This window comes from Streptomyces sp. NPDC056231 (assembly GCF_048270745.1).
In the GTDB taxonomy this organism is placed as follows: domain Bacteria; phylum Actinomycetota; class Actinomycetes; order Streptomycetales; family Streptomycetaceae; genus Streptomyces.
The window spans coordinates 1-44,700 of sequence record NZ_JBLVKW010000066.1 but is presented as its reverse complement, the minus strand read 5'-3'; the positions used below and the strand labels follow the sequence as shown (position 1 = coordinate 44,700).

The window sequence follows — 44,700 nt, the reverse complement described above, 5'->3', positions numbered from 1 at the left end:
ATCGGCCAGATCAGTCCGATCGCCTACGAACAGAGATCCATTACGCTGACCACGGCCGCATAGGAATCGATGTCCACGATCCAGGGGGAAGCCCCCAGCTCCGTGGCGCCTGCCCATTCAGTTATGGCAGCACCATCAACTTCGGCGAGCGAATCGTGCCCGAGTCGGAGATGACGGCGTTCTGTGTGTTCGCGCCGATGGCCCTCGGCAGAGAGGACTACCTGGGCATCGACGTCGGCGTCCCGGGACACGAGGGTCACGACGTGATCAACATCCAAGGGATGTACCCCATCCACGAGGTGGAGCGGCAGTTCATCAACGAGCACGGGCTTGAAGCCTTCTGGAAGAGCGATTGGGAGCCCTCTGACGTGCTGCGTCGCCCCGCAATCTGATCTGGGGAGAACAGCCTTGATCTCCATGACTCATAGCTGAACAACATCAGGTGAGCAGGACTCGCTTGCGAAGGAGTGCGAAGCCGGCTCGGCCGAACATCTGGCGCTTGAGCATCTTGATCCGGTTGACGTGCCCTTCGACGACGCCCGAACTCCAGGGCAGGTCAGGCCGGCGATAACGGCGTCGCGGTCGCGTTCAATTCCTGCGGTGAGGGCGTGGAGGTTGGGCAGGTCGTCGCTGCGAACGGCTTCGATCCACTGCGGAAGCCGTTCGCCCTGGCGTTGGGTCATCATCTCGGCGAAGGACCGGACATGCCGGGTCAGAGGCCACTCTCCGAGGTGCACTGAGCCTCTACGCGCACCACCTCACTGGTGACCTCAACCGACAGCACAGAGACGTCCAGCGACGGGAACAGCAGGCTCTCCAGCCGTAACAAGACCTTGTCCACGGCTCAAACTGTCAGCCAGACCCACCGGGGCACTGATCAGTTTCGGGCAACCTGACGAAGACCCTCATGAGGTCATCCATCACTCAAAGTGCATGCTCCACAGAAGTTGTGCCAGAACCTGAGTTCGGGCAGCGCCTGGTGATCAAGCCGCCGACCGAAGTTGACGAGTTTTGACAGCACCAGGCTCCGTCGGGGTCTGCCAGGCCCGCAGAGTGCTGTCAGCGGCTGGGGCTAGGGTCCCTGATGTGAGTGACTACTACGACCTGTTCCTGGCGGTGGACCTGCCGCCGGACCTACCTGAGCCGGTGCTTCTGGAACTGAGGTGGCTCCTGGGGCAGGCGGACATGCCGACAGAGTTGAAGTCGACCGACTGGGAGTCGTGGGGCGGTCCCTGGCAGGCCTTCGACGGCGGCTCGGCGAGCCACTCGTTCGACGGGGCCGATGTCTCCCTGCTGGTCCGTGCCACGGACAGGCCGAACCTGGACGGCAGCGAACCGTGGGCCCTGACCGTCCGGACGTGCGTCCACGAGGACGACTTCGGGGTGATGATGGACGTTGTTGGGTGGCTTCTTCGACACGCGACCACGCCAGGGTGGGTCGGGTTCGTCCGTGACTCCGGCCTGGGCCAGGTCCAGCATCTCGTGCGCCACGAGGATGGCTTCGATCTTGTCGATGTCCGCCCGGCCGGCCAGCAGAAGCGTGTTCCCTGGTCATTGCGGTAGCCAGGGGGTGTGGCCGGGCAGGTCACGCGGTTCCGCTCCCGGCAGGGTCCGGTCCCGCCCGCTCGGCGGTCCGCGAGGTGAGGATGTGCAACGCGTCGTCTCCGAATGCGGAAGTCGGTTTCCTGGAAGGTCAGTTCGCCCACGCGGACGACGAGTTCGTGGGGTCCGTTCTCGCGCGGATCCCGCGCACGTGAGAGATGCCGGTGAAGTCCGGGATCTGGCCCGAGGGCGGCGGGGCCCAAGGGCTCCGCCGCCCCTGCGAGGTGTGTCAGCGGACGGTGGCGCGTGCGGCCCGCTCAATGACAGCGGCGACGAGGTGGGGGTGGGAGACGGCGACCGAGTGGGAGGCGGCGACCTCCGTGGTGTGCGCGTGGGCGCGCTTGGCCATGAAGCGCTGGACGGCCGGGGGGATGTTGAGGTCGCGGGTGGTGACGATGTCCCAGCTGGGCTTGGTCTCCCAGGCGGCCGTGGTGGCCTTCTCCTCCAGGGCGGACTGGGCGATGGGGCGCTGCTCGGCGGCCATGAGGGCGGCCTCCTGGGCGGGGACGTCCGCGGCGAACTGGTGACGGAACTTGTCCTGCTGGATGTACAGGTCGGCGGCGGTCGAGCCGTCGGCCTGCTGGTAGGTGACGGGGTCGAGAGCGTCGGGAAGGGTGGAGCCGGGGTACTTGTTCGTGAGCTCCAGGGCGCTCTCGCCGGTGGCCGGGAGGAAGGCGGCGACGTAGACGAGGGCCTTGACCTGCGGATCGTCGGCGGCGGCCTGGCTGATGACGTTGCCGCCGTAGGAGTGGCCGACCAGGATCTTGGGGCCCTTCACATGGTCGAGGACCGTGCGCAGGGCGGCGGCGTCCGAGGCGGGACCGCGCAGGGGGTTGGCGGCGGCGATGACGGGGTAGCCGTCGGCGCGCAGATCGTCGATGACGCCGTTCCAGCTGGAGCCGTCGGCGAAGGCGCCGTGTTCCAGGACGATCGTCGGCTTGGCGCTCCTGTGGGTCTCGACGGTCCCGGTCGCGCCGCTGGCGCTCCCGCTGAGGGTGAACGCGCCGAGCGCGAGCCCCGCCGTGAGCGCCGAGAACACACCCGTCACCAGTCGCTTGCGCCCACCCTTGTTACTCACCACGACATATCCCCTTCAGGCACTTCGACAAGGGGTGGACCGGCCTCACCGATCGAAGTCACCGCCTTGACTGGTGACGAACTTGTCATATGGAGTCGTCACCTGTCAAGGCGGTGACGGAAGTTGATTGCATTTCCGGCCGCTGCACGGGGCTGGGTATCGCGCGGACGACCACGGATGGGCAGGTGAGAGGACGTGGCTGACGTCGAGGGGAAGGGCGCGCCGCCGGCTGGCGAGCGGTGGCTGCTTCCGGGGCATGCAGGAGGTGAATCGGTCGCTTCCCGGGGTGAGGCGAACCCGTGCGGGCCGTACCGGCGACGACGGCAGGTCCCTTCCGACGCCGGGGCCTCCGGACAGCGGTCGGAGGCGGTGGGGCCCGAGGCGGCGCTCGCCGACCGGGGTGTCGGGGGCGTTACGGGATGCGCAGCCTGGGCCTGGTCGGAGCGTCAGGGCTACCTCCAGCGCTGCCCGGACGGCTGCACCTGCCACGTCCCACGCCCGAACCGGCACCGCACCTGCCCAGACACGACGGCGGGGCCTGAAATCCGGCTCGGCCGGGAAGAGCATCGCTCTTCCCGGCCGTGTGTATGAGCCCTGCGCACACGTGTCACGGCGCAGGCGTGAGGGCGTTGAGGGCGGTCATGTTCCCGCCGTGCCCGTTGACGATCAGGATGCGGGAGAAGCCCGCCCGGATCACGGAGCGGCAGATGTCCCGCAGCAGCGTGGGCAGCTGAGCGTGAGGGTGCCACCGAAGGGCATGTGGTGCTCCGACAGTCAGGTCGGGACCGAAGGCGTCACCACCACGCCGGTGTGCTCCCGGGCCAGCGCCGCCAGAGCACCCAGTTCGGCGGCGGTCAGACGGTTCCACTGGACTTCGCTCATCGGGGGACTCCTCCTCGGAGTGGCCGATGCGGGATGCGGGCCACCACGTCGGTGTCGGGCGGGGCTCAGAAGTGATCGACGTCGACCACTGCCTGCGCGAAGGCGGTCGGCGCCTCCTGCGCCAGGTTGTGACCGATGTTCGTGATCGTGCGGTGCTCGTAGGCACCGGTGAAGTGACCGCGGTAGGCGGAGCCGTCGCCGGGCGGAGTGAAGGGGTCGAGCGCGGCGTCGAGGGTGATGGTGGGGACGTTGATGTTGGGCTGGGCCGCGAGCTGCTTCTCATAGCGGTCGTAGCGGCGTTCACCCTCGATGAGACCGATGCGCCAGCGGTAGTTGTACAGCACGATGGCGGCGTAGTCGGGGTTCTTGAACGCCTCGGCGGTGCGCAGGAACGTGGCGTCGTCGAAGTTCCAGTTGGGGGAGACGAGGGTCCACGTGTAACGGCACAGCGCGATCCGCTTGTCGACATCCTCCATGGCCTTCTTGCCGCGGTCGCTGGCGAAGTACCACTGGTACCACCAGTTGTGCTCGACGGCCGGGGCGGCGGGCTCCAACTGCGCCTTGCGGTCGGTGATGAGGTAGCCGCTGGTGGAGATGAGGGCCTTGACGCGTTCGGGCCACAGGGCGGCGATGATGTCGGCGGTTCGCGAGCCCCAGTCGAAGCCGGCGAGAACGGCCTTCTCGATCTTGAGTGCGTCCATCAGGGCGATGATGTCCAGGGCGATGGCGGACTGCTCGGCGGTACGGGGGGTGCGGTGGGACAGGAAGCTGGTGCTGCCGTGGCCGCGCAGGTAGGGAACGATGACGCGGTAGCCCTGGTCGGCGAGGAGCGGGACGACGTCGACGAAGCTGTGGATGTCGTAGGGCCAGCCGTGCAGGCAGATGACGACCGGGCCGTGCGCGGGGCCCGCCTCGGCGTAACCGACGTTGAGAACACCTGCCTTGACCTGCCTGAGCGTGCTGAAACCGGTGTGGGTGCCGGGGGTGACGGCCGGCACTGTGGGGACGGGTGCGCCCCCTGGCTCGTGCGAGGTGGTCGCGGCGAACGCGTTGTTCTGCAGGCCGGACAGCGTGACCGCGGCTGCACCGGTGCCCAGGCCCACGGCCTTGCTGAATATACGCCTGTTGATCATGGGAATCCCTCCGTCGTGCGTTTCCGGTGACCGGTTCGCGCCCAGGGGACCTCCCGCTCGCACCGGCGGTACGAGATCACCGCGGCGCCTCGGCGCGATGACTTGCACACTCGGTTAGTCACCTATCAAGCAGGTGACTAAAACGTGCTCCGGTGAGCCGAGGGGTAGGTTCACAACTGCTTTTCTCAGGGGCGTCGACTCCGATGCCACATACTCTCGTCCAGGCGAAAGCAGAGAAACATCAGTCATTTGACGGTGCGGCGCGGACAGCGCGACGCATGTGTGTGAGGTGTCTGTCCGCCGCCCGGCGCCGTCACATGGGTACGCCGGGCAATTCCCCTCGTCCGTACATGGGTATGCCGGGCGGTTCTCATTGGCGCGGGGCCGGCGTTCTTCCCCGCGTAGCGATGGGAACCGCCCGGCATACGGCCGAGGCAGCCTTCCCGTCGGCTCGCGTCAGCTGCCCTGTCCCTCCTCGAGCCTGGCCAGCGCGTCGCGCAGTGCGGCGTGGGAGGTGATGCCGAGTTTGGGGAAGACTCGGTTGGCTTCGTTCACGTTCAGCAGCAGTTGGCGATCAGCACGCGCGCAAATGTTCATGGGAAATGACGGCACTGTCCTCAGTGAGGGCGTTCGCGCCGACCACGGGGATGACCGGCACCTCCGGGGAATCAGGCACGGTAACCTCGGCCCATGTCCGAGATATCGGTGGCGCACTTCTACGACGAACTGGCCGACGACTACCACCTGATCTACTCAGACTGGGACGCAAGCATCCGTCGGCAGGGGGACGCCCTGGACGCCCTGATCGACCAGGATCGTGCGGCGGTGCTCGACTGTTCCTGCGGCATCGGCACGCAGGCCATCGGCCTGGCGCTGCGCGGGCACCGCGTCACCGGGACCGACCTCAGCCCCCGCGCTGCCGCCCGCGCTGCCCGTGAGGCCGCCCGCCGGAGCCTGAGTCTGCGAACGGCCGCCGCCGACATGCGACGCCTCCCGTTTCCTGACGGCCGGTTCGACACCGTCGTCTGCGCCGATAACTCGCTGCCTCACCTGCTGGCTGAGCAGGATGTGCACACCGCCCTGGCCGAGATGCGCCGCGTGCTGCGTCCCGCCGGCCTGCTATTGGTCAGCACACGTCCCTACGACGACCTGCTGAGCGACCGCCCGGCTTCGACGCCTCCACAAGTCCACCGGACCACCGACGGCGCCGACGGCGGGGAACGAACCGTCACCTTCCAGCTCTGGCACTGGCACGATGACGGCGAGCACTACGACTTGGAGCACTTCCAACTCCTTCCGGCAGGCGGAGAATGGCGCGTCCAGGTCCGCCGGACCACCTACTGGGCACTCGGCCAGGACCGGCTGGCCGGCCTCGCGGCCGAGGCCGGGTTTGTCGCCCCCGTGTGGCGGATGCCGCAGGAGACTGGCTTCTTCCAGCCGGTGCTCGTGGCCCGCGCTGGTGAGTAGGTGATGGTTCCACCGCCCGGCGTGGGACGGCAGGTGTCAGCCGGCCCTGGCGGGCTCTTGGGCTCGGGTGCCGGCAAGGCGGTAGGAGGCGGTGCCTGTTTCGATGATGGTGCCGTTGAGGGTGAGCCGGTCCACGATGGCCGCGCAGAGGCGAGGGGCGGTGAAGGTCTTGGTCCAGCCATCTGGGGCCGGTCGAGGCCGCATTCGGCGTCCGACTGGTCTGCCCGGTCGACGAGTTCGACGCCTCCCGCCATGTCGGAGACGGCTTTTCCGCGAAAGATCTTGCTGGCTCTCGCCAGCAGGAGGCGCGCGCCATGTGAGTTGCGCGGGACACGCGTCACCGACTCAAGATCGCTCACGGAATGTGTGCCAGAACCGAGAACCGAGAGCACCGGTAAGAGAGTGTGGGCGTGTCGGAGGTCAGCGGCACAAGTGGACCGGGCGAAAGTAGGCAGCTGCTGCGGCTCGGTTAGCGTGGGCGCATGGTCCGTCTCAAGGAGCCACAGTTGTCCGGGCTGGGACAGAACCCAGCCGCGCCGATTGACGCTTTGGTGCGTTTGGCCGCGCACGAGGCGGGCCGGCACGGGCTGGAGCTGCGCAAAGGACAGCTGCCGAACCAGGTGGTCGAGGCCTTGCTGACATACGGCGGTAGCGATTCGGCAGTGCTCCTGAACGGAACCCGGGTCTCCCCGACGATGCGCTGCCGGATCGCCGAGCATCCCGACCCGGCGATCCGTGATGCCCGTGCGGACTTCATCCGGACCATGGTCGAGCGCGAGGTCCGGCTGGGCGGCATCGAGGACCTGGTCGAGGCCTACGGCCGGCCGCCGACTGAACTCGCGGCCACCTCCGACCCCAAGCTGCGCGCGATGGTCGCGCGGACCTGGCGGGAGCGGCCGATCGCCGTACAGTTGGCGCTCCTCACCGATCCCGACCCCGAGGTGCGGGCCGCGGCCACCCAGGACAAGCACCCAGGTGTCCCTCCGGAGTACTACGAACGCTGCCTCGCCGATCCGGTCGTCCGGGCCAACATCGCGCGTCATATCCCGCTGACACCCGAGCAGTTCGACCGGTTGCTGGCGACCGGGGAGGAGACGGTGCTGCACGCGGTGGCAGGCAACCCGCACTTGACCGTCGACATGGTGGCCCGCCTTCAGGACAGTGCGGACCCGTCCGTGCGCGTTGCGGTGGCCTACAGCCGCCATGTCACCCCCGAGACCCGGGACCGGCTGCTCGCACTGGTGGAAGCCGAGGACGCTGCCGGCAGTGACGACGCCGCTGTCGCTCTCCGCTGGTCGCCCTACACGCCGAGCTGGCTGCGAGACGCACCCCTCGCCGAGCGGCTGGCCTACCTCGACTGTCCCCACACGATGTTCCGGAAGGTCCTGGCCACAGGGCGGGACCTGCCGGCGGAGGCCTGGCAGAGGCTGGACGACGACCCGGACGTGTCCGTCCGCCGCGCAGCCGCCCACCGACCCGACACACCGCCCCATATCCTGCTGCGGCTGATCCGCGCCCACGGCGAGCGCTCCCATGTCCGGCCCCTGCTGGTGGACCACCCCAACTTCCCGCGCCAAGAGCTGCGCGGCCTCGTGGACGAGCCGAACCCGAGGACGCGCCTCCTCGCCCTGAAGGATCCCGAGCTGCCCGTCGCGGAGCTGCGGCGGTTCGGGGACTCCGCGGAGGCCTTCCTGCGCGCGGGCGCGGCCCGGCATCCCAACGTCGGCGCCGACCTGCTGGAACGACTGCTGATGGACCCGGATCCCCACGTCGTCGAGGACGCTGCGGCCAACCCCGTGCTGCCGCGAGCACGGATGGATCGCATCATCGCCGACGCCGGCCTGTGACGGAACACAACGACGGAACACAACGACAGTCCCGAAGCAAGCACCCAGGCGCTCTCAGAACTCAGGTTCTGGCTCAACTTCTGTGGAGCTCGCTGGATCGGTCGCTGCCGCGACGGCGGCTTCAGCCCCTGACATGCAGATTTCCTGAGCCAGCCACCCTGGCCGGCTCATCTCCGGCGCCGACACCACAGAAGTTGAGCCAGAGCCCGAGAAATGACGTGAGAACCCATCCTTGGACCTCGATTGATCTCCTCGCGCTCGCCCGGTTTCATCGCGGTGAGTGCGGACATTGCCGAGCACGACCTCAGTCGGACAGCGCGACCGGGGACCACATGCCGAACCACTGCTCGGCGCCCCAATCCTCGTACCGTTGCACCTCGGTGAACCCCAGCTTCGCCGCGAGGCGTATCGAGCGCTCGTTGGCGGTCTGGGTGGTGAGCACCACCGGCTCGCCGGGCAGCGCTCCGGCGCACCAGTCGAGTGCCGCCGCGCACGCCTCCGCGGCGTACCCGTGTCCCCACGCCTGGGGCAGGAACATGTAGCCGAGCTCGGCCTCCGAGGCCCCGGGGCGGACGTGGACCGGATGCTTCGGGTCGCGCCGGTCGAGCGTGACGATCCCGATCATCGCCCCGTCGAGATCGACCACGAAGAGGCCAGGGCGCCGTTTGGGCGCCTCGGGCACCGCACGCTCGAACTCGTCACGCTGTCGAGGGCCACCGATGTAGGTGCCCACCTCGGGCGAGGTGAACAACTCGATGACCGCCGCACGGTCCCGGGCCTCGGGCTCACGGAGCACGAGCCTCTCGGTCCTGATCGGGGCAGGCGGCCAGGCGACGGGTCCAAGATCAGTCATGCCGACCAGCCAATCAGCAGGCTCGGTAGCGATCAAGACTCGCGGACCGATCAACCCACCTGCCCGGGCCCGTCCTTCTTCTCTCACATCCGCTCCAACGAGCCACAGCCGCACTGCTTCGCCCTGCGGGTTTAAGGATGGGTTCTGACGTCATTTCTCGGGTTCTGGCTCAACTTCTGTGGAGCTCGCTGGATCGGTCGCTGCCGCGACGGCGGCTTCAGCCCCTGACATGCAGATTTCCTGAGCCAGCCACCCTGGCCGGCTCAGCTCCGGCGCCGACACCACAGAAGTTGAGCCAGAGCCAGAGCCAGAGCTCAGCGACATCGCCTACCTGGAGCCCTGGGTGCTCTCGCCATCCAGCGACAGGTGCTCTCCCGACTCGGTTCTGGCACACATTCCGGGAGCGATCTTGAGTTCGGCCTCACCGGACCCCGATGACGCGTGGCCCGGGCAGCTCACATGACGCGCGCGGCTCCTGCTGGCGAGAGCCGGCAAGATCTTTCAGGGAATGTGTGCCAGAACCACTACTGCTCGATAAAGCCAACCCGGTAGGGGCGGGAGCTGACGGTGTGCGGCGACAGGTGCATCCGTTGGCCGATCTCCTTGTTGGTCGGGCCGATGGCTGCGAGACCGGCGATCTGGCTCTCCTGCCACAGGACGGTTCGCTCAGCTGCGCCGACGCGGTAGTGCAGGTCCAGCCGCCGCCGCGCTTCCTCGTCCGGGAGAGCCCTGACCGGCGATGTTTTCGACGTAGCGGTGCAGGGCGACGGTGACGGGTGCTTCGCGCAGGCGTGCGTCCTCGATGGCTTCTTCGATGGCGGTCACGCGGGATTCGTAGATCGCGGCGAGGAGTTCCTCGCGGGAGGCGAAGCGGCGGTAGACGGTGTGCCGGTCCATGCCCGCTTCGGTGGCGATGCTCGTGCCCGGGTCGGCGGCGAGCATGCGGGCTCCGGTGGTCAGGACGGCTTCCAGATTGCGCGCTGCGTCGGCTCTCATGAGTCAACGCTGAAGCGGAGGATAGAGGCCTTCTCGCCACGGTTATGTGTAGCTAACAAAGAAAAGTGCTACATTGACGTGACAGTTAAATGAGTCGTCCAAACGGACCGAGAGCACCGGAAGAGAGCACGCACATGATCACCTACGACCGGCTTTTCATCGGGGGTTCCTGGGTCGAGCCGAGCGACCCTGAGCTGCTCGACATCGCCTCGCCGCACGACCAGTCGCCGATCGGCCGTGCGGCACAGGCCCGGCCGGCGGACATCGACCGGGCGGTGGCGGCGGCGCGCGCCTCGTTCGAGACAGGTGTGTGGCGGCTGACCCCGCCGGCTGCGCGGATCGCGGTCCTGCGGCGGTTCAACGCTCTGCGCGAGGAGAGCGCGGAGAAGGTCGCCCACCTGATCTCGCTGGAGAACGGCTCGGCCGGATGGTTCACCCGGGCCGGACAGCCCAGTCTGACCCGGCAGGCGAACGCCTACCTCAAGGCGGCGGAGGAGTTCCCCTGGGAGGAGACTTTGGTCGCCTCCGACCCGGCTTCCCCGGTGCGCAGTGTGGTCCGCCGCGAGGCGGTGGGCGTCGTGGCCGCGGTGATCCCGTGGAACTCGCCGTTCTCCTCGGCCACTTCGAAGATCATCCCGTCGCTGCTCGCCGGTAACTCCGTGGTTCTCAAGGTGTCCCCGGAGAACTCGCTGAGCATGGGCTTCCTGGCCGAGCTGCTGGAGCAGGCGGGTCTGCCGGAGGGCGTGATCAGCGTGCTTCCCGCCGACCGGGAGACCAGCGAGTACCTGGTCTCGCACCCGGACGTCGACAAGATCGCCTTCACCGGTTCGACGCGCGCCGGCCGCCGTATCGCCTCGATCGCGGGCGAGCAGCTCAAGCGGGTCAGCTTGGAGCTGGGCGGCAAGTCCGCCGCCATCATCCTCCCTGACGCCGACGTGGAGAAGGCAGTCGCAGGCCTGAAGTTCGGCTCCCTGCTCAACAACGGCGAGTCGTGCATCGCGCAGACCAGGATCCTCGCCCCGCGCAGCCGGTACGAGGAGGTCGTGGCCGGGCTGAAGGAGCTGGTGGAGTCGTTGAAGGTCGGGGACCCCAATGACCCGGACACTTTCATCGGCCCGATGATCCGTCCCGACCAGCAGGAGCGGGTGCGTCACTACATCCAGCGCGGCATCGAGGAGGGCGCCCGTCTGGTCACCGGCGGTTCGCAGATCCCCGAGGGCCTGGAGAAGGGCAACTACGTCACGCCCACCGTCTTCGCCGACGTCGACAACTCCATGCGGATCGCGCAGGAGGAGATCTTCGGCCCGGTCCTGGTGGTCATCGCCTACGACGACGAGGACGACGCCGTCCGCATCGCCAACGACTCCGAGTACGGCCTCTCCGGTGGCGTCTGGTCCTCCGACGAGGCTCACGCCCTGGCGGTCGCCCGCCGCGTCCGCACCGGCACCATCACGGTCAACGGTGCCTCCGTCGCCTTCGACGGTCCGTTCGGCGGCTTCAAGGCCAGCGGTATCGGCCGCGAGTACGGTGCGGTCGGTCTCGGCACCTACACCGAGTACAAGACCATCACCATCTGACCCGGCAGACGCTCCGGCGCGGCGTTTCCGGCTGTCCACTCTCCACCGGCTGTGTCCGCCAGCGGCGATGCCGCTCACCGCGGCCCGGTTCGCGCGGCGCGTCCCGTGCCGGAATCGGTCATATGACTGTGATGGTGGCGCTCGGCTGCCCCGGGGCCATGACCATGGCCGCTGCGGCGTCCACGCTGACCGAGGTGCCGGAACGTGCCACGGATCCCGCCGCGAACGCGGTCCCTCCGGTCCCTGAACCGCCCTCGCACACCGGGTGCCGCGCGTTCCGGTCCTGCCGGGTGACAGTCAAACAACGGATCCATGGCACACCCGGTGGTCTCGACAATGTGGACGCTGGCGACAACCGGGAAAGGAACCACACCCCGTGACGATCATCAACAGCCCGCTGCCGGACAGAGAACGCGAGATCGCGGGAAGAGCGCTGCAGGCGACCCTCGTCGACCTGCTCCACCTCTCCCTCGTGGCCAAGCAGGCGCACGGGAACCTGTACGGCCCGCGCTTCCGCTCCATTCATCTCCAGCTCGACGAGGTCGTCACCTCCGCACGCCTCTACGCCGACACCGTGGCCGAACGTGCTGCCGCCACGGGGGTCAGCCCGGACGGACGGGCCGCCACCATCGCGGGGACCAGCGGCGTGCCTGCCTTTCCGTCCGGCTGGACGAAGGACGTCGACACCGTCGAAGCGCTGGTCCGGACGTTCTCCGCGGTCGTCGAACGGGTGCGGGGAGGCATCGAGGAGACGGGCCCGGCGGACGCCGTGACCCAGGATCTGCTGATCGGGCTGACCGCCGACCTGGAGAAGCAGAGTTGGATGTTCCAGGCCGAGAACCGGGCCTGAGGAACGCGTGCCCCGCAGTGGGTGAACCGCCCTGCGGGGCACGTGTGCGTGGCAGTCCGGAGTGCGGCGCTCTCAACGCCGACGACGCGCCCGCAGAGCCGCTGCCTTGGCGCGGTTCCCGCAGGTTCTCATCGCGCACCATTCCCTCCTGCGCCCCCGGGATCGATCGAGGTAGACCTGTGTGCAGTCGGGATGTCCGCACTCACGCAACAGGGCCGACTCCTCGCCCGCGAAGACCTCGACAGCCTCGCGGGCGAGATCGGTCAGGGCCTGGGAGGCCGTACCGAGACGTCTCGCGCCCCCCGGACACAGGCACGTGACCACCGGCGATCCGGCGGCCTGCCGGTTCACCACCGTGACCGCCCAGCTGGGCAGGGGGCCGCCGTCGATACGGGACCGGGCCAGCGAGTAGATGGCCTCCCGCAGGTCCAGAGCCGCGCGCAGGTCAGCCGCGTCGGAACCGGGCTCCTCATCGAGCAGCCTGGACTGCGCGAACCAGGTGTCGAGTCGCCCGGGGGTGCCGATCCGTTCGTCGGGAGTCTGCCCGCGACGCGCCTGCAAGGTGCCTACGAAGTCGAGGGCGGTCGTCCCGCACGGAAACACATGTCTCACATGACCTCCTGACAGGTGGCTGAACACACCTCAAGAGTAACCGTCTTGACAGGTGATGCACATACGTGGGAATCTCTCGTCACCGGCCAGAACAGTTACTTCTTGGTGAGGAAAGCCCCCATGGCAGTTGTACGGTTCCACCTCGTCTCCACGCTCAGCCCGAAGGATGTGCTGGGAGTGCTGACCGACTTCGGCCCTTCCCGGGCGGAAGCCTGGCCCACGATCGACGCCGGACACTTCGAAGTCCACGACCTCGGCGACACCTGGGCAGAGGTCACCGAGGGCACCGCCGCCGCCTGGGAGCGCGCGCGCTACGAGTGGACGCCGGGGGGTGACACGGTCACCATCACCACCCTTGACTCCAAGCTCTTCGGGGCCGGTGGTGGCTGGGTCTTCCGGATGACCCCCGAAGCCGGCGGAACCCGGGTCGACGTCGAGCTGACGCGGCAGCCGAGCACGTTCAAGGGCAAGATCCTCGCCTCGCTGCTCCCCGTCGTCGCTCCTTCGTCCCTGCGCAAGTCCTTCGCGGGCCCCCTGCGAGCCAGCTGACCCGCTCCCGCCGCCCGCAGGTCCCCAGGGTCACCGCAGCGGCGGTGCTCACCTCGCGAGGGCCGGCCATGTGTGCGGCCGGCGCTTCCGCCGAACGGGGAGTGGGGGACGCGTGCCCTGTGCATACGTGTTCGTCGAAGTCTCGGTTCGCCCGAACATGTGTGCCAGGTCTGCGGCGTATTCCGCTGAAGATACATGTACGTCATTGGCTGTTCCTCGGATCATGTTTCGGACCCGGATCACGCGGGTGGGTGGGGTGGTGGTGCCGGGGTGTCGCGGTCGATCCTGCTCACGTCCGTCACGTGATAAGGCCGGGAATCCGTGGACACGGACCGTCAACTGACTGATGTCGAAGGCCTGATGAGAGCCCAGGGTGGGAACCGGGGGTCGGTGGCGTCCTGCCGTCGGCTCGCCCGAATTCAAACCCACACCCCATTTCGTCACCTGCCTAACCGGTGATAAGGCCTGGATCAGTCTTCGGTGAACCCGAGGCTGCCTCGGGTTGCACACCCAGGGCACGGAGGCATGCACACGGACATCGTCCGCGTGAGCCCGTCGCCCAAACCCCCTGTCCTGCTCCGCTGCCGTACACATGTGTCGCCGCGCGGCCAGGCACCCCCTACTTCTTGGATGGATACCCATGAGACGACTTCTGACTGTCCTCGCGGCCGGTGTGCCGCTGGCTGCGGCGGTGTACCTGCCGACCGCATCGGCGGAACCCCAGAACCCCGCCGCGTCCACGCCGGTCAGCTGCAGCACCGTGCCGGTGGAGGCCCCGGCGGGCACCGAGGTGGAGTCCGTGACAGCGGTCCGCCAGGTAGGCGGCACCATCGACGGCACCGGGATCCTGGGTGGTACGGTCTCCGGTGTCCCCGCCTTCTGCGAGGTGACTGTCACCCTCACCCACCCGGGCGACGACGACCACGCCAAGGTGCGGACCTGGCTGCCCGAACAGGGCTGGAACGGCCGCTTCCAGGCGCTCGGAGGCAGCGCCTATCTCGCCGGGGACAACGGTGTCGGTCTGGGCACCGCGGTCAAGAACGGCTACGCCGCGACCAGCACCGACGCCGGCGTCGGTGACGCCGTGGACGTCAGCTGGGCGCTGGACGCCAAGGGGCAGGTCAACACCGCGCTGCTGACGAACTTCGCCTCCCGCTCCCAGCACGAGGCGGCCGTCGTCGGCAAGCAGGTCATCGCCTCGGCCTACGCCAAGCCTGCTTCCTACTCCTACTTCACCGGCTGCTCCACCGGCGGACGCCAGGGCTACATGGAGGCCCAGCGCTACCCCGACGACTTCGACGGCATCCTCGCCGACGCGCCCGCCGTCAACTGGGACGAGTTCGAGGTCGCCACCCTGTGGCCGCAGGTCGTCATGAACAACGAGAAGACCTACCCGGCCCCCTGCGAGCTCGCTGCCTTCACCGACGCCGCCGTCAAGGCATGTGACTCGCTCGACGGTGTCAAGGACGGCCTGGTCAACGACTCCGCGCGGTGCGATTTCGACCCCCGCCGCCTGATCGGCACCAAGGTCGTGTGCAAGGGCAAGGAGCTGACCATCACCGCGGCCGACGCGGCTGTGGTCCGCAAGATCTGGGACGGCCCGCGCACCACCTCGGGCACGAAGCTGTGGGCCGGCGTCCCGATCGGGGCCGACCTGTCGGCGCTGGCGGGTACCTCCGACCCCGACGCCGACGGCAACGTCAAGGGCGTGCCCTTCCCGGTGCCCCAGTTCTGGGTCTCGTCGTGGCTGAAGAAGCAGCCGTCCTTCGACGTCTCGACGATCACCTACAGCCAGTTCACGGAGCTGTTCAAGCAGTCCGAGGCCGAGTACGACAAGATCATCGGCACGGACGACCCGGACCTGTCCGACTTCCGCACGTCCGGTGGCAAGCTCCTGACCTGGCATGGCGAGGACGACCAGTACATCCCCACCCAGGGCACGGTGCAGTACCGCAAGCAGGTCGAACGGGAGCTGGGCGGCTCGAAGAACGTCGACGACTTCTACCGCCTCTTCCTCGCCCCGGGTACCAACCACTGCGGTCTCAACGGCGGTGACGGTTCGGCCGACGGCCTCGCAGCCCTGACCGCCTGGGTCGAGCACGGCAAGGCGCCCCAGACGCTGCCTGCCACGCTGACCAACTCCGCCAATGAGCAGGTCGACCGCGACCTGTGCAGCTACCCCCAGATCTCCCGCTACAAGGGCTACGGCGACCCGGCCGCCGCCTCCAGTTTCCGGTGCGTCGCCCCGTTCCAGCACTGACCGCGCCGCCGACGACCCGCTGACCTGAGAAAGGCCGAACCTTCATGAGTACGCAGACCTCGACGCCGTCGGACCCGGCGGTGACGGACGGACGCTCCTCCCTGCTGAGGCTGTACCTGGGCCGCGGCGTCCTCGCCGTGGCGTGGGCCCTGGCGTTCGCCCGAGCCCACGAGGACATCGACGCCGTGGCGGTCACGCTGCTGGTCGTCTACCCGCTGATCGACGCGGTGTCCTCGGTGATCGACTACCGGGCCCTGCCCGACGGGTCGGAGCGCCGGGTCACGGCGTTCAACGGGGTGCTGAGCACGCTCGCCGCCGCCGCGGTCGGCATCGCCGGCACAGGCGGTGTGGCGTCAGTGCTCCACGTGTTCGGTGCCTGGGCCGTCCTCTCCGGCGCGGCCCAGGTGGTCGTCGGGCTCCGGCGCCGCGGCCCCGAGCTGGGCAAGCAGTGGCCGATGCTGATCGCGGGCGGACTGTCCTTCCTCGTCGGCGTCTTCTACAACATCCAGGCCGCGGGCGACGATCCGTCGCTCGACGTGCTCTCGGTCTATGCCACGGGCGGCGGGGTGTTCTTCATCGCCCAGGCCGCGCTGCTGGGCTGGAAGACTCGGCAGCTGCGCAGCCGGACCGTCTGACCCGCCGTACCTTCCCGGTGCCGTCCCGGCCCGCGCCCTGTGGCGCGGGCCGGGACTTCGTGTCGTTCCGGACAGGCCCGGCCATCAGCGACGCGGCAGCGCACCGGCAGGGACAGCACACCGCGGAACATGCCGGAGCCGATCCACTCCAACGAGTCCACCGGTGCGGCGAGTTCCGGTTTTGGGAAGCCGGGTCAGCAGGGTATGCAGGGCGATGGCCGTTTCCATCCGGGCGGGCGGGGCGCCTGGACAGTGGCGGGTGCTGTGTCACGTCGAGTACGCCGGGATCGGCGTCCTCGGCCTACGGGTCGTCGCGCCCGGCCGATCCGAGGGCGACGATGACCCACCCCACGGGGGATGCGGACTCCGTCCGGTTCGAGGTCCTCCGCCGCGTAGCTGCTCGTGGCGCGTGCGACGGCGGAGGTCTCGGGGTGCAGGAATTCCTCCACCGCACCAGACACCAGCTCCGGCTGCTTGCGCAACCACCCGAGCTGCTCGGGGTGGTGCAGCAGCGTCAGCGCGGAGTTGCTGCGGCAGATCGACGGAACTCTGGTGGCCCGCGACGATCAGAAGCCGGCGGGCTCCTCCTCGGACAACCGGCCGTCCGGCCCGTCGTGGACGGCGACAAGGTCGGAGGGCGCGTCGTCCGGCGGGGCGCACTCGTCCTCGGTCGCGGCCGGCCAGCAGCCCGTGCAGACCGGCCGGCGCGTGTCCGTTCCGAAGGCCGGACCCAGGTGGTGGCCGATGACCAGTCAGCCCTTGAGACCGAGGTGGAGACGGGCAGGGTGGATGGGGCTGGGCTCTCACAGCCGGGCGTGCTGCCGGGGCGCGTCCGTCCCGAAGGCCGGACCCGGGCTGATTCTGCCGTCCTGACACGGGCACTGCTCGTGGCCGCCCAGGGGACACCTCTCACGTTCCGGCGGTCTTGTGCGGTTTTCCGAGGGCGGCCGGGTGGCGCCCTCGGGCCGTCGCCCTGCGAACTAGCTCGCTCCGGAGCAGGGACCCTGCCCGCCTCACACGGGAACGCGGACACGCCACAGGGGCATGCGCGCCGCGCATGCCCCTGTGGCGTTCGGGGGAACTCAGTTGTCGCTGTTGAAGATCGTCAGCACGCGCAGCACCTCCAGGTAGAGCCACACCAGCGTCAAGGTGAGACCGAAGGCGGCCAGCCACGCCTCCTCGCGCGGGGCGCCGTAGGCGACGGCGTCCTCGACCTGCTTGAGGTCCAGGGCGAGGAAGGCCGCGCCGAGCAGGATGCCGACGACGCCGAAGACGATGCCCCGGCCACCGCTGTTGAAGCCGAGGCCGTTACCCGCGCCGAAGGCGGAGAAGAGAAGGTCGGCGAGGAGCAGCAGGAGGAAGCCGGTCGCGGCGGCGGCGACGAACCCGGCGAGCCGCTGGTTCACGCGGATCCAGCGCATCCGGTACGCGATGAGCACACCCGCGGAGACCGCGAAGGTGCCGAGCACCGCCTGGACGATGACCCCCGGTGAGATGTACGTGGAGACCGTGCTGGAGAACACGCCGAGGAACACCCCCTCGAACGCCGCATAACCAAGGATCAGCGCCGGTGTCGGTGTCCGCTTGAACGACTGGATCAGCGACAGGACGAACGCGACGAGGGCGGCGCCCACGGCGATGCCATAGGACCGGGCAAGGTTCGCCTCGTCGACGGGCAGCAGGAGCCACGAAAGCACGGCTGCCAGGGCCACGGTGCCGAGGGTCGTCGCGGTGCGGACGATGACGTCGTCCATGGTCACCGCACTCCGGCCGGCCCACGCTCCGGTGTCCGTGTCCGTCTCGGCAGCGGGGGCGTAGGGGTTGGTCCCGTAGCTGCCCGTCAGCCCGCCGCCGACCGCGGTACCCAGCGGCTCGCGCGGGTACGCGCCCGCCGGGCCGGCGTCACGGTTCGCGCCACCCAAGCGGGAGAAGATCGGGTTGCTGGTCCTCACGTCATTCCTCCTCGTCCGCCGCACTCGCGGCCTGCCGCACAGCGTTGTCGTCAGGGCGTCCGCGGTGGCACACGTGTGACCGTGGAACATCCACCGGGGCGACGACTGCAACCCCGTTCGTCACCACTCTGACAGGTGACGGAATGGGAAGCAAGTTCCGCAGCGGCCCGCCCTCCCTGCCGGGGCAGGGCATGCAGTCATTCGGACGGCATGCCCGGTTCGTCGAGCAGTTCCATGAGGAAGCCGTCCCAGTTCAGACCGTCCATCTCCGCCTCGGCCGAGACGATCCGGTAGGTGGCGTCGAGCCACTCCGCCAGTGCCGCGGTGGGCAACTCGAACAAGGCTTCCACCTCCTGAGACTCCAGGAGCAGCCACGACGAGGGCTGCTCCCTGGACAGCGTCGGCCACATCCGCACATCGCCGGCCCCGCTCATCGACGTCACTCCGCGGTACAGGAGTTCACGGCCCAGGTGCCAGATGAGACTGGGCCCCCGTTCCGCCAGGAACTCCACCGTGATCACCGCGGCCACGTCCGGGTCGAAGCAGAACTTCGCCCGCATCGGCAGCCGGGTGAATTCATCGAGCATCTGGTCGAGATCCAGAAACAGGGAAGGCACGAGTGCGGGCGTCGAACGCGCACGCAATGGCGGCTGATCACGATGCATGACGGGAGTTCCCCTCCGTTGGACGAAGTCTGCGAGCTCCACTCTTCGCCCGGGGACGGACCCCGCACATCGGTCAGTTGACGGTCGAAGGCCGGGGCGACGCCCGGCGGTTGACGGTACCGGCACGTGCGGTACGGATTGCCGAGGGTGTCCCGTAAGTCAATTGGCTGCCGCGTCCGGGAGGGCCGGGCGGGAAACCGGTCACGCCGGAGGCCCTGCTTCCGGACGTGCGGGACGAATGCCTTGGTGAGGGCGATCAGGCCGAAGACGCTGGTCTGGCGCTGGCGGTGGGCCTGCTCCACGGTGGTGGCCTACAGCGGGGCGGCCTGGTAGTGGCCGGCGTTGTTGACCAGGGCGTCGACCCGGCCGAACTGCTGGACAGCGAGATCGGCGAAGCCCAGATCTGCGTCCTCACCCGTTGACGTCCAGGAGCAGGGGGGCGCATGTTGGGCAGGTGGTCGTGGACGGCCAGATTGCCGTCCTTGCGGACGGTGGCGACAACGTTCCGGCCTTCGGCGGCGAACCGCTCAACGCCGCTGGCGGTCACCGGCTCGGTGATTTCCGCGCTCGACGTGATCATGAGCGTCGCCACCGTGCCTGACAAGGCGGAGATCGGTCTGCTGTGTGAGAAGGCCGAGCCTCACCTCCAGCTTGCCCTGGGGCATCCGGCTACGGGGTGAGGCGGACGAGGAGTTCGCGGCGATTGCCGTCGCCCGCGGGCTCACCACCTCCTCACCCGTCCCGGTCCGGACGCGCTTCAGGCGGTCCGGCCGGTGAGCGGGAGGTGAGCTAATGTGCGACATCCCGTGAGTTCCTCTGACCTCCGTTGCGTCCCCGCCCCCGTGGCCAGGGGGTTCTTCCACGTTCAGGTGTCTTGTCATCGAGTGACGTAACTTCGGGATTATTGAAGCGTTCTCACCGTGTCCGACTGGCGTGCAGTCGGGCTGAAGGTGAGGAGGCTCGGGTTGGCGTTGGCGGTCGTACGGGACCTGCGCGAGATCCGGGCGCCGGTCTCGACGGAGGAACTGGAGCAGTTCGAGACCGATGTGCTGGCCGGGTTCGTCCTCGCACGAGCCTCGGCCGGGCTGGCGGACGGCACGATCCGCGGCGATGTCGGGCACCTGGAGCAGATCCGGTTCTGGTTCGGCCGGCCACTGTGGGAGATGGAGCCAGCCGACGCCGACACGTACTTTGGGAAGGTGCTGCGAGGCTCGCCCAGCGGCACCCGACTGGCTCGCTCGCAGGCCCTGAGCACGTACTTCCTGTTCCTGGAGCTGCGGCACAAGATCGAGATCCACCGGATGACCGGGCGCGTGGTCGAGTGCCCGATCGACGAGATGAACCGGCCTCGCGGCTCCAAGGACGCCCAGCTGCGGATCCCGCCGGCCGAGCGGGAGGCCCGGCAGCTGTTCACCGGCTGGGCTGGCGGGCTGGCCACGTGCCGGAAGTTCGCCCCGACCGCCCGGAACTATGCCGCCTCAAAGCTGATGTCCGAGGTGGGGCTGCGGGTGAGCGAGGCCCGCAAGCTCGACCTGTCGGACATCAAGTGGAACCTGGGCCGGTTCGGCAAGCTCCACGTCCGCCACGGCAAGGGTGCCCGCGGCTCCGGGCCACGCGAGCGGATGGTGCCGCTGATCAACGGGGCGGACCGCACCCTGCGGTGGTTCATTGAGGACGTCTGGGGCCAGTTCGACGACGACCACACCCGCCCCGGCGCCCCGTTGTTCCCCTCCGAGCGCAAGAACGCCGACGGAACCGCCCGCCAGGTCGGCGACGACGCCTTGCGCAACGGCCTCGCCGACGCGGTCAAGGCCCATCTGCCGGGCTGGACGGACCTGCTCACCCCGCATGTCCTGCGGCACTTCTGCGCGTCCCAGCTTTATGAGAACGGCCTCGATCTCATCTCAATCCAGGAGGTTTTAGGGCATTCGTGGATTGCTACGACGATGCGATACGTCCATGTCCACCGCACCCGGGTCGAGGACGCCTGGGTTGCCGGGACCGAGCGGGCCGCGAAGCGGCTGGAAGGGCTGATCCAATGAGGTGGAACCTGCGGCTGACCGCCGCGAACAAGGGCATCTGGAAGGCGTCCGAACTCCAACGGAGCCTGGCCGAGCACGGGTTGGTCATTTCGGCGGGGAAGATGTCCGGGCTGTGGTCCGGGCAGCCGGTCTCCCTCAAGTTGGAGGACCTGGACGTGATCTGCGTCGTCCTGGGCTGTGAGATCGGCGACCTGCTGATCCCCGAACCGCAGAAAGTCACCCGCCCCGGCCAGGACACCGATGCCCGGCAAGCGGCCACCGGCTCCTCGGGACCGGCCCCGACGGTGGTTCCTCGCCGCCGTGATGGTCGGTCCCTTCCTCCGATGTGACCCATGGACCCGAGTTCCTGCCCGCATTGCCTGTCCTGGGGGCGCTTCTTCGAGCCGCGGTGCTCAACGTGTTCCTCGTTCGCCAGCCGCTGGAGGGTAGGCATGTGCGCCGGCTGCACGCGCCAAGTGCCCCTGCGGGCGGAGTACTGCCGTCTGTGCTGGGTCCAGGCGAGAACGGAGGCCGTCGGGACTGGCGACAGCCCGGAGTCCTTCCTGCCTCACCTCCGCCACCAGCAGTTGTTCTTCTACGGACTGACAGCCCTCTGGGACCGGCGTCCCAAGCCATCGGCAGTCAAGTACGGTCGCCGGGGCCGGCCCCGGCGACCCGATCCGGCCCCTGCACCCCCTCCGTCCGCGGTCTGGTGCCAGCTCGCGTTGTTCGAGGCCCGCCGAGACCTCACGGGGCGGGCCAGCGATGAGGACGCTCGCCGCGGCAATCCCTGGCTGGCCTGGGCCCGTCATAGCGCCCACCGCCTTGGCGAGGCCCGCGGCTGGCCCCGCAAGACGCGTCTGAACGTCGACCAGGCCCTGATCACCGTCCTGACCGGCCATGTCGAGGGCGACGTGGTCCGGTACTCGGAAGTCTTCCCGGTGCTTCGGCTGCGCGGTCTGAGCGTCGGGCGGACCACGGAAGTGCTCGACCACATCGGTGTGTTCCTCGACGACCGGCCGTCGTCGTTCGAGCTGTGGCTGGAGTCCAAGCTCGACGGTCTCGCCACCGGGATCGCCTACGATGTCGGAGACTGGGCCCGGCTGCTGCACGACGGCGGCCCCCGTTCCCGGGTCCGCCATGCGGCGACGGTCTGGAACTACCTCAACCGGATCCGGCCCGTGCTGCTGGAATGGTCGGACCGCTACGACCACCTGCGCGAAGTCACCCGCGACGACGTACTCGCTCACCTCGAAACCGTGCAGGGCTCGCAACGGCAGGCCACGATCATCGCCCTGCGGTCGCTGTTCGGCCGGGCCAAGAAGAACGGCACCATCTTCAGGAACCCGACCAGCCGCATCCGGGTCGGCCAGCGCGAGGAAGGCGTCATCCAGCCCCTGGAGCCTGAGCACATCAACGGTTCCATCGCCGCCGTCACCCGTCCCGCCGACCGGCTGATCCTCGCCCTCGCCGCCGTCCACGCGGCACGGCCTGCGGCGATCCGCCGCCTCCGACTCGACGACCTCGACATCGGCAACCGGCGCCTGTCCATCGACGGCCGCACCCGCCCGCTGGACGAACTCACCCTTCAAGTCGCCCGGGAATGGCTGGATTTCCGCCGCTTCCGCTGGCCCGACACCGCCAACCCGCACCTGCTGATCAACAAGCACACTGCGCTGGGAGCCGGCCCCATCGGCAAGAGTTCGGTCGCCGGGCCAGCACTGCACCGCCAGACCGCCACCCTGGAACGACTCCGCATGGGCCGTCAGCTCGAAGAAGCCCTCGCTCACGGCCCCGACCCGCTCCACCTCGCCGAGGTCTTCGGCCTGAGTGAGAAGACGGCAATCCGATACGCGAACTCCGCCCGCGCTCTTCTGGAGCGGGACCTGGAGTCCCACCCGTGGCTTTGTCAGTGACAACCGACTCCATCGGTAGGTCTGTGTCGACTCCACTTCGCGATCTCAGATCCAAGATCTGAAGGTGAGAAATAACTCCGCCCTGAAGGCCCAGGCGTTGCAGTCGTCCGGTACTCGTTCATCGGCGGGGTAAGCAGATGCGATGAGCGTCCGACGCTGTCAGGCTGCGTACCATGGACCGCGAAATGATCTCTCGGCTGTCACACGCTGATCACCCCATCAACAGCCCTCTTGACGATGAGTCGGTGCGCCGACTGCTCCATCGAACCGTGGACCGGGGCGATGAACGCGTGCTCGACCTCGGCTGCGGTGAGGCGGCTTGGCTCCTACGGACTTTGGCCACTCATCCGGATGTGACCGCCGAGGGCGTCGACAACTCAGCCCAGGCCCTGGCCAAGGCCCGAAAGGAGGCGGCCGATCTGGGAGTCGAACAACGACTCGTACTTCACCACCAGGACGCCACGGAGTTCGCGTCTCGCCAGCCCTTCGATGCAGTGCTCAGCGTCGGTGCCACCCATGCCTTCGGCGGTCTCCTGCCCACCCTCGATGCTGCCCACAGGCACCTCGTCCCCGGTGGCCGCGTCCTGGTCGGCGATGCCTATTGGGAGTGCGAGCCCACCGCCGCCGCCCGCGAGATGCTGGGCGAGTACGAGGACCTGGCAACCACCATGGACCGCGTCGTCGCCCACGGCTGGACCCCTGTCTTCGGGCACATCAGCACACGTCAGGAACTCGACGACTTCGAGTGGTGCTATACCGGATCCCTGGCGACGTGGGCGCTGGACCACCCCGAGGACCCCGACAGCGCCGAGGTTCTCGCCGTTGCCTCCACCCACCGCTCTCAATGGCTGCACAGCTATCGCGACAGCTTCGGCTTCGTCACCCTTGTACTTCGCCGAACCTCCGAGTGACCACTGCGGGTGGCAAGCCAGGGGCCCTCGTCAGGCGCGTCCCGGTGGATCGCGGCGTACAACTCGACCTTGGAGACGGGTGCTTACGCCCACTCGATCCCAGTAGCGCCCCCGATACTCCCACCACCCCGCCAGTGGAGTCACACTTCTCACCAATAGAGACAACCCCGCGACTTCACCGCGAACCCACGGGCCCACTCCCTGGAATCCGGGCACCCGACCATCGGGTTCACGCTGAGAACCCTTCAGTTTTCGCGAACTCGCGGGGGTCGAGGGGGATCGCCGAGGTAAGCCCAAAAGGGGCCATGGGATGATCTTGGTTACTGGTCGAGATTGCTGACGCGGTTCGCGTACTCGCGACGGGCCTTGCGCTGTGCCGGGATCGCTGCGGCGTTGCCGAGCGGCTGGCAGCGGTCGAGGAGTTGGCGGTGTACCGCCAGGATGGCGCTGACGCGGAGGGTGTAGCCCTGGCCGCGTCGTACGGTCACGCCCTGGTCGAGCGCGGCCCGCTCGGCGGGCTCCAGTTCGGTGGTGCGGAGGAAGTCGGCAACCTTGCCGGGCATGTCGAGGAGGACCGGCAGCTCCTGGGCCGGGGCGTCCTGGTCGACGGCGGTGTGCTCGGGCAGGAGGTCGGCGACTGCGGTACGGGTGGCCCCGCGGCTGACCTTGTGGTCGCGGGCGAGAGCGGCGGTGGAGCGGCCCTGCAGGTACGCGGTGCGCACGTCGTCGGCCTTGATGGCCGGGATGGCCGGGCGGCGTCCGCCCTTGTTGTCCTTGGCCTCGGCGGCCCGCAGACCGTCGTAGGTCAGTTCGCGCTGGAGGTCGCGCTGGAGTTCGCCGGCGGCGGCGAGGGTCTGCACCATGAACTTCACGGTGGACAGCAGTTCTCCAGTGCGCGGGTGGCGTGCGGTGAGGTCCATCGCGGAGAACGCGCCGTCGTGGATGCGCAAGGCGAGGCGGTCGCGGTGGAGGACGTCGAGCACGTCGAGGATGTGCTGCGTGCCCCGTACGAGGCGGAACATCTCGGAGATGTGCACGGTGTCGCCCGGCCGCGCGTACACGAGCAGCTCGCCGAACTTGGGTCGTTCCAGCGGGTGGAGGCGGCTGGAGGTGCCGGCCTCCTCCTCGAAAACGACCGGGTCCTCGGCCAGCCACCAGAGCTCGGAGCCCGTCCAAGTAAGTGTCCTCGCCGGTAAGCGGTGCCCAGCGGTCCGCGACCTGCGCCAACCGGGGCAGGTCGCCCGGGTCGAGATTGCCGAATACTTGCTCCCGGTAGGTCGCACGGTCATCGTCTGCGCGCCGCCGAGCCGCTGTCGCCCGGATCACGATCTCTCCAGCGGTGTAGTACCAGATCGCACGGTAACCGTGCACGGCCCGCTCGGGGGACAATCCGCATTCGACCAGGCCGTCGACTATCTGCTCGACGAACCACAGCGCGGATGCTGACATCAGGTCATCGGCGGTCAGCACCTCCACGATCCAGGGACAGGCGGCGAGCGCCTCGTGGATCACGGAGGCGGCAACGACGACCCGCTCGCGAGGGTGGGCGGGCAGTGCGGGTCGACGCAGTGCCCGCGCGGCATAGTCGTCCAGCAGCAGGACGAGCAGTTCTTCCTTGTTGCGGACGTGGTGGTAGAGCGCCATCGGCGTGCTGCCGATCTCCGTGGCCAGCCGCCGCAGGCGACCGGGGGTGGCGCTGGCGGCCGCGGCGGTCGCCCAGTTCGTCTTCGCCCTGGACATGTCGGTGGTCAACGTTGCACTGCCCGCAATCCGCACCGCGTTGGGATTCGCGCCACTCGATCTGTCGTGGATCGTGCACGTCTACGCGCTCACCTTCGGTGGACTCCTGCTACTGGGGGGCCGCGCCTGCGACCTGCACGGTCACCGCCGGCTGTTCGTGGGGGGCCTGACTGTCTTCGGGCTGTGCTCGCTGGCGGGCGGACTGGCCGAGGTGCCCTGGCAACTGATCGCTGCCCGTGCCGGCCAGGGGCTGGGTGCTGCCGCGGCCGCCCCAGCCGCACTGGGGATGCTCACGACTACCTTCCCTGAGGGCCCTCGGCGTGTCCGGGCGCTCGGGGTGTGGAGCGCGGTGAACGCCGCAGGGGGAGCACTGGGGGTACTGGCAGATGGTCTGCTGACCGAGTACGCGGGTTGGCGCTGGGTGATGCTGGTCAACCTGCCCATCGTCGCGGCGGCTCTCGCGCTGGTTCTGGCAGGCGTGCCGGTCGGAGCGCGACCCGACCGGCGCGAGAGGCTGGACGTACTCGGCGCGGTCCTGGCGACCGGCGGAGTCGGGCTGCTGGTGTTCGGTGTCGTCCGCACCGACGCCCGAGGATGGGCATCCCCGGACACCGTGGCGACCCTCGCCGCGGCGGCCGCGCTCCTGGCCGCCTTTGCCTTCGCCGAATCCAGGGCCTCCGCGCCGCTACTGCGCCTCGGCCTGCTGCGCAGTCGCTGGGTGGCCGGCGCCAACCTGCTGGTTTTCTTGGCCGCGGCCGGGCAGTTCGCGGCGTTCTACTTCGTGTCTCTGTACATGCAGCACGTCATGGGCATGGGTGCCGCAGCGACCGGCACCGCGTTCCTGCCCTTCTCCGCGAGCCTGGTCGCGGGCACCATCATGGCAACCCGCGTCACCGCGGCACGCACCCCCCGAGCGGCCCTGGTGCCCGGCGCCCTGCTGGCCGCCGTGGGCCTGGCCTGGTTCGCCTTCATCAGCCCCAGCGGCGGCTTCCTCACCGACGTGCTCGGCCCCTGCATCATCACCGGCGTCGGTGTCGGACTGGTCCTGGCCCCAGTCGCCGCTGCCGCGACAACCGGCGTCGCCTCCCGCGAGGCAGGCATGGCCTCCGGCCTTTTCAACAGCTCCCGTCAACTCGGCGGCTGCGTTGGCCTGGCCGTCCTGGCCACCATCGCCGCACTCCGCACCGGCCCGGCCACTGACCCCGCCGCGCTCAACGGCGGCTACGCCCTGAGTCTTGCCGTCACCGCCTGCCTCTTCGTACTCGCGGCAGTCGTGGCGATCGGGGTGTTGCCCCGCTGCGGGGCCGCCATACCTGACCCGCAATCCGCCACCCCCACGAAGAACCGACTGGAAGGAACGCCGTCATGACGACACCCCTCATCGACCTCTTCGCCTCCGCGCTGCAGTTCCGCCCCGACGGCGATGTCCAAGCCGCCGAACGGCAGATGACGAGCAGCGACTCCAACGCCTGGCAGATCGCGACTTTCCACGTGGAGACCGATGCCGACGTCCACGCCGACCACTGGCAGATGCACACGGAGGCCGAAGAGGCGGTGTGCTGCCTGAGCGGCGGCGTCCGCCTCTACTTCCGTCCCACCACACCTGGCGGGGCCGAGGACATGGTGCAGCTGCAGGCAGGCACCGCCGTGATCGTCCCCCGTGGCCGCTGGCACCGCCTGGAGCTGGACGCCCCCAGCGACCTGATGTCGATCACCCTTCGCCACGGCACCCGCCTCGAAAGGCGCACTGACACTCGCTAAGCGGAATGTGGCCCGGCAGTCGCGCTGCCGGGCCACCACACAACCTCACCCAGTACGCGCTCAGCGCCGGGGTGTCACACTCCCGTCATGCCAGCGGTCTCGCACAACTCGTCGTACTCCTGGAGGGTTGTCCCAAGCGCGTTGTGCAGTTCGCGTGCCGTAGTGGCGTGCAGGTAGTGCGAACGGGCGACGATGAGCCGGGCGGCCGTCGGCAGCGGCATGACGTTCTTGGAGACCTCGTTGAGGGCGTGCAGGCTGCACGCCCTCGCGAGCGCCGCATCCTGGCCCTCGTCCTGCGCAAGGCCGATGGCATCAACGCTGGTCCGGCGTCCGTACTGTTCAAGGGGCATGGCTGGGTCCTTCGGTGCTCAGGCGGCCGTACCGAAGCCGGAGGCGGCCGGTTCCTGTTCGCGGAGCTGGGTGAAGTCGACGTCGAGCTTGGGGTCGTACGCCTCGGGTTCGACGCCGAGTTCGTGGGTGCTGTACTCGCCGAACCGCTTGATGTGCTCGGTCAGGTACGGCGAGACGTGGGCCAGGTCCTCCGGGTCGATCTCCCATCCCTCCTCCAGGAGCTGGCGGACGATCTCGGCGATGTCCAGGGCGTTGTGGAAGATCACCGCGTTCGTCAACAAAGCATTGAAATTCATCGCCTTCTCCTGCTCGACGGGGTCGTTGTCAGCGATGACGCCGCGGTTGGCGAAGCCGACCCACTGGGAGAACCGGTTGAACGACTCGACCTTGATCGTCGCCGCTGTCACCCGCCGGCGAAGCGGCGCGTCCGTCAGGTACCGAAGCAGTTGCACGGTACGGGCCACACGGCCCACCTCGCGGAACCTGCGCGATCAGCCGCTTGTGCGTCTGACTCCTGCGGAGAGGGACCGAAGGGACTGGTATCCGGGATTGTGGAGCGGTCCCCGCATGGTCACCTCCGGTGCCGATGGGATCGCAGGGTTCGCTGTGGGCGCCGGATGGGCGCCTGTCCAGGGGTCACTCCGCCCGGACGGTCTACAGGCCCAGGTCGAGGGCCAGGCACGAGTAGTACTTCCACGAGTTCTCGTCGCTGTAGGAGGCATTGCCCCCGCTGTTCGGCGCGGCCTCTGTCTCTTCGGTCATGTCCTCGAAGCGGATCCGCTCGGGGAGCTTGCCGAAGCGTGCGTGCCGTGCCGCCGTGTCGGCATCCGTGGTGAGTTTCTTGTTCATGACCATGCTCCACTTTTCGTTGATCGTGGATCGTGTCCTGCCTGTCGCCTTGGGCGACTGTCATCAGCGTGCACGCTCATCCGTCACCTGTCAAGCAGGTGACGAAAGTCGAGCCGATGGGAGTCCCCGAAGGCACCTGCAGGGGTGCGCCTGCACACGTACATGCCGGCGCCGGTCCGCGGGTCGGCGCCGGGCACATGTTTCCGTTCTGAGGTCACCCCATTGCATCGGCTTCGAGGATCGGGGCGGCGAACGCGTCGGGTCGCTCCTGGGGAGGGTTGTGACTGTCGCCCGCAACGATGTGGTGCCTCCCGGGACCCGAGAAGTGAGCGGCGTGGCCGCTCCCGTCAGTCCATGGGGTGTCTCCGTCGGCCTGTCCGTCCAGCGTGACCGCGCACGTCTTGCAGGCTCGCCTCACACGCGAGCCGCCGGTTCTCTCGTCGGCCGCGCCCCGGACACCGAGTGGGGGCGCGACGAGGCGGGGCGGGTGGTATCGCGGGTGTGCACATACCTGCGCTCGAACAGGTGACGCGCGGGAGGAGGGCCGTGAGCAAATGCGTTGCAGGGTGGCCTCAACAGTTGCTAGCCTCCTCGACGTGTTGATCGAAGTGGACAGAGCCTAGCCTGAGCCCACCGCCCAACGGTCCGGGTCCAGGCTTCACCCTCGTGTGACCCCTTGCCAGGACTCCGGCACGGCGGGCGCGCTCACGTCGCCCATGCCCCAGCGGCTCTGACCTTCCCCGGCCCGTCTCCGCCGATCACTCACCGCTGCGACAGAAAACCCTGTCTGCCCAGAACACCTGCATGTTCTCAGTGTGTGTGCAGTTCTTCGGACTGTGCCGTTCCTTTTCGGTCAGAGCGATGTCATACGGAAACGGAACCATCGCCCATGATGAACAAGAAGTCCCGGTCACGGACACGCCACCGCCGAGCCCACTGGAAAGCGGCTCTGCCTCTCCTGGCGAAATGCGCCAATGCGGACTGCGGTCTGCCGACCCCGCCCCACGCCGCCTGCCAGCACTGCGGAACATACCGGGGCCGTCAGGTACTGCCCCCGGCCGCCTGACGTCACCAGCCTGACGTCAGTGGCCGGGAATTGATGCCGGGGCACCCGTCGTGCCCCGGCGCAGATCCGGTCTGCCACGGCTTCGACGAAGGCCGGACCCGGCGACCCATGTCCGCCGGGTCCGGCCGCCCGCTCCCGGTGCGGCGGGCCTGCCTCCTGACGCTCCTCGGCGTCGTCTGCACGGCAGTGGTTCCCACCCGGACGACCCGGGCGGGGTCCGTCTCCTTCGTCGTGCTGTCGATGATCTCGTCCAGCTCCCGCAGCGTCGCCTCGTCGGCGTGGGCCGCGTCGCCCCAGGTCTTGACGGCGACCATCAGCAGCCTCGGGGGAGTGGGCTGCAAGCGGGCCACGACCGCGTAGAAGGGCGCCCGCAGTTCCTCGCGGCGTGATCAGGACCGCTGGAGCCAGGGCCGTGCCGGGTGCGTAGCCGGTCAGATCAGTCCGCGGGCGGCTGCCCGGACGCCCGCCTGGAAGCGTGTGTCGGCGCCCAACTTGGCCAGGACGGCGGCGACGCGCCGGGTGGCGGTGCGGGTGCTGCACCCGAGCTGGCGGGCGATGGCCTGGTCCTTCAGCCCGGCGTTGAGCATGCCGATCAGGACGACATCGTCCGCGTCGAGACCGTCGTCTCCGGGCGCCAGTCCGGTGAGCGGCTCGGCGCGGGCCCAGTAGGCCTCGTACAGCTCCATCAGGGCGTCGAGGACACCGGAGCGATGGACGACGACGAGGTCGTCGTAGGCCGGTCCGGACAGCGGGATCAGAGCGATCCGTTGGTCGATGATATGGAGTTTGAACGGCAGGGACGGCAACATCCTCGATCGCTTGCCCAGTTCGGCGCGCCGGAGCAGTGTCGCGAACCGCCCGGGCCGTTCCATGGACTGCGGGCAGTAGATCGACCGCACGTCTATGCCCCGCCCGAGCCACTTCGTGGTGATGCCCAGCTCGTCCTCGTCGCTGTGGTGCCGGCCGTACGGGCGGTCCACGTATGGAGGTCGGTCCAGGGCCCAGACGTGGCTGGTCACACCGGAGCCGATCTCGTCGATCCGTTCCAGGATCAGCTCACGGTCCGACAGGACCTCCACCAGATTGTCCGGATCGGAGCGCAGTCGGCCCGCCCGGTGGCGCTCGGCGATCCGGTCGATCTCCGTGCGGGCCGAGGCCAGCGCGGTCTCCGCCTCCCACTGCCGTCTGGCCAGCAGGGGCAGCAGTGCGGACTCCGGGTCCGTCGCCCGGTAGTGGCCTCGGCCGGTGACATACAGGAGCCCGAGGTCTTTCAGACGGGTCAGGCACTGCAGGACGTGGTGCTCCGACGTCCTCAGGGAGGCGGCTATGTCCGCGACGGTCACCCGACCGTGGTCCACACAGCACCGATAGACCTGCTCATCGGACTCGGCTATGCCCAGGGCCGTGAACACGTATGCGCACCTCCGTCTATCGGCACATGACATCTGTGGCGCGGTTGGCCATCCGTCCAAACCTGCCAGCAGAGTATCTGGACACCTGTCTGAGGTATAGCGTTCACTGTGCACGCTGCGACGACACCCTGTTGCCGTGTGACGTGTGCGGCATCGGCCGTCGTCACACTTCCCGCTCCCGCACGCGGTCGGGGAGGGTGAACGAACCGGGTGATCGGCTGAGGGAGGCGTGCGCTGGTGAGACGGGCCAACACCGATGCCGGTCGACTCCCAGCACTTTCCCTGCCGCGGTTCGTCGGGCGGGACCGGGAGGTTGCCGTGCTCGGCGAGGCGCTCGGGCAAGCGCCTGCCGTGGTCCTGGTCGACGGTGCGGCGGGCATCGGCAAGACCCGGCTGTTGCGGGAGTTCCTGGTGCCCTCGGGCGAGCGTGGCCGTCGTGTCCTGGTCGGCACCTGCCCGGAGCTGCGCGTGCCGTACACGCTCGGCGCGGTCGTGGACGCGGTGCGCGACGGCGTCGGCAGCGTCTCCGGGCTGGGGCTGAGCGGACTGTGCGGCGCGCTGCGGCCGCTGTTTCCCGAGTGGGCGGCCGACCTGCCGCCGGCGCCGGAGCCGCTCGAAGACGCGACTGCCGCCCGGCACCGACTGTTCCACGCGTTCGTCGAGGTGCTCAACCGACTCGACGTGGCGGTGCTGGCACTTGAGGACGTGCACTGGGCGGACGAGGCGACTCTGGAGTTCCTGCTGTTCCTGGTCTCGCGCCGACCCCAACCGGTGAGCGTGGTGGTGACGTACCGGCGGGAGGAAGTGCCCTCCGATTCACTGCTGTTGAGGCTGACCTCACGGCTGCCTGCCGACGCACACCTGGTCAGGCTGGCACTGAAGCCGCTGGGGATCGGCGAAACCGCCGCGATCGTCTCCTCGATGTTGGCCGACGAGCCTTTGTCGACCGAGTTCGCGGCCTTCCTGCACGCACGAACGGAAGGCATACCGCTGGCGGTCGAGGAGTTGGTGCGGTTGATGCATGACCGGGCCGACCTGATCCGTCAGGGCGGCGGTTGGGCGCGCCGCCGGCTGGACCGCATTGAGGTGCCGCCCACGATCCGCGACGCCATGCTGGAACGCGTGGGGCGGCTACCGTCCGAAGTCCAGGTTGTCCTGTACGCCGTGTCGGTGCTCTCCGCTCCGGCCGACTACGTGACCTTGAGAGCGGTGGCCGGTCTGTCCGAGGACCGGTTCGCGGAGCCGGCGGCCGATGCGCTGGGGTGCGGTCTGCTGCGTGAGGACGTACGTGGGCATTGGTCGTTCCACCACGCCCTGGCGCGTCAAGCCGTGTACGAGGCCATTCCGGCCCAGGAACGGCGTGCCCTGCATGTGCGCGCCGGCCGGGCGTTGGAGAATTCGCCGCTGCCGCCGGTGGCGCAGCTGGCCCGGCATTTCCGGCTGGCCGGCGACGTCGAGGCAGCGTGCCGGTACACCGAGCAGGCGGCCGACCTCTCCATGCAGACCGGTGACGTGGCTACCGCGGCGCTGCTGCTGCACAACCTGGTCACCACCGTCGCTCTGCCGGTGGAGCCGCTGGTGCGGCTGGCGATGAAGATCCAGTTTCAGGCGCTGCCGGGCTCCGACCCGTACACGACGATCATTGAATCGTTGCAGTCGGCCCTCCGGACCAACGCTCTGACGCCGCAACAGCAGGCACCGGTCCGATTCCAGATCGGTCGGGTGCTCATGGTGGCGGGTGTCATCGAGGCGGGTCGGCACGAGATATTGAGAGCGGTGCCCGACCTCGCGCCGGACTCGCTGGAGGCGGCACGAGCCCGAACCCTCCTCGCCCTGCCCCTCGGGAACGCGCAGCCCGTGTCGGAGCATCTGCGATGGCTGGGCGAGGCACCCGCGGTGGCGCCGTCGATTCCTCCCCACGAGCGGCTGCGTCTGGTGCAGGAACGCGCCTTCGCGCTGCTGCTGCTCGGTGAGGTGGCCGGGTGGACGGAGGCCCGGCGGATCCCGGACGACACCGCCGATCCGCGGGAGGCGGCGACGCTCGCGATAGGTCACAGGAATGTCGGCGATGCGGCGATGCGGTGGGGACGGAGCGATGAGGCCGGCGCACGACTGGCCAAGGCCCAGGCACTCGCCGAGCGCCACGAGCTCCGGGACTACCTTGGCCCCATCGCCTCGAGCCGGGCCCACCTCGACTGGTTCACCGGCGCCTGGGCGGGACTTGCCGAGAGAGCGGCCCGGCTGATCGATGACGAGGACGGGGTGCCGCTGAAGGACCGGTGCGAGGCGGTCCTCGTGGCGGGCTTGCTCCAAGCTGCCGCCGGAGACCGGGCGGAGGCCGCGGAGCGTCTGCGTTTCGCCGCGCAGGACGATCAGCAACGCATCGAGGCCGCAGCCGCGCTGGCCCAACTGTGTCTGCGTGACGGCAACATCGACGAGGCACTCCGCCTCACGGAGGAACCGGTCGAGATCAGCGTCGGCACGGGAATCTGGTCCCGGGCCGTCGAGGTCGCGCCGGTACGCGTCGCGGCCCTGGTGGCCGCCGGCCGGCTCGGCCACGCCGCCGACCTGGTGACTGCGTTCGAACGGGCGTTGGGCGGCAAGGACGCTCCGGCGCCGCAGGCATCCTTGGTGCTGTGCCGCGCCATGCTGGCCGAAGCCGACGGCCGACTCGCCGACGCCGCAGGTTTGTTCGCCCGGGCGGCCGACGCATGGCAGGCGCTGCCGCGCCCGTACGACGCCCTGCTCGCTCGGGAGCGCCACGCCCGTTGCCTGCTCGCCGCCGACCGGCACGAGGCCGGCCTGCTGATCCTGTCCGATGTCTCGCGGGCGTTGGCGGACCTCGGCGCCCACAACGACGCCGCCGGGTGGCACAGACCCTGAACGAGCGAGGGCGGGACACCCGGGTGGCGCGGGGCCGGGGCCGCCCCGGCTACGGCAACCAGCTCTCCCCACGCGTGCTGGAGGTGGTTCGTCTGCTGGTCGGCGGCCGGACGAACCGTCAGATCGCTGAGGGGCTCGGGGTGTCGACGCAGACCGTGGCCAGCCAGTTGAAGTCAGCCATGCGCAAACTGTGTGTGACGTCGCGTACCGTACTCGCGCTCAAGGTCGTGGAGTTGGGTCTCGTCGGTGAGCAGGGGCAACTGCCCACGGGCGACGAGTAAATTCCACCGTCCTCGCCCGGACGCGAAGAAAAACGCGTGACCGCGCGACGGCTTTAAATCCCGCATCTGACCAATCGAGCCGCAACCGGGTTCGGTTGCACACTCGTCGCCATGGTGCCCGCAGAACCGTCTGCACCCCAGTCGGCAGGTGACCCAGCCGTGCCGGCACGCCGGGCGAACGGCGAACCCTTACCGGCTGGACCGTCGGTCGAGCCGGCAGACGCCCCCATCACCCGGAGCGAGGGCGATGCCGACGACGTCGACGAGTACGGACCCCTCTAGTGCTGCGACCGGAAAGGTTCACCGGCTCGCGACGCCCGGCACGGCACCTCGCTGCGTTGTCGCATCCCCCGAGTACGTCCGGTACGAGGGCGATCCTCCGCCTTGCGATGCACCGCACCGGACGCCGCGAGCTTCCCGGCAAACCTTTCCGGTCGCAGCACTAGCAAGGCGGCGCGTGGCCGGACCGCGCTTGCCCGGGCGACGACCTTGTGCTCTTACGCCGTCTGCCCTCCCCAGCCGTTCCTCGTGAATCCAACAGGAGATCGATAGATGAAGCGAAGTCCGACAACCCAGCGTCTCAGAACGCGCCTGGCCGCGGTGACCGTCGGTCTGGCCGTCTTCGGGGCGATCATGTCGCCCACGGCGGTACACGCCACCGATTCGGCCCGGCAGGCGTCGCACCCGGACGCCGTGCAGAAGAAGGTGTCACCGACCGCCGATGACGACCTGCGCAAGATCGTCTCCGCGGCCGGCGGGACCGTACCGGTCACGCTGATCACCGGTGACAAGGTGGACGTCGGCGTTGACGCCGACGGCCGACCGGTCGTCCGTAACGTCGAGAGCGCGGCGCGGTCCGAGAGCACCCCCGTCGTCTTCCAGACCATTACCCACCTGGGCACCGTGCACTTCGTGCCCAACGACGCACTCGGACTGCTGGACGAGGGACTGCTCGACTGGGGGCTCTTCGACCTGACCGAGCTGGTGGAACTCACCGCGGCCGGCAAGACCCACGCGGCCGGCAGGACCGGCGAGGTGCCGGTGCTCGTCACCTACACCGACAAGAATGCCGCGGCCAAGGCTCCGAAGCCGGCCGGTGTGACCGGCGGCAAGGCGCTGCCGAGCGTCAACGGTCGCTCGATGAAGATCGACGGCGGCAGCCGGTGGTGGCAGCAGGTAAAGGGCAAGACGGACACCCGCTCGAGCGTCGCCCGGTCCGCCGGGTCGCTGTCCGGGGTCAAGAAGGTGTGGCTCAACGGGATGGCCAAGGTCACCCTCGACACGTCCGTGCCGCAGATCGGCGCGCCTGTCGCCTGGGACCGCGGGTACGACGGCACCGGCGTGTCCGTGGCGGTGCTGGACACCGGCATCGACCCCAACCACCCGGACGTGGCGAAGAGCATCGTCGAGCAGGTCGACTTCACCGGCAACCCCGACGGCCCCGAGGACGGGCACGGGCACGGCACCCACGTGGCGTCCACGGTCCTAGGCACCGGCGCCGCGTCCGACAGCCGGTACAAGGGTGTCGCCCCCGGGGCCAAGCTGCGGGTCGGCAAGGTCTGCGACGACAGCGGACACTGCCCTGAGGACGCGATCATCGCGGGCATGGAGTGGGCCGCCCACTCCGGGGCCAAGGTTGTCAACTTGAGCCTCGGCGATGTCCCCACCGACGGGACCGACCCGCTGAGCCAGTCGCTCAACGAGCTCAGCCGCAGCACCGGATCCCTGTTCGTGGTGGCCGCGGGCAACAGCGGCCCGACGAGCGGAACGGTCCTCAACCCGGGCTCCGCCGACGAGGCACTGACCGTGGCGGCGGTGGACAAGCAGGACAAGATGGCCAGTTTCTCCAGCCGCGGACCGCGGATCGGGGACGGCGCCGCCAAGCCGGACATCGCGGCTCCGGGTGTCGACATCGTCGCGGCACGTGCCGCCGGGACAACGATGGGCACGCCGGTGAACGAGCACTACGTCTCGTCCAACGGGACCTCGATGGCCACACCGCATGTGACCGGTGCCGCGGCCATCGTCGCTGAGCAGCATCCGGACCTGACCGGCCGGCAGATCAAGTCGTTGCTGATGAGCACGGCCACCAACCTGGGCTTCGCCGCGGCCGCGCAGGGTGTCGGGCGGGTGAACATCGCCGCCGCGATCGATCCGCGGATCACCACGGCGGGAAACCTGGGCTTCGGCCGCCTGGCGTACCCGCACACACCGCTGACGAAAAAGGTGACCTACATCAACCACACCGACGAGGAGACCACGCTGCACCTCACGGCGTCGCTCTCCTCCGCCGGGAAGCCCGCCGTGGCCGGCCTGATCAACCTCAGCACGGATGAGGTGGTCGTGCCTGCGGGCGGATCGACCGAGGTGTCGGTGACACTCGACGGCCGGGGGGCCGACACCGACGGGGCCTTCGGCAACTACACGGGCACGCTGAGCGCCAGGGACTCCTCGGGAGCCCTGTGGGCGGCCACACCGGTCACTACCTTCGTTGAGCCGCCCAAACTTCCCCTGACCGTGAAGGTCGTACCCCCGCCGGGTGCCACCGACATCCATTACGGCTACGCCACTTTCATACCGGTGGACAACGATGAGATCCCCGGCCTCAACAGGGTTCCCTCGAGTGTCATCGGCCGGGACACGGTCACCACGTCGCTCTTCACCGGAACCTACGCGGCCACTCTCCCCGTCAAGTGGCGGGACGCGTCGGGGGAGTGGCAGCAAGCCACACCGATGGCGCCGGAGGTGAGTCTCACCAAGGCGACCACGGTCACCCTGGACCTGCGCGACCTCAAGCGGGTGAACGTGCAGTTCCCGGAGACCACCGAGGTCTACGCCATGGTCGACCTCACGACCCGGTACTCGGCGGACCATGCATGGGTGATCTCGGCCTCCATGGTGACCGGGTACGACGGCACGACCAATTGGTGGACGCTGCCGACCGAGAAGGTGCGCACGGGAACCCTCACCGAGGAGATCTCCACCGTGCAGACGACTCCCGTCGTCACCATGAAGGCCACCGGCGGCGGTGCTCCCTTCAGCCTGGCCGCCCGCTACCGGACCCCGGACGTCTCGCTCGTCGGCTCGCAGACATGGCTCAAGGACGGGAAGTCGGTCCGCCGTAATGTCTCGGTCCCGATCGCGCGACTGCCGATCAAGGGAGATGTACCGGTGGTCTACGCGGGCACCGGGACCCCCTCCGAGCTCGCCGACACAGACGCCCGGGGCAAGCTGGTGCTGCTGAGGCCGACCGACATCTGCCAGGACACCTGTGACTTCCCGAAGCTCAGGGACGACCGGGTGGCCGCCGCTGCCGCCGCCGGCGCCGTCGGTGTACTGGTCGCGGCACCGGGTCTCACCTCACTGGGCGGCTCCGCACAAAGCACCGTCTGCACCGACGGGCCGAAGAGCTGCCCCGAGGTCCAGCCGTACGCCGCACTGCCGATCGTGAGGGTGCCCAACGCCGAGGCTGACCGCCTGATCACGCGGATCAAGGCCGACCCCGACGTCAAGATCACTCTCGGTGGCGCAGCCACGCCGAGGGTTTATGCCGCCCATTACTACTCGGACGGTCAGATCGCCTCGAACCCCGAGCGCCGGGTCGGTACGGAGCAACTCGACAGGGTCGACCACCACTTCCACGCGGACCGGCCCGGAGTGGTCACCAACATGGCCTGGACGCAGCTGTCGGATTCCGTGCCGGGCGGGATCAGCATGTACCTGCCCCGTGCGGCCACACAGCAGACCATGACCACCTTCATCAAGCGGCAGGACAACGCCATCAGCCAATTCCTCACCGCCTGGGCCGACCGCGGAGACGACCGTGTCCTGGTCCGGGACCGCAGTGAGAGCCGGGAGATGGTTCTCACCGGGCAGGACGAAGTCCACTGGAACCAGGGACCGCTCGTACCGGGAGCCGCGCCGCAGGTGCGGAGCAAGTCCGGATTGTTGTTCGACTCGGCAACGCCGTGCTCGGGCTGCCGGCAGGGCGACACCTTCTACCCGGCCTTCCAGCTGACCAGCAGCGGCGGAGCCCGTCAGGCGATGGTGGGAATCGTCGACAACGACCTGCTCGCGGAACTCCTCTTCGGCACCTATGCCTGTGGTCCGACGACCCCGCCCAGCCAGCCGACCCTCGACTACACCTGCGACTTCACGTTGCGGAACCAGTCCGGTGACGAAGTCGAACGCCGTCTGACGCCAGTGCAGTTCGACTACTGGGGGCTCCTCACCATCACCGGCAAGCTCGCCGGTTACGACCTGCCGGCGGAATCGGGCCGGTACACGTTCGAGGCCAGGACCAACGGGGTCAGGACCGAATGGACGTACAGCTCCGACAAACCGGCCAAGGATGACGTCCCGCAGCTCCACCCCTGTGTGGGCAAGGTGGTCGGCGACAGTCAGGCGGCCTGCCGTCCGGAGCCGCTGACCTTCCTGCGGTACGACCTCGGTCTGGCCCTGGACAACACCGCCAAGGCCGGGGCCACCCACCAGATCACGATCGCCGGCTACCACCAGGAGGGCCTCACCGCCTCGCCCAAGCTGACCTCCCTGCACGTCGAGGCCAGCTACGACGGGGGCAAGACTTGGCGTCCGGTGTCCACCAAGGAAGCCGCGACGGACACCTTCACAGCGGAGATCAAGAACCCGAGCCGGAAGCAGGCGCCCGAGGGCGTCGGGCTGCGGATCAGCGCGACCGACAGCCAGGGCAACACCGTCAAGCAGACCCTCCCCACGGCGTACAAGCTGCGCTGACGGGTGCCGCTGCAACGGTGAACCGACCGAAAGGTCATGGGCCGGGGCGAGACCGAGCTCTCGCCCCGGCCGTCCACTGTTCCTCGACAACACCTCGACCAGGCTGGTCGGCCCGTGTGCTCGCGACGGACGTCAGGGGCTGGGCTGCCGTGCGGCCTCAGTCCAGTGCTTTCAACGCTCCGGTGACGGCGAATTCCAGGAACGTGCGGTCGACGCGGGCCTGGCCCATCACGCGAAGGCCCTGGATGAACGTGATGAAGAAGCGGGCCAGTTCCACCGGACTGTGCTCGTTGCCCAGTTCTCCCCGGCCCCTGGCGCGGTCCAATGCCCCGGTCAGCACGGACTCCATGGCGATCACGGTCGCGTGAGCCTGCTCCGCCGTGCCGTCGTGGGTCGCACGCTCGGTGGTCGAGTTGACGAGCAGACAGCCGCGCTGCCGGTCCACCGCGTCGGCCGTGACCATCGCGATCAGGATTCCTCGCAACGCCGTACGGATGTCGGAACCGGCCCGGACGTCCCGGTCGAGAGCCGCGACCAGATCGTCGCAGTAGCGTTTCAGGGCCTGGGCGTAGAGGCCGTCCTTCGAACCGAACGCCGCGTACAGGCTGCCGCTGCCGATTCCCAGCAGTTCCGTCAGCTGTGGCACCGGCGTGGAGTGATAGCCCTGTCTCCAGAACAGCCGCATGGCCTGTTCCACTGCCACGCCGGTGTCGAATTCACGAGGGCGTGCCACAGCGGGATCCTTTCGTCGGCGAAGTCCTCGGGCCTGCGGGAAGGCGATGGTCAGGGCCCGAGGCGGGCGGGGCATCCGGTGGGGTGCCCGACGCTCGATCTGCCGGCCCGGGAGTACTGGGGATGTGGGAACGGAACACCGTCCTGACTCTGGCAGGGCGGCTCTCGGCAAGCATGAGTCGATCGACTGTAAACGTGCAGCCGCCGGTTGATTTCGTAGCTTGTGCAGCTTTGTGGGTGAGTTTCAGATTCGGCGAATATTACGTTGAGGATGCTGCCTCCTCTCGACGGCAGTGGCGGGCGCGTCAGGTGGGATGCCCTTCCCACGTGTCGTCGCGGGCCGGCCGGGCCGGATTCGGGACTGCTCACGCAACGTGGGCCAGAACCTGTGCCCCACCAATGGGGTGGCCATCCGTGGCACGATCGGGTTCCACATCGATATGACCAGAGGCATGCTTGGCCGGGTGTTCTGCGGTTAGCCTCAACGACATTGACGGCAACAGTCCGAGGACTCACATGCAGGAGCACCTGAACCCCCCCTCTGGTGCCCGGTAACGCGCCCCGGCGTGCGGCTGCCATAGTCGCGAGCGCGGCCGACATCAGCGGTGCGGAACTGGATTACAGCCCCGAGAGCATCGATCTGGTCGAGGACATAGTCGACGGCTTGCGTGCCGAAGGTGTCACGGGCGAGCACATGGCCGAATCCCTCATCGCGTTCGGTTGTTACATCGGCGAGATACTGACCCGCCACGTCGGAGGAGCCTGGCGGCAGGCCCCGATGGTCTCCCCTACCGCTGTCCCCCTCGTCGTGGAACTGCCCGACGCACGGGGATGCCAGCCGATCGACTGAGTCTTCCACCGGCTTGAGTTCGGAGCCGACGTCAGTATTCGCGACCTTTACGCGGCGGCCGACGCGGGAGACGGACCCCCGGACGAGCAGACACGGACGTGAGGACGTGTGCGGGGATGGCAGGGTGTGTGGGCATGTTCATCGATGCCCCTGTTCCGCGGCGAACGGTCCCCTCCGACCCAGGGAGCGCTCATTTTTGTCTGCACTCATCCCAATGGAGAGGCGCCGACAGAACCAGGCATGGCTCTGTTCACGTGAAGTAGCAGCGAATGGCCAGCGGTTGGCGATCAGCTCGCTTCGGCAGATCGCCACCCTGGCTTTATTCACCGGTTGTGAAGTCAGTTGTCCTCGTCCTGGTCCTCGTCGGTGGAGGGAGGTGGCTCGGGTGTGGGGGAGGTGGCTGGGGCCGTGCTCGGCTCCGGGGAGGAATGTGGCGGCGCCGGGGCGGGGCTTGTCGTACGGGTCGCCGGGTCGGTCTGGGGGATTTCCGCCGAGCTCCGCTCTGGTGAGAACAAGGTCATGCCGAGCAGCATCGCGGCCAGGAAGGCCAGGGCGGCGGCGAGGGTACCCAGCAGCCTGGGCCGACGGCCGACGAGGCGGCGGACCTCGCCGGCCCGCTGCCGGCGGTCCCGGCGGCCGCGCCCGCCCGCGGGTACGGTGGCGGATGGGAGTACGTATGTGGTCGCGGGGCCGGGTTCGGTGAGTGGAGGGTTCTCGACGAAGGAGGCGACCGTAGTCGGGAGGGAGGAGGGCAGTGGCTCGGGGTGGCCCTGCCAGGCGCCGGCAGCGAACCAGTCGGCCATCTGCTGGGCGGTGGGCCGGTCCTCGTGCTGCTTGGTGAGGAGGCCGAGCAGGTAGTTCTCGAAGGCGGGCGGGAGCACGATGCCAAGCTCACGGGGAGGTACGGGCGTGGCGTCAAGGTGCTGGCGGAGGATGGCGATAGCGGTGTCGGCCTGGAAGGGCGGGCGTCCGGTGAGGAGTTGGTAGAGAACGCAGCCCAGCGAGTACATGTCGGAGGCGGGAACTGCGGGCTTGCCCAGGGCGCGTTCGGGGGCGAGGTAGAGGCTGGTGCCGATGATCTGCCCGGTGGCGGTGAGGGCGGCGGCCGGGTCGTCCAGGAAACGGGCGATGCCGAAGTCGCCGATCTTGAGGGTGCCGTCAGCGTCCAGGAGCAGGTTCGCGGGCTTGATGTCGCGGTGCACGATGCCCTGTTGATGGGCGGCGGCGAGTCCGGCCGCGGCCTGGGCGGCGATGCGGGCGACGCGCTCGGCGGGCAAGGGCGCGGTGGTGGACAGCAGACCGGCGAGGCTGTCGCCGTCGACCAGCTCCATCACCAGGAACAGGCGGCCCTCCTGCTCGCCGAAGTCCAGCACGCTGACGACGTGGGGGTGGTTGAGTCGGCCGGCGGTCTGCGCTTCCAGGCGGAAGCGGGAGGCGGCCGTGGGGTCGGATTCCTGGGCGAGCAGGAGCTTGAGGGCCACCGGTCTGCCGAGGGTTTCGTCGCTTCCCCGCCAGACCTCCCCCATCGCACCCCGCCCGATCGGGTCGTGCAGCCGGTACCGGCCCGCTATCAACATCTGTGTTTCATCCTCATGCCGTGAGACGACCGCCGCAGGCCAGGGCAACACCCGCGCGGGAGCGGGTGAGGGGGAAGCTGCAGCGGCCCACAGCATATCGGCCTTCTGACAGACGGCATCGGCACGCCAGTTGGCCTAAGGGCTGTCCCATCATCCCTGGTGGATCAGCGCGCGGCGTCAGATGCGGTGTATCGCAAGGCGGAGGACGTCCTCATACTGGGTGTATTCGGGCGCCCCAACAACGCAGCGAGGTGCCGCAGCTGTCGTCGTTCGCCCGCCAGGGATTACGGGACAGCCTTTAGGGTGGCTCCGACTCAGAGGAGCTGTGTCCCTCGGAGAGGCGTCTGATGAAGGCCAGACCATGAAGGCCGGACCGGACGAGCAGCAGCGGCCTCGTCCTACCGGGCGGTGCGGGAGGCCGCACGGGGGTGCCGCAGCTGGCGGCGGGCCACACCAACGGCGTTGCAGGCGCAGACAAGCCCACCTCCTGATCCCACCCCCGCACCAGGACGCGCACTCCATCAGGTGGGCAGCCCGTGGCGTCGATGGAGCACTGCTCCTCATCCTCGTCCACCGCGACGGCTTCGACGACTACGGCAAGTTGACCGCATGTTCACCTTCCAGGACCTGCGCATGCTCCTGTCCTTCGCCGGCGCTGTTGTGATCACCGCGTGCACATTCGCTCTGCTGCGGGTCTGCCGCACCCCGGGGCGCATCCACGCCGGGGTGATCCCTGGCGCAGTGCTGTTCGGTACTGGCTGGGCGCTCTCAGGTGGGTACCCGGACATCCCGATTGTCCAGGTCGCCTGCGGACACCTGCCCGTCCTGGTCACCATCGTCGACGTCACCCTCGGCATCCGGCTGTGCCGCCCGGCCCACGCCCGGTACCTCCACCTCGACCGCGGCTCCTGCGGGCTGTAACCAGGGCGCCCACCGACACGCCTGCCGAGGAAGCGGCCCCCCGGTCGGAGCCGCTGCGGCTGGTCAGCCGAAGTGGCGCGGGTCGCCGCCGTGGGTGGACTCGGCGCGGATACGCCCGCCCATCCCGTCCTCACACAAGGAATCCTCGCAGGAGGATCACACATGCCGCACACAGCGTTTCGAAAGCCTTGTTAGCGTTGCTGGCTGCTCCATTACATGTGCGAACATGACCAGGCCGTGGCTCAGGCGGGCCGACGGCGTGCCGAACCAGGAAGACTGGAAGACTGCGGATGGATTACTGCTCCTCATGCTGTCGCCATCTCAATGGCGCCCTGGTGTGCCCCGGGTGCGGCGCCTACGCCCCGGACATCGCCCCGCCCGTCGAGGGCGGCTGCAGCCAGTCGGCCCCGGCGATGGCGAGCACCGCACCGGCCACAACGGCTTACCGGGACACCGCGACTGCCGACACGTTGCATGACATGCTCCTCGACGGCGAGGCGGAGTCCAGCGATTCGACGAGCGTAGCCTCGCACGTTGCCGCCGGTGTCGAGGACCTGCCGCCCGTGCGGCAGGGGCGTGCGGCACGCCGGCGCCAGTTGGTCCGCTGGAAGAAGAACAAGCGCCGGGCGGCGGTCGCCAGCGCTGTCGCACTCGTTGGAGGCGGCCTGACCATTGCCATGATGGAGCGAACCTCCACCGACCGGGTCGAGGCAGCCGTGGCGCCGGACGCCCCGAGCATCGGCGCCGTGGAGGAGCCGATGCCCGAGCAGAATCGTTCGGCTTCCGTGCCAGCGACCGATCAGCGCACTCACCGGTCGTCACACGCCTCTTCCCAGCCGCAGCCGCCGGCGAGGACCAACGCCCCGCGAGAGCAGGCCCTCGCGGTCTCGCCCCGCACGATGCCACCGATCGACCGGCCGGGGGCCGCCGCGCCTGGCCGCCCGGCCGCGACGCCGACCCCGCAGCCGCACAGCACCGCCCCCTCCGCCGGAGACACGGCTCCCGACCGAGCCGGAGACACGGCTCCCGACCGCTCCGATACAACGGCGCAACAGCCGTCGACGCCCGCGCCCACCAACGGCACGGACGCGGGTCCGTCCCAGACCCGCCCCGCACGGGTACTGACGTCGCCGACGGACGTCTGCCTACTCGGACTGTGCCTCAGCTGACCAGGCCTGCACCCGGTCGAACGATTTTCGAAGTTCGCGGGCCGGGCGTCAGTCTGTGGGCAATAGTCCCAGCCGACGGGTAGGAGAGGAGGCAAAGCCCATGAGTCCCCGCGACGAATTCCAAGTCTTCCTGCGCCGCACCGGCCGGTGGTGGGCCATCGACATTCCCCGCCTCGACCTCCAGACCCAGTGCCGCACACTTGAAGGTGCGGAGGGCCTGGCGCGCGGCCTCGCCGCCGAAGCCGTAGGGGCCCCGCGAACCTGATCGTCCTGAAGATGGTGGTGCCCGAACTCGAGCCCGTGCTCGGTCCGGTAGCCGAAGCGCGGCACCGTCGGGCGGCCGGCCACTGGCATGTTTGCGTGGAACGGTGGTGCGGAATGGCCACCGACAATTGTGCAGTCAGCGTGACGGGCTGTACCCTCCGCGACGTTGCTCGGCCTCGCCGCCGCTTAGGGTGTGCAGATCTTTAACTCGTCTTTTTGGCCTTGGTTTGGGTGGGGTCGGAAGCGAGGAACCTCGCGACGTCGGCAGGTGTACGGAGGCGGG

Annotated in this window: 42 protein-coding genes and 5 pseudogenes; 25 read left to right on the top strand and 22 right to left on the bottom strand. The window is 68.7% G+C overall.

What is annotated here, in order from left to right; translation table 11 throughout:
- A pseudogene (locus tag ACNPQM_RS33975) lies at window positions 1–392 on the top strand (hypothetical protein); the annotation flags it as partial.
- A 46-nt stretch (window positions 393–438) separates the two neighbouring features.
- Here the strand turns inward: ACNPQM_RS33975 and ACNPQM_RS33970 are convergent.
- Together ACNPQM_RS33970 and ACNPQM_RS33965 are read right to left on the bottom strand one after the other, a co-directional pair.
- Window positions 439–605 (bottom strand): annotated as a pseudogene (locus tag ACNPQM_RS33970) (ISL3 family transposase); the annotation flags it as partial.
- A gap of 107 nt (window positions 606–712) precedes the next feature.
- Window positions 713–841, bottom strand: coding sequence for a hypothetical protein (locus ACNPQM_RS33965; RefSeq protein WP_418086986.1), 129 nt, complete (start codon window positions 839–841; stop codon window positions 713–715).
- Window positions 842–1,086: 245 nt separating this feature from the next.
- On the opposite strand from ACNPQM_RS33965, the gene ACNPQM_RS33960 reads away from it, so the two are divergent.
- Window positions 1,087–1,563 (top strand): hypothetical protein, encoded by a 477-nt coding sequence (locus tag ACNPQM_RS33960; protein WP_418086985.1) that lies wholly within the window; start codon window positions 1,087–1,089, stop codon window positions 1,561–1,563.
- A gap of 268 nt (window positions 1,564–1,831) precedes the next feature.
- Here ACNPQM_RS33960 and ACNPQM_RS33955 read toward each other — a convergent pair whose 3' ends face one another.
- The 4 genes from ACNPQM_RS33955 to ACNPQM_RS33940 all read right to left on the bottom strand — a co-directional run bounded on the left by ACNPQM_RS33955 (window position 1,832) and on the right by ACNPQM_RS33940 (window position 5,292).
- Window positions 1,832–2,683 (bottom strand): alpha/beta fold hydrolase, encoded by an 852-nt coding sequence (locus tag ACNPQM_RS33955; protein WP_418086984.1) that lies wholly within the window; start codon window positions 2,681–2,683, stop codon window positions 1,832–1,834.
- Window positions 2,684–3,287: 604 nt separating this feature from the next.
- Window positions 3,288–3,377: a hypothetical protein gene (locus ACNPQM_RS33950; RefSeq protein ID WP_358861047.1), complete on the bottom strand. Its 90-nt coding sequence runs from the start codon at window positions 3,375–3,377 to the stop codon at window positions 3,288–3,290.
- Between the two features lie 250 nt (window positions 3,378–3,627).
- Window positions 3,628–4,695 (bottom strand): alpha/beta fold hydrolase, encoded by a 1,068-nt coding sequence (locus ACNPQM_RS33945; protein ID WP_418086983.1) that lies wholly within the window; start codon window positions 4,693–4,695, stop codon window positions 3,628–3,630.
- 456 nt (window positions 4,696–5,151) lie between these two features.
- A complete protein-coding gene (locus ACNPQM_RS33940) occupies window positions 5,152–5,292 on the bottom strand; it encodes a hypothetical protein (RefSeq protein WP_418086982.1) in 141 nt (46 codons plus the stop codon).
- A gap of 93 nt (window positions 5,293–5,385) precedes the next feature.
- On the opposite strand from ACNPQM_RS33940, the gene ACNPQM_RS33935 reads away from it, so the two are divergent.
- The gene (locus ACNPQM_RS33935; RefSeq protein WP_418086981.1) at window positions 5,386–6,162 is read left to right on the top strand and encodes a class I SAM-dependent methyltransferase; all 777 of its coding nucleotides are present in this window, start codon (window positions 5,386–5,388) and stop codon (window positions 6,160–6,162) included.
- A 36-nt stretch (window positions 6,163–6,198) separates the two neighbouring features.
- Here the strand turns inward: ACNPQM_RS33935 and ACNPQM_RS33930 are convergent.
- Window positions 6,199–6,342 (bottom strand): annotated as a pseudogene (locus ACNPQM_RS33930) (AAA family ATPase); the annotation flags it as partial.
- Window positions 6,343–6,644: 302 nt separating this feature from the next.
- Between ACNPQM_RS33930 and ACNPQM_RS33925 the strand changes: the two are divergent.
- Window positions 6,645–8,009, top strand: coding sequence for a hypothetical protein (locus ACNPQM_RS33925; RefSeq protein WP_418086980.1), 1,365 nt, complete (start codon window positions 6,645–6,647; stop codon window positions 8,007–8,009).
- Window positions 8,010–8,313: 304 nt separating this feature from the next.
- Here the strand turns inward: ACNPQM_RS33925 and ACNPQM_RS33920 are convergent, their stop codons facing one another.
- The 3 genes and pseudogenes from ACNPQM_RS33920 to ACNPQM_RS33910 all read right to left on the bottom strand — a co-directional run.
- On the bottom strand, window positions 8,314–8,862 hold the full coding sequence (locus ACNPQM_RS33920) for a GNAT family N-acetyltransferase (protein WP_418086979.1): 549 nt from the start codon (window positions 8,860–8,862) through the stop codon (window positions 8,314–8,316).
- A 524-nt stretch (window positions 8,863–9,386) separates the two neighbouring features.
- The gene (locus ACNPQM_RS33915) at window positions 9,387–9,482 is read right to left on the bottom strand and encodes a hypothetical protein (protein WP_418086989.1); all 96 of its coding nucleotides are present in this window, start codon (window positions 9,480–9,482) and stop codon (window positions 9,387–9,389) included.
- Window positions 9,483–9,600: 118 nt separating this feature from the next.
- Window positions 9,601–9,804: pseudogene (locus tag ACNPQM_RS33910) on the bottom strand (TetR family transcriptional regulator); the annotation flags it as partial.
- A gap of 188 nt (window positions 9,805–9,992) precedes the next feature.
- Between ACNPQM_RS33910 and ACNPQM_RS33905 the strand changes: the two are divergent.
- Both ACNPQM_RS33905 and ACNPQM_RS33900 read left to right on the top strand, forming a co-directional pair.
- The gene (locus ACNPQM_RS33905) at window positions 9,993–11,435 is read left to right on the top strand and encodes an aldehyde dehydrogenase (protein ID WP_418086978.1); all 1,443 of its coding nucleotides are present in this window, start codon (window positions 9,993–9,995) and stop codon (window positions 11,433–11,435) included.
- Window positions 11,436–11,811: 376 nt separating this feature from the next.
- Window positions 11,812–12,285: a Dps family protein gene (locus ACNPQM_RS33900; protein ID WP_418086977.1), complete on the top strand. Its 474-nt coding sequence runs from the start codon at window positions 11,812–11,814 to the stop codon at window positions 12,283–12,285.
- 72 nt (window positions 12,286–12,357) lie between these two features.
- Here ACNPQM_RS33900 and ACNPQM_RS33895 read toward each other — a convergent pair whose 3' ends face one another.
- A complete protein-coding gene (locus ACNPQM_RS33895) occupies window positions 12,358–12,897 on the bottom strand; it encodes a CGNR zinc finger domain-containing protein (protein ID WP_418086976.1) in 540 nt (179 codons plus the stop codon).
- 120 nt (window positions 12,898–13,017) lie between these two features.
- On the opposite strand from ACNPQM_RS33895, the gene ACNPQM_RS33890 reads away from it, so the two are divergent.
- The 3 genes from ACNPQM_RS33890 to ACNPQM_RS33880 all read left to right on the top strand — a co-directional run bounded on the left by ACNPQM_RS33890 (window position 13,018) and on the right by ACNPQM_RS33880 (window position 16,341).
- The gene (locus tag ACNPQM_RS33890; RefSeq protein WP_358861039.1) at window positions 13,018–13,446 is read left to right on the top strand and encodes a hypothetical protein; all 429 of its coding nucleotides are present in this window, start codon (window positions 13,018–13,020) and stop codon (window positions 13,444–13,446) included.
- 640 nt (window positions 13,447–14,086) lie between these two features.
- Window positions 14,087–15,706: a tannase/feruloyl esterase family alpha/beta hydrolase gene (locus ACNPQM_RS33885; RefSeq protein WP_418086975.1), complete on the top strand. Its 1,620-nt coding sequence runs from the start codon at window positions 14,087–14,089 to the stop codon at window positions 15,704–15,706.
- Window positions 15,707–15,750: 44 nt separating this feature from the next.
- Window positions 15,751–16,341, top strand: a complete 591-nt coding sequence (locus ACNPQM_RS33880; protein WP_358861037.1) for a DUF308 domain-containing protein — start codon at window positions 15,751–15,753, stop codon at window positions 16,339–16,341.
- Between the two features lie 1,082 nt (window positions 16,342–17,423).
- Here ACNPQM_RS33880 and ACNPQM_RS33875 read toward each other — a convergent pair.
- Both ACNPQM_RS33875 and ACNPQM_RS33870 read right to left on the bottom strand, forming a co-directional pair.
- Entirely contained in the window at window positions 17,424–18,293 is an 870-nt protein-coding gene (locus ACNPQM_RS33875) for a Bax inhibitor-1/YccA family membrane protein (RefSeq protein WP_418086974.1), read from the bottom strand.
- 197 nt (window positions 18,294–18,490) lie between these two features.
- Window positions 18,491–18,910 carry an SsgA family sporulation/cell division regulator gene (locus ACNPQM_RS33870; protein ID WP_418086973.1) on the bottom strand — a complete coding sequence of 140 codons (420 nt, stop codon included), beginning with the start codon at window positions 18,908–18,910 and terminating at the stop codon, window positions 18,491–18,493.
- Window positions 18,911–19,185: 275 nt separating this feature from the next.
- Between ACNPQM_RS33870 and ACNPQM_RS33865 the strand changes: the two genes are divergently transcribed.
- The 6 genes from ACNPQM_RS33865 (at window position 19,186) to ACNPQM_RS33840 (ending at window position 23,806) form a co-directional block, all read left to right on the top strand.
- Complete coding sequence (locus tag ACNPQM_RS33865; RefSeq protein WP_418086972.1) at window positions 19,186–19,380, top strand: hypothetical protein; 195 nt, start codon at window positions 19,186–19,188, stop codon at window positions 19,378–19,380.
- A 60-nt stretch (window positions 19,381–19,440) separates the two neighbouring features.
- Complete coding sequence (locus ACNPQM_RS33860) at window positions 19,441–19,638, top strand: hypothetical protein (RefSeq protein ID WP_418086971.1); 198 nt, start codon at window positions 19,441–19,443, stop codon at window positions 19,636–19,638.
- A gap of 285 nt (window positions 19,639–19,923) precedes the next feature.
- A complete protein-coding gene (locus ACNPQM_RS33855) occupies window positions 19,924–21,000 on the top strand; it encodes a tyrosine-type recombinase/integrase (protein ID WP_418086970.1) in 1,077 nt (358 codons plus the stop codon).
- Window positions 20,997–21,329, top strand: coding sequence for a helix-turn-helix domain-containing protein (locus ACNPQM_RS33850; RefSeq protein ID WP_418086969.1), 333 nt, complete (start codon window positions 20,997–20,999; stop codon window positions 21,327–21,329). The genes ACNPQM_RS33855 and ACNPQM_RS33850 overlap by 4 nt, the downstream gene beginning before the upstream one ends.
- A gap of 375 nt (window positions 21,330–21,704) precedes the next feature.
- Complete coding sequence (locus tag ACNPQM_RS33845; RefSeq protein ID WP_418086968.1) at window positions 21,705–22,895, top strand: hypothetical protein; 1,191 nt, start codon at window positions 21,705–21,707, stop codon at window positions 22,893–22,895.
- Window positions 22,896–23,068: 173 nt separating this feature from the next.
- A complete protein-coding gene (locus ACNPQM_RS33840) occupies window positions 23,069–23,806 on the top strand; it encodes an SAM-dependent methyltransferase (protein WP_418086967.1) in 738 nt (245 codons plus the stop codon).
- A gap of 320 nt (window positions 23,807–24,126) precedes the next feature.
- Here ACNPQM_RS33840 and ACNPQM_RS33835 read toward each other — a convergent pair whose 3' ends face one another.
- Both ACNPQM_RS33835 and ACNPQM_RS33830 read right to left on the bottom strand, forming a co-directional pair.
- Complete coding sequence (locus tag ACNPQM_RS33835; RefSeq protein ID WP_418086988.1) at window positions 24,127–24,897, bottom strand: recombinase family protein; 771 nt, start codon at window positions 24,895–24,897, stop codon at window positions 24,127–24,129.
- A 55-nt stretch (window positions 24,898–24,952) separates the two neighbouring features.
- Window positions 24,953–25,546, bottom strand: a pseudogene (locus tag ACNPQM_RS33830) (TetR/AcrR family transcriptional regulator C-terminal domain-containing protein); the annotation flags it as partial.
- Between ACNPQM_RS33830 and ACNPQM_RS33825 the strand changes: the two are divergent.
- Together ACNPQM_RS33825 and ACNPQM_RS33820 are read left to right on the top strand one after the other, a co-directional pair.
- On the top strand, window positions 25,497–26,915 hold the full coding sequence (locus ACNPQM_RS33825; protein ID WP_418086987.1) for an MFS transporter: 1,419 nt from the start codon (window positions 25,497–25,499) through the stop codon (window positions 26,913–26,915). The pseudogene ACNPQM_RS33830 and the gene ACNPQM_RS33825 sit on opposite strands and share 50 nt — an antisense overlap.
- Window positions 26,912–27,307: a cupin domain-containing protein gene (locus tag ACNPQM_RS33820; RefSeq protein WP_418086966.1), complete on the top strand. Its 396-nt coding sequence runs from the start codon at window positions 26,912–26,914 to the stop codon at window positions 27,305–27,307. The genes ACNPQM_RS33825 and ACNPQM_RS33820 overlap by 4 nt, the downstream gene beginning before the upstream one ends.
- A 74-nt stretch (window positions 27,308–27,381) precedes the next feature.
- Here the strand turns inward: ACNPQM_RS33820 and ACNPQM_RS33815 are convergent, their stop codons facing one another.
- The 3 genes from ACNPQM_RS33815 to ACNPQM_RS33805 form a co-directional block, all read right to left on the bottom strand.
- Complete coding sequence (locus ACNPQM_RS33815) at window positions 27,382–27,657, bottom strand: hypothetical protein (RefSeq protein ID WP_418086965.1); 276 nt, start codon at window positions 27,655–27,657, stop codon at window positions 27,382–27,384.
- Between the two features lie 18 nt (window positions 27,658–27,675).
- Window positions 27,676–28,131, bottom strand: a complete 456-nt coding sequence (locus ACNPQM_RS33810) for a Tn3 family transposase (protein ID WP_418086964.1) — start codon at window positions 28,129–28,131, stop codon at window positions 27,676–27,678.
- A gap of 181 nt (window positions 28,132–28,312) precedes the next feature.
- A complete protein-coding gene (locus ACNPQM_RS33805) occupies window positions 28,313–28,507 on the bottom strand; it encodes a hypothetical protein (protein WP_418086963.1) in 195 nt (64 codons plus the stop codon).
- An 889-nt stretch (window positions 28,508–29,396) separates the two neighbouring features.
- On the opposite strand from ACNPQM_RS33805, the gene rpmF reads away from it, so the two are divergent.
- Complete coding sequence (rpmF, locus tag ACNPQM_RS33800) at window positions 29,397–29,573, top strand: 50S ribosomal protein L32 (protein WP_345512138.1); 177 nt, start codon at window positions 29,397–29,399, stop codon at window positions 29,571–29,573.
- A gap of 2 nt (window positions 29,574–29,575) precedes the next feature.
- On the opposite strand, the gene ACNPQM_RS33795 is transcribed toward rpmF, so the two are convergent.
- Together ACNPQM_RS33795 and ACNPQM_RS33790 are read right to left on the bottom strand one after the other, a co-directional pair.
- Complete coding sequence (locus ACNPQM_RS33795; RefSeq protein WP_418086962.1) at window positions 29,576–29,914, bottom strand: hypothetical protein; 339 nt, start codon at window positions 29,912–29,914, stop codon at window positions 29,576–29,578.
- A 90-nt stretch (window positions 29,915–30,004) separates the two neighbouring features.
- Entirely contained in the window at window positions 30,005–30,985 is a 981-nt protein-coding gene (locus tag ACNPQM_RS33790) for a transcriptional regulator (RefSeq protein ID WP_418086961.1), read from the bottom strand.
- 237 nt (window positions 30,986–31,222) lie between these two features.
- Here ACNPQM_RS33790 and ACNPQM_RS33785 point away from each other — a divergent pair, with 237 nt between their 5' ends.
- From ACNPQM_RS33785 to ACNPQM_RS33775, 3 genes are all read left to right on the top strand, one after another.
- Entirely contained in the window at window positions 31,223–33,868 is a 2,646-nt protein-coding gene (locus ACNPQM_RS33785) for an ATP-binding protein (protein ID WP_418086960.1), read from the top strand.
- Window positions 33,853–34,149, top strand: coding sequence for a response regulator transcription factor (locus ACNPQM_RS33780; RefSeq protein ID WP_418086959.1), 297 nt, complete (start codon window positions 33,853–33,855; stop codon window positions 34,147–34,149). The genes ACNPQM_RS33785 and ACNPQM_RS33780 overlap by 16 nt, the downstream gene beginning before the upstream one ends.
- Window positions 34,150–34,701: 552 nt before the next feature.
- Complete coding sequence (locus ACNPQM_RS33775; protein WP_418086958.1) at window positions 34,702–38,904, top strand: S8 family peptidase; 4,203 nt, start codon at window positions 34,702–34,704, stop codon at window positions 38,902–38,904.
- A gap of 157 nt (window positions 38,905–39,061) precedes the next feature.
- Here the strand turns inward: ACNPQM_RS33775 and ACNPQM_RS33770 are convergent, their stop codons facing one another.
- Entirely contained in the window at window positions 39,062–39,637 is a 576-nt protein-coding gene (locus ACNPQM_RS33770; protein WP_418086957.1) for a TetR/AcrR family transcriptional regulator, read from the bottom strand.
- Between the two features lie 543 nt (window positions 39,638–40,180).
- Here ACNPQM_RS33770 and ACNPQM_RS33765 point away from each other — a divergent pair.
- Entirely contained in the window at window positions 40,181–40,486 is a 306-nt protein-coding gene (locus ACNPQM_RS33765; protein WP_418086956.1) for a hypothetical protein, read from the top strand.
- Between the two features lie 338 nt (window positions 40,487–40,824).
- On the opposite strand, the gene ACNPQM_RS33760 is transcribed toward ACNPQM_RS33765, so the two are convergent.
- Window positions 40,825–42,063 carry a serine/threonine-protein kinase gene (locus tag ACNPQM_RS33760; RefSeq protein ID WP_418086955.1) on the bottom strand — a complete coding sequence of 413 codons (1,239 nt, stop codon included), beginning with the start codon at window positions 42,061–42,063 and terminating at the stop codon, window positions 40,825–40,827.
- Window positions 42,064–42,672: 609 nt separating this feature from the next.
- Here ACNPQM_RS33760 and ACNPQM_RS33755 point away from each other — a divergent pair.
- The 3 genes from ACNPQM_RS33755 to ACNPQM_RS33745 all read left to right on the top strand — a co-directional run bounded on the left by ACNPQM_RS33755 (window position 42,673) and on the right by ACNPQM_RS33745 (window position 44,418).
- Entirely contained in the window at window positions 42,673–42,984 is a 312-nt protein-coding gene (locus ACNPQM_RS33755; RefSeq protein ID WP_418086954.1) for a hypothetical protein, read from the top strand.
- A 335-nt stretch (window positions 42,985–43,319) separates the two neighbouring features.
- Complete coding sequence (locus ACNPQM_RS33750) at window positions 43,320–44,153, top strand: SCO2400 family protein (RefSeq protein WP_418086953.1); 834 nt, start codon at window positions 43,320–43,322, stop codon at window positions 44,151–44,153.
- 100 nt (window positions 44,154–44,253) lie between these two features.
- The gene (locus ACNPQM_RS33745; protein WP_418086952.1) at window positions 44,254–44,418 is read left to right on the top strand and encodes a hypothetical protein; all 165 of its coding nucleotides are present in this window, start codon (window positions 44,254–44,256) and stop codon (window positions 44,416–44,418) included.
- Window positions 44,419–44,700 lie beyond the last annotated feature (282 nt).

Bases quoted from the DNA above. Each gene is read 5' to 3' on its own strand.
- ACNPQM_RS33945 (WP_418086983.1), bottom strand. From the start codon at position 4,695: ATGATCAACAGGCGTATATTCAGCAAGGCCGTGGGCCTGGGCACCGGT.
- ACNPQM_RS33940 (WP_418086982.1), bottom strand. From the start codon at position 5,292: ATGAACATTTGCGCGCGTGCTGATCGCCAACTGCTGCTGAACGTGAAC.
- ACNPQM_RS33935 (WP_418086981.1), top strand. From the start codon at position 5,386: ATGTCCGAGATATCGGTGGCGCACTTCTACGACGAACTGGCCGACGAC.
- ACNPQM_RS33925 (WP_418086980.1), top strand. From the start codon at position 6,645: ATGGTCCGTCTCAAGGAGCCACAGTTGTCCGGGCTGGGACAGAACCCA.
- ACNPQM_RS33920 (WP_418086979.1), bottom strand. From the start codon at position 8,862: ATGACTGATCTTGGACCCGTCGCCTGGCCGCCTGCCCCGATCAGGACC.
- ACNPQM_RS33905 (WP_418086978.1), top strand. From the start codon at position 9,993: ATGATCACCTACGACCGGCTTTTCATCGGGGGTTCCTGGGTCGAGCCG.
- ACNPQM_RS33890 (WP_358861039.1), top strand. From the start codon at position 13,018: ATGGCAGTTGTACGGTTCCACCTCGTCTCCACGCTCAGCCCGAAGGAT.
- ACNPQM_RS33885 (WP_418086975.1), top strand. From the start codon at position 14,087: ATGAGACGACTTCTGACTGTCCTCGCGGCCGGTGTGCCGCTGGCTGCG.
- ACNPQM_RS33880 (WP_358861037.1), top strand. From the start codon at position 15,751: ATGAGTACGCAGACCTCGACGCCGTCGGACCCGGCGGTGACGGACGGA.
- ACNPQM_RS33850 (WP_418086969.1), top strand. From the start codon at position 20,997: ATGAGGTGGAACCTGCGGCTGACCGCCGCGAACAAGGGCATCTGGAAG.
- ACNPQM_RS33840 (WP_418086967.1), top strand. From the start codon at position 23,069: ATGGACCGCGAAATGATCTCTCGGCTGTCACACGCTGATCACCCCATC.
- ACNPQM_RS33820 (WP_418086966.1), top strand. From the start codon at position 26,912: ATGACGACACCCCTCATCGACCTCTTCGCCTCCGCGCTGCAGTTCCGC.
- ACNPQM_RS33815 (WP_418086965.1), bottom strand. From the start codon at position 27,657: ATGCCCCTTGAACAGTACGGACGCCGGACCAGCGTTGATGCCATCGGC.
- ACNPQM_RS33805 (WP_418086963.1), bottom strand. From the start codon at position 28,507: ATGAACAAGAAACTCACCACGGATGCCGACACGGCGGCACGGCACGCA.
- rpmF (WP_345512138.1), top strand. From the start codon at position 29,397: ATGATGAACAAGAAGTCCCGGTCACGGACACGCCACCGCCGAGCCCAC.
- ACNPQM_RS33775 (WP_418086958.1), top strand. From the start codon at position 34,702: ATGAAGCGAAGTCCGACAACCCAGCGTCTCAGAACGCGCCTGGCCGCG.
- ACNPQM_RS33760 (WP_418086955.1), bottom strand. From the start codon at position 42,063: ATGTTGATAGCGGGCCGGTACCGGCTGCACGACCCGATCGGGCGGGGT.
- ACNPQM_RS33755 (WP_418086954.1), top strand. From the start codon at position 42,673: ATGTTCACCTTCCAGGACCTGCGCATGCTCCTGTCCTTCGCCGGCGCT.
- ACNPQM_RS33745 (WP_418086952.1), top strand. From the start codon at position 44,254: ATGAGTCCCCGCGACGAATTCCAAGTCTTCCTGCGCCGCACCGGCCGG.